Genomic DNA, 57,671 nt, shown 5'->3' with positions numbered 1-57,671 from the left:
ACTTGGAGTATGATGGTGGTAAAAGTGCCAAGAAGATTGATGCTCCTGTCAATGCTGCAGCCAAGGTTACTTTGAGTCCTAATGGTGGTGACTTCGAGAAGACTATCAAGGTTACTGCGACCCTCAGCGACAATGCCAAGAGCGGTTGGTATAAGATTGGCGATGGCGAGCAGGTAGCTCTTACTCCTGGTAAGTCTGAAACCTTCACTCTTGGTGCTGACATGATGGAAGGCGAGAGCAAGACTGTAACTTGGAGTGCAACTAATGCAGAGGATATGGTTAAGACTGGTACTGCAACCTTCACCAAGAAGGCTGAGGTGGTTGTTCCTGCTCCAACAGGTATCTTCGCTTACTTCCTCGCTCCTTCAGACTGGAGTAAGGTTGTCTGCTGGGCTTGGAATAATACAGACAACTTTACCGGTGGTAACTGGCCAGGTGTAGCATGTACCAAGATCGGTGTGAAGAATGGTTTGGATGTCTGGATGTGGAAGTATGATGGTGATTTGACAACTGCTCCTACTATGATCATCTTCAACAACGGCGGTGGTCAGCAGACAAAGGATTTGAAATTCGAAAACGGTGCAGTTTATAACCTTGCCGGTAAGACCAATGAATCTGTCTCAACAGGTATCAACCAGACTGTAGCGGCTCAGAAGGCTGGCGCAGTGAAGATTTACACCCTTTCAGGTGTGAAGGTTGCCGAGGTAAGCAACGCTCAGGATGCTGAGTACATCTTGGCTCCAGGTGCTTATATCTGCAACGGTAAGAAGTTTGTGATTAAGTAACTTTAGATGATTGCAAATTGTCAATATAAATGTAAGTTTAGTTAATTAGGTTTTATTAAGTACTATTATTAAAAAGGGGATTGCAGTGATGCAGTCCTCTTTTTTATTTTTCTGTCTACTGTTTGTCAAGATTTGCGTGTAAACGTTTGCACATAATTATTCATTCTTTTTTGCATAATATTTCCCCAGATATATATATAATGTGTACTTTTGCATTAGTAAGCTAACAAAACTTAGATAATGACATTTTCATCACTAACTAAAAATTAAAACCAGTCAATCTTATGAAAAGATTTACCACAAGGCTATGGGCAGTCCTTATGCTCATGTTGGTCTCCTTGCAGACGATGGCTACCGATGTGTTTACATCGAATCGTACTGACTTCCGAGACGAAAGTATCTATTTCATGATGACCACTCGTTTCTACGATGGTGATCCATCTAATAACGTGCTCTGCTGGGATAACCAGGAAGCACAGAAGAGTACCAAGGACCCTTGCTGGCGAGGTGACTTCCAGGGTGTTATCGACAAGCTCGACTACATCAAGGCGTTAGGTTTCACTGCCATCTGGATCACTCCTGTCGTACAGAATGCATCCGGTTATGACTACCACGGCTATCATGCTTCGGATTTCTCCAAGGTAGATTGCCGTTATCAGAGCGGTGACGGCAAAAAGAGCGGTGACGTGATGTTCCAGGAACTCATTGACAAGGCTCACGACAAGGGTATCAAGATTATCCTCGATATCGTGCTCAACCACACCGGTAACTTCGGTGAGGAGCATTTTTGCAAGGAGTTCGACCGTGATACACGTCTTCGTAACCAGGCAGACATCAATGCTTGTATGATTCCTAATTTCGAAACATTGGGTAGTGACTATCCAAGTCTTCAGCCTGGTTATCAGTATCAGCGTCGTCTTGCCATGATGAAGAATACCGATGGCCAGAATCATGATACTCACAACTACTGGCACCATTTCGGTAACTTCAACTGGGACTTACCTAATCGTTGGTGGGCTCAGATTGCAGGCGACTGTGTGGACCTCAATACTGAGAATAATACAGTGGCTGATTATCTTGTCAAATGCTATGGCAATTTCATCAAGATGGGTGTCGATGGTTTCCGTATTGATACATCCGGTCACATCTCACGTCTTACCTTCTGCAAGCAGTTCATTCCTCAGTTTGCTGCCCTCGGTAAGAAGTACGAGGACAAGCGATTGAACAAGGCTCCATTCTTCATGTATGGTGAGGTTTGTGCCCGTTTCGGTAGTGTGCAGTACCGTGGTCAGGACAATCTTTCACCTTATTATTATACATGGAAGGCTCCACAGAACTTGATGGATAGCTTTGATGGCAGCCAGTCATACTGGGACACTCAGGAAATCTATGACAGTGGTACAGGTTATGATGCTAAGCTGATGCCTCTCTGCGAGAAAGATAATGCTGATTCTCCTGAAAGCAATAATACCTTTATGCTGAATGGTGCATGGCATGAGCCAGACTATTCTCAGTCAAGCGGTTTCAATGTAATCGACTTCCCATTGCACTACAACTTCTCTAATGCAGGAAGTGCATACGGCTTGGCTAAGTCTGGTGATATGAAATACAATGATGCTACTTTCAATGTAGTATATGTAGACAGTCATGACTACGGTCCTCAGCCAAGTGATGGTATCCGTTTCTCTGGTAGTGATGCTCAGTGGGCTGAGAATCTCTCTCTGATGTTCACCTTCCGTGGAATCCCATGTCTCTATTATGGTTCTGAGGTAGGTTTCCGTCGTGGTTCTGTGATTGACAAAGGTCCTAATGGTCCTCTTTCTAACACTGGTCGTGCTTACTTCGGTGGTTATATCACAGGTGATGTAGAAGCATCAGACTTCGGTGAATACAAGGCTTCTGGTAACGTGGAAGCTACATTGAATCATGATTTGGCTCAGCACCTCATCCGTCTGAACAAGATTCGTCAGGCTGTTCCTGCTCTCCGTAAGGGTCAGTGGACAGACGAGGGTTGTAAGGCAACAGGTAATAATGGTATCGCCTTCAAGCGTGCTTATAAGGACAGTTATGCACTCGTAGCCCTCAATGGTGGTGCTACTTTCACAGATTGCCCAGCTGGTACTTATACAGACTTGGTAACAGGCAAGACTTACACAGGTTCTACTATCACCGTTGATGCTCCTGCTACTCAGGGTCAGGTTCGCGTACTCGTGAAAGACTGGAAGGGTGGCAAGCTCATTGAGGATGGTGCTTTCATCTACGAAACTGCTGCTCAGCATAAGGGTGGTCAGGACTATGATGGCAATCAGGAAGCTGGTACAACTTGGGTTGACGAGACTCCTCTTCAGCCAGTAAGTGTTTCTCTTTCTCCAGCTGGCGGAAGTTTCCGCACCAATACGGTAACAGTTACTGCTGAACTCTCAGAAGATGCTTTGTCTGGTTGGTACCAGATTGAGGGACAGGATAAGGTAGAATTGACTCCTGGTGAGGCTACCACCTTCACAATCGGCGACGACATGAACTTCAATCAGACCAAGACTGTGACTTGGAGCGCTACAAGCTCTGAAGGCGAGAAGACTGGTAAGGTTACTTATACCAAGGTAGATCCTAACGCAGCTATCACCGTATATGTAAAGGCAGACAAGGCTCCTTATATCCACGCTTGGATAACTGGCGGCAAAAATCTGACAGGTGAATGGCCTGGTAAGGTAATGGATGGTCCTGTGGAGATTGATGGTGCTAAATACTGGACTTGTGATTTCGATAACGTTGAGAGCTTCAATGTCATCTTGAATAATGGTAGCGGTGCTCAGTCTGGTGAAATCTCTGGTATTACAGGTGATACCTACTTGGAGTATGATGGTAGTAGAAGTGCCAAGAAGATTGACGCTCCTGTCAATACAGTTGCTACTGCCAAGGTTACTTTGAGTCCTAACGGTGGTGACTTCCAGAAGACTATCTCCGTAACAGCAACCCTCAGCAGCAATGCCAAGAGCGGTTGGTACAAGATCGGTGATGGCGAGCAGGTTGCTCTTACTCCTGGTAAGGCTACTACCTTCACTCTCGGTGATGACATGATGGAAGGCGATAGCAAGACTGTAACTTGGAGCGCAACTAATGCTGAAAATGAAACCAAGACAGGTTCTGCAACCTTCAACAAGATTAAAGAGGTAGTTATTCCTACTCCAACAGGTATCTTCGCTTACTTCCTCGCTCCTTCAGACTGGAGTGATATTCATGCTTACGCTTGGAGTGATGGTCCAGTGGAATATGCTGGTGGTTGGCCTGGTGTAGCATGTACCAAGATCGGTGTGAAGAAGAATGGTTTGGATGTCTGGATGTGGAAGTATGATGGCGATTTGACAACTGCTCCTACCAATATCATCTTCAACAACGGCGGTGGTCAGCAGACAAACGATTTGGTTTTCGAAAACGGTGCAGTTTATAACCGTGATGGTAAGACCAATGAGTCTATCTCAACAGGCATCAACCAGACTGTAGCAGCTCAGAAGGCAGGCGCAGTGAAGATTTACACCCTCTCAGGTGTGAAGGTTGCCGAGGTAAGCAACGCTCAGGATGCTGAGTACATCTTGGCTCCAGGTGCATATATATGCAACGGCAAGAAGTTTGTGATTAAGTAATGTTAGAATTGTAAATATAATTAAGGGTTAGTAAATTTGGTTTTATTAAGTGCTATTGTTATTAAGGAGGGTTGCAGTGATGCAACCCTCTTTTTTTGTTTTACAACCCTTCACTTTGTCAATATTTTGTGTAATCGTTTGCACACGTTTATTCGTTCTTTCCTGCATATTTTTTTTCCTCATATATAAATAATGTGTAAATTTGCATTAGTAAGCTAACTGAAGAATATTGCCAGGAGTTTTAAAGCTTTTGCCCTTACAGGGCGACAGGTTAACGTCCAAAACAACCCTGGGCGTTGCCCTGGGCTATGAGCTTCTGCCCCTTCAGGGCGTGTTGGGGATAGGGTTATCTCTGATAATCGCTTGTAGAAGGATATGTAAAGGACCGCAACTCCAATGAGCAGCACGCCCTGTAAGGGCAGAAGCTCTTAGCCCAGGGCAGCGCCCTGGGTATAATGGCAATAAGCAATGCGCCCTGTAAGGGCAACAGCTTTATATATTGCCAGGAGTTTTAAAGTGAGAAATTAACAATCAAATAACTAACATAGATATTCATCACTAACTAAAAATTAATTACCAGTCAATCTTATGAAGAGATTTACATCAAGGCTATGGGCAGTCCTTATGCTCATGTTGGTCTCCTTGCAGACGATGGCAACGGAAACGTTTACCAACGATCGTACTGACTTCCGAGACGAAAGTATTTACTTTATGATCACCACCCGTTTTTACGATGGAGATCCTAAAAACAATGTGCTCTGCTGGGACAACCAGGCAGCGCAGATTGAAACAAAAGACCCTTGCTGGCGAGGCGACTTCCAGGGTGTCATCGACAAGCTCGACTACATCAAGGCGCTTGGATTCACTGCCATCTGGATTACTCCTGTCGTACAGAACGCATCCGGTTATGACTACCACGGCTATCATGCCATGGATTTCCAGCATGTAGACTGCCGCTATCAGAGCAGTGATGGTAAGAGCGGTGACGTGATGTTCCAGGAACTTATCGACAAAGCTCACGCTAAGGGTATCAAGATCATTCTTGACATCGTGCTCAACCACACCGGTAACTTCGGTGAGGAGAAGCTCTGCAAGCTGTTCGATCGTGACACACAACTTCGCAACCAAGCTTACATCGATGCTTGTATGACCCCTACAGAAACTTTGGGTAGTGACTACCTGACCATCCTTCCAAAAGATCAATACCAGCGTCGTCTTACCATGATGAAGAATATGGATGGTCAGAACCGTGATATTCACAACTACTGGCACCATTACGGTCAGTTCAGCTGGGATGATCCATCCCGTTGGTGGGGGCAGATTGCTGGTGACTGTGTGGACCTCAATACAGAGAACGACGAGGTAGCTAAGTATCTCGTAGATTGCTATGGTCAGTTCATCAAGATGGGTGTGGATGGTTTCCGTATCGATACATCTGGTCACATCTCACGACTCACTTTCAACCATCAGTTCATTCCTCAGTTTGCTGCCCTCGGTAAGCAGTACGAGAATAAGCGATTGAACAAGGCTCCTTTCTTTATGTATGGTGAGGTTTGTACCCGTGGTCACGATGCAACCTATAGAGGTCAGGCTAATCTTTCTTGCTACTTCTATACATGGAAGTCTGATGAGTCTTTGATGAATCAGTGGGATGGAAGCCAAAGCTTCTGGGACAGTCAGGTATTGCCAGAGGGTTCTGGTCCTGTCGGTCCTCAGGCGCTCTGCGGTAAGGAAACATTTGGTGACAAGAAGAGCGAAAATGCCAAGATGATCAATGGCGCATGGCATGAGCCAGACTATTCTGAGGCAAGTGGTTTCAATGTCATCGACTTCCCAATGCACTATAGCTACAATACTGCAAGTGATGCATTCCGTCTTTCAAAGGAAGACGAACTCTATAATGACGCTACATACAATGTAGTATATATTGACAGCCATGACTACAGTCCAGGTCCTAACGATACCAACCGTTTCGGTGGTACAGATGCTCAGTGGGCTGAGAACCTCTCTCTCTTGTTTACCTTCCGTGGTATTCCATGTATCTACTATGGTTCTGAGGTTGGTTTCCGTCGTGGTGTAAGAATCGACCCAGGTCCTAACGGCCCTCTTTCTAACACTGGTCGTGCTTACTTCGGTGGTTATATCACAGGTGATGTAACAGCAACAGACTTCGGTGAGTATGAGGCTACAGGTAACGTAGCTGCTACTTTGAATCACGATGTAGCTCAGCACCTCATCCGTTTGAACAAGATCCGTCAGGCTGTTCCTGCTCTCCGTAAGGGTCAGTGGACAACAGATGGTTGTAAGGCAACAGGTAAGGATGGTATCGCTTTCAAGCGTGCTACTAAGGATTGCTATGCGCTCGTAGCCCTCAATGGTGGTGCTACCTTCACAGATTGCCCTGCTGGTACATATACCGACGTGGTAACTGGTAAGACTTATGAAGGTTCTACTATCACCGTAGAAGCTCCTTCTACTCAGGGTCAGCTCCGTGTTCTCGTAAAGGACTGGAAGGATGGCAAGATCGGTGAGGATGGTGCTTTCATCTACGATACTACAGCTAAGTCTCTGGACGGTCAAGACTATGATGGTAATGAGGAGGCTGGTACAATTTGGAACCAGCAGGGTCCTATTCAGCCAGCAAGCGTTTTATTCTCACAGGCTGGTGGATCATTCCGTACTGAGACTATTAACCTGACAGTTACTCTCTCTGAAGACGCTAAGTCTGGTTGGTATCAGATACAAGGTCAGGATAAGGTGAACTTGACTCCTGGTGTGAGTGAGAACCTTACCATTGGCGAAGGTATGAACTTTGGCGACACCAAGACTATTGAGTGGAGCGCAGAGGCCCAGGACGGTAAAGTAAAGACCGGTAGCTTGACCTTCAAGAAGGTTGATCCTAACGCTACTATCATGGTTTACGTACAGGCAGAAAATGCTCCTTATATCTATGCTTGGTCAAAAGGTTCTTCTCTTAAGAAATTGACAGGCGATTGGCCTGGTACAAAGATGACAGAGTCTGAAGAAATCAATGGCGAAAAGTACTGGACTTGCGCTTTTGATGGTGTAGATAACTTCAATGTCATCTTGAATAATAATAGCGGTGCACAGTCTGGTGAATTCTCTGGTATCACAGGTGATATCTATCTGAAGTATGATGGCGGTGCAAATGCTCAGAAGATTGACGCTCCTGTCAATACGGCTGCTAAGGTTACTCTGAGTCCTAACGGTGGTGACTTCGAGAAGACAGTTACCGTAACAGCAACATTGAACAACAATGCAAAGAGCGGTTGGTATAAGATTGGCGATGGCGAGCAGGTGGCTCTTACTCCTGGTAAGCCATCAACCTTCACCCTCGGTGCTGACATGATGGAAGGCGAGAGCAAGACTGTAACTTGGAGCGCAACTAATGCTGAAAATGTAACCAAGACAGGTTCTGCTACCTTCAACAAGATAAAAGAGGTAGTTATTCCTACTCCAACAGGTATCTACGCTTACTTCCTCGCTCCTTCAGACTGGAATCAGGTTGACTGCTGGGCTTGGACTGAAACAGACAACTTTACTGGTGGTACCTGGCCAGGTGTAGCATGTACCAAGATCGGTGTGAAGAAGAATGGTTTGGATGTCTGGATGTGGAAGTATGATGGCGATTTGACAACTGCTCCTACTAAGATCATCTTCAACAACGGTGGTAATGGTCAGCAGACAGCCAACTTGGATTTCGTCAACGGTGCAGTTTATGACCGCAACGGTAAGACCAATGAGTCTGTCTCAACAGGCATCAACCAGACTGTAGCAGCTCAGAAGGCAGGCGCAGTGAAGATTTACACCCTCACAGGTGTGAAGGTTGCCGAGGTAAGAAACGTTCAGGATGCTGAATACCTCTTGGCTCCAGGTGCCTACATCTGCAATGGCAAGAAGTTTGTTATCAAGTAATATTGAAATTTTAGTAACTCATCAATAGTAATAAGTTTTTTTAGCCCGATTCTGCTTCGTGAGAAGCGGTATCGGGCCTTTTTTATGTCCAAAAGGATAAATATTTATGTTCAAAAGGATAAATAAAGTAAATAATTTCTCATATTGCGATAACTTTATGTAACTTTGTAGCGAAAATAAAAAACTGAAACGCAATGAAAATAGGAGATAAAGTAAGATTCCTGAGTGAGGTGGGAGGCGGCAGAGTCTCTGGCTTCCAGGGTAAGGACATCGTATTGGTGGAGGATGAGGACGGATTTGAGATTCCTACCTCAGTGCACGATGTGGTAGTGGTAGAGCAGGACGACTATGCCATGGGCAAGATGATATCTGCCAAGATGGAAGCCCAGCAGAAAGCCGAGGAGCATGCTGCCACCGAACTGCATCAGGACAGCAGAAGCATCAAGTCGATTCTCAACGACCATGATGAGCAGACCGATATGCATGTCGACGAGTATGACGCTGCAGACAGAGAGATTACCTTCCGTGCTCCTGTGCAGGAACGTGAGGGAGGAAACAAGCTGAGTGCATACCTCGCCTTTGTGCCTGTGGACATCAAGGAGATAACCCATACCCGCTTCGAGACCTATATTGTCAACGACAGCAACTACTATATACATTATTCATATCTCGTGGCTGAGGGCAATGCCTGGACACTGAAGTCGGTAGGAGAGGTGGAACCCAACACCAAGCTCTTCATTGAGGAGTTCGGCCGTGAGGTGCTCAATGACATGGGTCGCATCGGTGTTCAGCTGACCGCCTACAAGAAGGATAAGCCTTTCCTGCTGAAGCCAGCTATCGACGTGCAGTTCCGCATCGACCCCGTGAAGTTCTACAAACTGCATGTCTTCGAGGAGAACGAATTCTTCGAGCAGCCTTCTCTGCTCTTCACCATTGTCGACAATGACGAGGTGGCACGCCCTTTGGTGGTAGACTCCAAGCGACTGAAGGAACAGATGTACAAGGACGAGAAGATCATTGCCCACGAGGGCAAGAAGAAACGTCAGAAGGATGACGGCACCCTCGTGATAGATCTGCATGCCGATGAGTTGTTGGAAACGACAGCGGGTATGAATGCTGCCGACATCCTGCATTATCAGCTCGATGTGTTCAAGAAGACCATGGACGAGAACAAGAAGAAAAAAGGTCAGAAGATAGTCTTTATCCATGGCAAGGGAGAGGGTGTGCTGCGCCATGCCCTCGTTCATGAACTCAACTATCGCTATAAGTCGTGCACCTATCAGGATGCTTCCTTCCAGGAGTATGGATACGGTGCTACGCAGGTCACGATTAAGTAAAGTAACTTAACTTTCGCAAATGGTTCAAGTACGGGCTGAAGGCCTCAAAGCCAATATAAGCAGCACGCCCTGTAAGGGCAGAAGCTCTTAGCCCAGGGCATCGCCCTGGGTATAAAGGCAATCAGCAATGCGCCCTGTAAGGGCAACAGCTTTATATATTGCCAGGAGTTTTAAAGCTTTTGCCCTTACAGGGCGACAGATTTGCGCCCAAAACAACCCAGGGCGCTGCCCTGGGCTAAGAGCTTCTGCCCCTTCAGGGCGTGCTGCTTCTGTGAGTTTATGCCCCTTCAGGGCGTATAGAGCATATTTACTAAAGTTTAATAAGGTAATATTAATAATGAAATACGGATTTATCAAGGTTGCCAGTGCCGTTCCGATGGTGAAGGTGGGCGACGTAAAATATAATGTAGAGCAGATAGAAAACCTCACCGTACAGGCAGAGGGCAAGGGTGTGGAAGTCATCGTCTTCCCAGAGCTCTCGGTCACAGGTTACAGTTGTCAGGACCTCTTCAGCCAGAACCTCCTCTTGGAGGTGGCAGAGCAGGGCGTGATGATGCTGCTCGACTTTACACGCAAGCTCGACATCATCACCATTGTAGGAGCACCCGTAGTGGCAGGCGACCTGTTGCTCAACTGCGCTGTGGTGATACAGCAGGGGCAGATATTGGGCATTGTGCCCAAGACCTATCTGCCAAACTACAGCGAGTTTTATGAGAAACGATGGTTTGCCTCTGCGCAAGACCTCTTGGAGACAGAGATTCGGTTTGCCGGACACACGGTGAAGGTGACTCCCGACCTGCAGCTGTTCCGTACTTACGACGGTGTGCGCTTCGGTGTGGAGATATGCGAGGACGTATGGGCGCCAGCACCTCCCAGCAACAAGTTGGCGCTGGCAGGTGCCGACCTGATATTCAACCTCTCAGCCTCGGACGAGTTGATAGGCAAGCACAACTATCTGAAGAGTCTGCTGTCGCAGCAGAGTGCCCGCACCATGACAGGTTATGTATACAGTTCGTGCGGCTTCGGCGAGAGTACACAGGATGTGGTGTATGGCGGTAATGCCCTTATCTACGAGAATGGACAAATGCTTGAAGAAGGCGAGCGTTTTGCCACTGTTTCACAGATGGTTACAGCACAGATAGACGTGGAGCGACTCCGCTCTGAGCGTCGCACCAATTCTACCTATGTCAATGCACAGCGCAACATTAAGTATTCGATACTTGACCATCAGTTTGGCATTCGCAACATCGAGGCATCTCCAGCCGAGAACGACCGTGAGTTTGTGTTGGAGCGCCCTGTCAACCCTCATCCCTTCATTCCTACTTCTGCCGACATGAAGGCATCGTGCGAGGAGATATTCAATATCCAGGTGATGGGACTTGCCAAGCGCATCGTGCATACTGGCGCCAAGACTGTGGTAGTGGGTATCAGCGGAGGTCTTGACTCGACTTTGGCCCTCTTGGTTTGCGTGAAGACTTTCGACAAGTTGGGTATGAACCGCAAGGGAATCGTAGGAGTCACCATGCCTGGTTTCGGAACCACCGACCGCACCTACAACAATGCCATCACGCTGATGAAGAGCTTAGGCATCACCATTCGCGAGATCAGCATCGCCAAGGCAGTGACCCAGCATTTTGAGAGCATAGGCCATGACGCCTCCGTGCACGATGTGACCTATGAGAACTCACAGGCACGCGAGCGTACACAGATACTGATGGACCTTGCCAACCAGTTGGGAGGAATGGTGATAGGTACAGGCGACCTGTCGGAACTCGCCTTGGGATGGGCCACCTACAATGGCGACCACATGAGCATGTACGGTGTGAATGCCAGCATACCCAAGACCTTGATTCGCCACTTGGTGAACTATGTGGCAGAGAGTGGGGTAGACGAGCAGAGCCGCAACACCCTGCTCGATATCATCGACACACCTATCAGTCCGGAGCTGATACCTGCCGACGAGAATGGCAACATCAAGCAGAAGACCGAGGATCTTGTGGGACCATACGAGTTGCACGACTTCTTCCTGTATTACTTTCTGCGTTTCGGCTATCGCCCTGCCAAGATCTATCTCTTGGCAAAGAAGGCATTCATAGATACAGATGTGCAGCGTGTGAAAATCAGCGACAACGATCCTGACAGCTATGATGAGGAAACCATCAAGAAATGGCTGAAGACCTTTGTGCGCCGCTTCTTCAACCAGCAGTTCAAGCGCAGCTGTCTGCCCGATGGTCCAAAGGTGGGAAGTGTGAGTCTGAGTCCCCGTGGCGACTGGCGCATGCCTTCGGATGCCAACTCCACTATCTGGCTGCAGGATGCCGAGAATCTATAGACAGCATAAACTCAGACAACTTTCATGGTTATCATCCTGACAATATTGGCTTACTTCGCTGTGTTGCTGCTCTTCAGCCGCCTCACATCGAGGCAAGCCAACAACAATACGTTCTATCGTGGCGACCGACGTTCGCCCTGGTACATGGTGGCTTTCGGAATGGTGGGAGCTTCCATCTCGGGCATCACCTTCGTCAGTGTGCCTGGCATGGCGATGCTGAGTGGCATGACTTACCTGCAGATGTGCTTAGGCTTCATCGTGGGTTATTTCCTGGTGGCTTTCGTCCTGTTGCCGGTATATTATCGGTACAACCTCACCACCATCTATACCTATCTGCTCCACAGGTTGGGCAACCGTTCCTACAAGACGGGAGCTTCCTTCTTCCTGTTGTCGAAGATGACAGGAGCAGCCGTGCGCTTCTTCGTGGTGTGCTTCATCCTGCAGCACTTCGTGCTCGACAACATCGGTGTTCCCTTCTGGCTCACCGTGCCATCGATGGTGGTGCTCATCTGGCTCTATACACGCAAGGGAGGCATCAAGACATTGGTATGGACCGACACCTTTCAGACACTCTGCATGTTTGCCGCGCTTCTCCTTATTATATATAAGGTGACAGGACAACTCGGAATGACGCCCACGGAGGCCATCGCAGCTATCAGCCAGGATGAACACTCACGCATCTTTGTCTTCGACGACTGGGTGTCGCGACAGAACTTCTGGAAACAGTTTCTCAGCGGTATCTTCGTGGTCATCGTGATGACTGGTCTCGACCAGGACATGATGCAGAAGAACCTGACCTGCAAGACACTGCGTGAAGCCCAGAAAGACATGTGCAGCTATGGTTTCGCCTTCGTGCCAGCCAATCTGCTCTTCCTCTCTCTCGGTGTGCTGCTGATGATGCTGGCCAAGTCGCAGGGCATGGCCCTTCCCGAAAAGCCCGACGACCTGTTGCCTATGTTTGCTGCCTCGGGAGCCTTGGGATCTATGGTGACCGTGTTCTTCACGATAGGAGTGGTGGCAGCCAGTTTCTCGAGTGCCGACTCTGCTCTTACCGCCCTTACTACCAGTGTATGCGTGGATATCTTCGGGCGCGATGAGGATGAAGATCTCCGCAAGAAGGTGCATCTCGCCGTGGCATTGGTCTTCATGCTCTTCATCATAGGCTTCGGAGCCCTCAACTCGACGAGTGTCATCGATGCCATCTATATCCTGTGCTCCTATACCTACGGTCCGCTGTTGGGACTCTTTGCCTTCGGACTGATGACCCACAGAAAGGTGAACGACAGGTGGGTGCCCTGGATATGTATCGCCAGTCCGCTGATATGCTTTGCCGTCGATACCCTGACCATGCAGCTTACGGGCTATAAGTTCGGCTATGAGCTACTGATGCTGAATGGCGCCCTGACCTTTGCCGGTCTGGCGCTGATACGAAAATAGAATATTCAATTCAATTAAACAATAATGAAAACAAAAATGGTATTAGCAGCTTTGTTGTTAGGAACTACAGCTGCTTTCGCCCAGCAAGATAAGTTGGGCTCTGGCATTGACAAGGCCAACATGGACCTGAGTATCAAGCCAGGAACAGATTTCTATCGTTATGCCGCCGGCAACTGGATGAAGAATCATCCACTCGATGGAGAGCACCCTGACAATGGTGCCTTTACCGATCTCTTCGAACAGAACCAGAAGCGCATTCAGGACATCATCCTCGAATATGCTTCCAAGCCACAGCAGAAGGGTTCGCTCGGACAGAAGATAGGTTCACTCTACAACCTCCGCATGGACAGCGTTCGACTGAACAAGGAGGGATGGGCACCTATCAAGCCTACTCTCGACCGCATCGCTGCCATCAAGGACCGCAGAGAGTATCAGTTGGTTACTGCTCAACTTGACTTCCGTGGCGAGGGTACCATGATGTATGGCATCGGTGTGGGTGCCGACCTGCGTGATGCTGCCAACAACCTGGTAGAAGTGGGACAGGGAGGTCTTGGACTGGGAGTGCGCGACTATTATCTCAATGACGACGACCAGACCAAGAAGATCCGTGAGGCTTACAAGACATACATAAAGAAGCTCTTCCAGATGGTAGGCAACGACGAGGCTACTGCCGAGAATAAGATGGAGGCTGTGATGGCCATTGAGACTCGTATTGCCAAGGCAAGCTACAGCCAGGTGCAACTTCGTGACATCGACAAGAATTATCACAAGATGAGCTACAACCAGTTGGTTATCGACTATCCTGGTATCGACTGGGGCAATGTGTTCCTGGCATCAGGCTTCCCAGCCTTCAAGGACATCTGCGTGGCTCAGCCAGAGCCTATCCACGAGGTGGAGAAGATTCTTGCCGAGACCTCTCTCGACGACCTGAAGACCTATGCAGAGCTCAAGGTCATCTCTGGAGCCACCAGTGTGCTGAGTGATGACTTCCGTGCCGTATCCTTCGAACTGAGTAAGGTGATGAGTGGTGTGCAGCAGGACCGTCCTCGCTGGAAGCGTGCTGTGAGCAGCGTGAGCGGTGTCTTGGGCGAGGCCATCGGTAAGCTCTATGTAGAGAAGTATTTCCCTGAGAGCAGCAAGAACCGTATGCTCCAGTTGGTTCACAACCTGCAGGCAGCCCTTGCCCAGCGCATCGACGAGGCTACATGGATGAGCGCCGCCACCAAGGCACAGGCAAAGGATAAATTGGAGAACTTTATCATCAAGATAGGTTATCCAGACAAGTGGAAGGACTACAGCGGACTGCAGGTGGACGACAGTCTGTCACTCTATGAGAATATGGCAAACATCTCTGAGTTCTTCACCAAGGATGATATCGCCCGTAAGGTGAACAAGCCAGTAGACAAGATGGAGTGGGGAATGACACCTCAGACCATCAATGCCTATTACAACCCTACCACCAACGAGATCTGCTTCCCTGCAGCTATTCTGCAGCCTCCTTTCTTCGACCCATCAGCTGACGATGCTATGAACTATGGTGCTATCGGTGGTGTGATAGGACATGAGATGAGTCATGGTTTCGACGATCAGGGCAGTCAGTTTGACAAGACCGGCAACCAGCACAACTGGTGGACGGCTGCTGATAAGAAGAATTTCGAGGCCCGTACCAAGGTGCTCGTCAACCATTTCAACACGATAGAGTTGGCAGGCAAGAAGGTAAACGGTCAGTTGACATTGGGTGAAAACATCGGTGATAATGGTGGACTGAATATCGCCTTCCGTGCTCTGCAGAACGTGATGAAGACAGAAAAACTTGGCGTGAAGGACGGTTTCACTCCTGAGCAGCGCTTCTTCCTGTCATGGGCTCGTGTATGGGCTGGCAATGCCCGTCCTGAGTATCTGCAGTATCTCATGACAGTGGATGTTCACTCTCCCAATGAGGCTCGTGTGAATGGTGCACTCCCAATGGTTGACGCATGGTACAAGGCTTTCGGTATCAAGAAGGGCGAAAAGCTCTTTGTTCCAAAGAACAAGCGTGCCCATATCTGGTAAGAGGAGTTGACTCCTGATATAAAAAATATCCTAAGTTACATTGACAAGTAACTTAGGATATTTTTTTTATGTCTTTAAAGTGACACTCCCACATTTGTTTGTACTGAATTTTACAAAAATATGGGCTTGTATCGTTTTTTCCAAAAAAATGAGTGATTTTTTAAAATAGCTTACTACAAAAATTAACTAAATTTGCAGCGTTCGAATCACTAAACAACTAATAACTTTTAAAACTAACTGAATTTAGAACTATGGCTACAGCTATTATACTCATCCAATTGGCCCTTGTACTGGTCCTGATCTTCATTGGCGCCCGTGTTGGTGGCATAGGTCTGGGAATCTATGGTATGGTGGGCGTTTTCATCCTCGTCTTTGTCTTCGGACTGAAGCCAGGAAATCTGCCTATTGACGTGATGCTCATTATTGTATCAGTCATCACGGCAGCCTCCACTTTGCAGGCAGCAGGCGGATTGGATTATTTGGTAGGTGTAGCAGCACGTTTCCTGCGCAAGCATCCTGAGAAGATAACATACTACGGTCCGCTTACCACATGGCTCTTCTGCCTCGTAGCAGGAACCGCACACACCAGCTATTCGCTGCTTCCTATCATCTCCGAGATAGCCACCAACTCTAAGATCCGCCCAGAGCGACCCCTCAGCGTGGCAGCCATAGCCGCCTCCTTAGGTATTACCGGAAGTCCGGTATCGGCAGCAACGGCAGCCATCATCAGTACCGACTTGCTGGGTTGCAAGGGAGTAGAGCTGGGTACCATACTTCTGGTTTGTATTCCTGCTTCCTTCATCGCCATCCTGGTGGCAGCCTTAGTGCAGAACCACGTAGGAAAAGAATTGGTAGACGACCCTATATATAAAGAAAAGGTACGCGAGGGAATCATCAAGCCCGAGGAGGACAGCCGTCTTATCGACGAGATGATCAAGAATCCTAACCCACGCTCCAAGTATGCCGTGGTAGCCTTCTTGCTCGGTGTACTGGCAGTAGTCGTATTTGGCAGTTTCCCATCCCTTCGTCCTTCGTTCATGGTAGGCGACGAGATACACCGCGTGTCTATGCCCGAGACCATTGAAATTGTCATGATGGCAACAGCAGCCCTGATACTTCTTGCAGGCAAGGCAAAGGTACAGGATGCAGTGAAGGGTAACGTCTTCGGAGCAGGTATGAATGCCATGGTAGCCATTTTCGGTATTGCCTGGATGGGCGACACCTTCTTCAATGGACATTTGGATTTCTTCAAGGAGCACATTGCTACTGTGGTGACCCAGTATCCTTTCCTCTTCGCCATCGCTCTGTTCTTCATGTCGATCATGCTCTTCTCGCAGGCGGCAACAGTAAGAACCCTTTATCCCCTGGGTATAGGACTGGGCATCTCGCCTCTGGCACTCGTGGCAATGTTCCCTGCTGTCAATGGCTACTTCTTCTTGCCTAACTATCCAACAGAGGTGGCTGCCATCAACTTCGACCGTACAGGAACCACACGTATCGGCAGATTTGTTGTGAATCACTCCTTCCAGCTGGCTGGCTTCATCACAACCTTTGTCAGCATCGGCGTAGGATACTTCATTATCCAACTGCTTTAATGCGGGAGTGATAAATATATGTAAATCAGAGAGTTTATTAACAAATATATTAACCTAAATTAAAACCGATTATTATGAATAAAAGATTTTTCTCATTAATGACACTCCTTTTGTTGGTAGTGGCATGTGCGTTTGCAAAACCTAAGGTACGTATTATCGCAACAGGTGGAACCATTGCTGGTGCAGGAACTTCAGCTACAGGTTCAGCATATACAGCAGGTCAGGTAGGTGTTCAGAGCTTGATAGCAGCTGTGCCTCAGATGCTTGATTTGGCCGACGTAACAGGCGAGCAGCTTGTTAATATCGGTTCGCAGGATATGAATGACCAGGTATGGCTCAAGTTGGCTAAGCGTATCAACGAGTTGTTGAACAAGGAAGGATACGACGGTGTTGTGGTTACTCACGGAACCGACACCATGGAAGAGACAGCTTACTTCCTCAACCTGACTGTTCACAGCGACAAGCCTGTAGTACTCGTAGGTTCTATGCGTCCAAGTACAGGTATCAGCGCCGATGGTCCTGCCAACCTCTATGGAGCCGTTGCTGCAGCTGCAAGTCCTAACTCAAAGGGTCGTGGCGTGATGTGCTGTATGAACAACCTCTTGCTCGATGCAAAGGATGTCATCAAGACTCACACTACAGACTGCGCTACATTCCAGGGTGGTAACTATGGTAAGATTGGTTATATCTATGGTGGCGAGGCTATCTACAATCGCCAGGTAGAGAATCTGCACACCACAAAGAGCGAGTTCAGTGTAGAGGGTCTTACCGAGTTGCCAAAGGTAGGTATCGTTTACGGTTACTCCAACTGCTCTCCACTTCCTTTCAAGGCTTTCGTTGACGCCAAGTATGCTGGTATCGTATTGGCAGGTGTAGGTGACGGTAACTTCTATAAGGACGTATTCGACGAGGCTCTCAAGGCACGCCAGAAGGGTATTCTCGTAGTTCGTTCAAGCCGCGTTCCTACAGGTCCTACATGTCTCAACGGCGAGGTAGACGACACCAAGTATCAGTTTGTAGCTTCTTTGGCTCTCAACCCCCAGAAGGCTCGCGTACTCTTGATGCTTGCTCTTACCAAGACCCACGACTGGCAGAAGATTCAGGAGTACTTCCAGAAGTATTAATTTTTCACACTCTCTGATTTCCAGTTCCTCCTGAGCCTCTGTCTAAGAGCAGGGAGGAACTACCAAGAGGGAACAATTTATCTTATTATTATAAACCTTAATACAAAACCTAAAGATTATGAAGAAGATTATAATGATGTTTGCAGCGCTTGCCATGACAATGGGAGCTAATGCACAAGGAAACAATATCGGCATGGGTGGTGGCGACGGTGATATTCAGTCAATTCACGAGCGCATAACCAAGTTGGAGAAGAAGAACGATATGTTCAATCTCTATTTCAACTATGCAGCTTCATTCCAAGCAGAGCACAACAGCCTTTCTGATGAATGGGGCACCAAGTTTGCCAACAAGCAGTTGCGTATCGAGATCAAGGGTAACTTGACCGACAAATTGTACTATCGTTTGCGTCATCGTCTGAACAAGGCTACCGACGCCAAGGGTGAGGACAACTTCGCTAAGGCTACCGACATTATGATGGTAGGTTACAACTTCAATGACAAGCTCTCTATCTCGGGAGGTAAGATGTGCCAGATCTGGGGTGGCTTCGAGTTTGATGAGAACCCAATGTACATCTATCAGTATTCAGACATGGTAGACTACATGGATAACTTCATGGCCGGTGTTACCGTGAGCTACAAGCCAATACCTACTCAGGAAATCGCAGTCGAGATCAGCAATTCTTACAATGGTAAGTTCGCGGATGAGTATGGTGACGAAGCAGTTGTTGTCAACAACGACGAGGCTCATGCTCTCCAGAAGTCAAAGAATCCTCTTACCTATATCATCAACTGGAATGGTAGCTTTTTTGATGGCAAGTTGAACACCCGTTGGGCATGGGGTCTTCAGACACAGGCCAAGGGCAAGTACAGCCGTATGCTCACTCTCGGTCAGCAGCTCAATCTGCCTAAGTTCCAATGGTACTTCGACTATATGGGCGCATTCGACGACCTCGACCGTCTGAAGATTGCTACCAATGAGTTGAGAGACGCATTGGTTGGCGGTGATGCTCCCGGTAATGTTTATCTGGGCAAGGTACACTACAACAGCTTTATCACAAAGGCCAACTGGCAGTTTGCTCCAAGCTGGAACTTAATGCTCAAGGGCATGTACGAGACAGCAAGTGTAACAAAGATGGAGCAGTTCAAGAACTACCGCAAGAGCTTCGGCTACATGGGCAGCATCGAATATTATCCAGCTAAGCAGCAGGATTTCCGCCTCTTCTTGGCATACGTAGGCCGTAAGTACGATTACAGCACAAAGTGCGGTTTGAAGGACTACAATACCGATCGCATCGAACTTGGTTTCATGTATCGCATCAAAGCTTACTAAATCATTTTTCCAGTCTTATTAGAAATAGTTGGAGCTGAAGGGGAAACCCTCCAGCTCCTTATTGTATAAATCTATTGGCTAATTCTTATCTATGATGTTCAGGGTAAAACTTAACTCTTTGGTATAAACAAAAGTTTTCGACCGTACAGGTCGAATTCTTTCCGACGATGTTTGCTGAATAGAAAATTGTCCTCGAAATGAAAGCGGCTTCGATAGTCAATGAAGCCTATTTCGTAGAGCAATGAAAGCGGCTTCGTAAGCAGTTGAAGCCTATTGCATTCTGATAGAAACTATAGGTTTAATCAATTATATAGATATATTTTTATTTTTTGCCCTTTTTCTTGTTTTTATCCTCTTTTTCTTTGTCCTTACTCTTTTTCTTAATACCCAGCAGGTCGCGAAGATTGAAGAAGTCTTTCTTCATGATGAGACCCACACCCTGGGTGTTCAGACTGTTGCGTGTGAAGTAGCGGTCGTTGGTCTGATTGTAGACGTGAATCGAGAGGTTGCCGTTAGGGAAGATGAGGTAACGCAGGTCGAAGTCGCCGATGAAGCTCTGTGTGGCGTTGGCGTTGTCGCGATAGCCAAACTGTCCGTTGAAGAGCAGACGGTTGTTGAGCAGTCGTCCGCTCAGAATGCCTTCGTACTCTGCATTGTTGAATCCCTCGTTGCCTGTCGAGATGTTGGCTCCGAAGTTCCAGTTGCTGCTGTTGACGAAGCTCGACAGCACGTTGTTGATCTGCTGAGAGATGGTTCCGCTCAGCAAACTCTGCATCGCCAGTGAGGTCTGACTCTGTTGAGATGCGTCCTCGCTTGTCTGGTTGTTCTTGGTCTGCGTGTAGAATCGTCCTATGCCGAGGAGATAGAGCACCTGCTGGTTCATCTCTTCCTGCGAGTTGATGACGGAGTAAATCATCTGTTTGGCGTCACTGTTTACCGTTGGCAGGTCCATGGAGAAGTCTACCTTCGGAGCGCCTGGTGTGCCGGTGATGTCCATGAGGCAGTCTACACGGATGTTGTTGCTGGAGAAGGAGCGTCCGATGCTCAGATCGCTCAGCGGCACTCCGTTTACGGTGTATTTAGCCTGCAGATTGAGCGGAGCGTTATAGGGGTCGCCTCCGAAGGCGATAGTGCCTCCGGGCTGGAAGTCGAAGTCTTTCTTGATGATGTTCTGGATGGTGAGTTTATACTGTCCGTGATCCACCACGTAGTTGCCAAACATGTCGAGTCCGCCCTTGTTGTAGTAGTTGGCTCTGATCACTCCGTTGCCGTTGAGGGTGATGTAGTCGCCTGTCTGGTCGTCCATCATCAGCTTGAGTGTGAGGTTGGGGTTGGTGTTGACGAGGAAGTTGATGCGCATGTCCGACGAGAAGTCTGAGCTGCTGTCTTTCTTCTTGTCCTTGTCGCTGTCGGGCGAATAGGGTCTATAAATATAAGGTGTGGCGTCGTTCCAGTGGATGAAACTTCCTGCGCTGATGGCGTCGGGGCTTGCCACATTGTAGACGAAGATGGAGTGGGGCTCTGGAGTCGCATCTATGTCGATGATCGTCTCGCCGCTCTTGCCGTGAATGCCCACGGTGCCGGTGGCGAAGACGGTTCCATAGAACGTGTCGTCGCCAAACTCGTGTGTGTCGAAGCCTAAGAAGTTGTTTGCGTCGATGTCGAGGTCGTAGCTCAGGCGGGTGAGGTGCTTATGGTGTATTCCTCCTCTGATGAGCGCAAAGTGGCTGTGCTTGCCGTTGTAGTGGCTGTCGTAGATGGAGTCGCCTTCAAACTGGATGTCGTCGGGAATGGCGTGAGCGCGCAGATGGTTGAAGGTGTAGTCGGTGCCGAGCTGTTTCATGTGCATCCTGCCGTGCGCCACGACGTCGCCCACGAGGTTGATGTTCTTCAGGTCGCCCACGACGTTGAGCTTGCCCTTGCACCATGCCTCCACATTGTTCAGGAAGCTGCCACAGAAGTTCTCCATGAACTTCAGGCTTGTGTTGTGGGCCTCGATGCCCAGGTCTATGTAGTTGCGCTTGGGCGATACGTATCCGTTGATCACGGTGAGGTGCTCGGGTCCGTCCTCTGCCGTTGCGTCGATGTTGATTTGTCCTTCCTGGTTGTCGTAGGCTGCCTTGGCATGAAGGGCTCCCAAGGGGCCGTTCTCGAAGACAAAGTCCTTGACGTCGAGGTTTGCGTAGGCCTCCGGAGTCTGGAAGATAGACTTCACCACGGCCTTGCCCGAAGCTTTTCCGGCAAAGTCGACCGAGTGGAAGTTGACCAGGTTGAGGATATAGGCTACGTCGACATCCTTCAGGTCGGCTACGATGGAATCGGTGGCCTGGGGTGTGGCTTTTCCGTTGATGATGATGTGCTGGTCGCCATGTGAGAAGTTAAGCATGTCGACGGTCAGTTCATTCTTTCTGTATATGATGTCGGCTGGGTTGAGAAGCCATTTTTTCTCTCCGAGCATGATTTCTGAAGGGTTCACCGTGACGTGGACACCCGTAGCTCCGTTGTCGGAAGTGAAGAACTGTGTCCTGGCGTCAATCTTTCCCGTGATGGGCAGTTTGCTCGACTGGTTGGCATAATAGAGCAGGGTGGACAGGTTGTTGTCGGCTGCCGCCGCGCGAAGCCTGTAGACTGGAGCTTTCTCGTAGGGAAGTCCCTGGCTGATGCGTGCTTCCATCCTGAGTGAGTCGCCTATGGTGTTGAACTCGATGTTGGCATCGTGGAATGCTGATCCATCCCAACTGAAGTTGGGCGCATTGATGTAAAGATTGACGTTCTTCTCGGCATCTGAGATGTTGCCGTTGATGTGTACGGGCAGGTTGAGCGACAGGGGCAGTCCGAACATGCGCTGCAGCACTTCGGCAGATGTGATGTTGGCCTGCAGTGTAAAGTCGTTGTAGCCCTTGGCTGCATGCTTGCTGATTCCGGGAATGGTAGGCAGCTTGTCGGCCACTAATCGCATGATGCTTCCATAGATTGTGGTCAGGTCGTATTGGCCACGTGCATAGAGACTTACGAAGGGCGCTTCTATGTCGAGATGACCTTCCTTGCCCTTGTTGTTGGCGCTGATGCTGATGTTGTCGAGACTGTAGGAAGGGTCGTGCATCTTCATGCCCAATACTGTGGGACGGAGATGGTTGATAGCTGCATCGAGCGCATACAGGCGCGAACCTAAATGGTAGTCGCCTTTGACGGACAGGTTGACGTTGGGGTCGGCGATGGAGGCTGTTCCGCGGAGGGTCTTCATGTCGTAGTCGCCATCTATTTCGATGTTGTGGAAGTCGTAGTTGCCATAGTCAAATCGTGCTATGTTCCCCTTGGCAAAGATGTGCTTCATGGTGCCATGAGCGTCGATTCTGGCTTCTACGGTTCCCAACTTGCGGTTGTCGAGAATGCGACCCAAGTTCACGCCACGGGTGTCAACAGAAGCCTTGATGTGGTCATCGTTTTTGACGGCCTGCAGGCTTATGTTGCCAGCATCGGTCTCAATGTTGCCCTTGGCAGAGAGGACCTTTTCGTAGCCCTTGGCCTTGCCGGTAAGGTGGATGGTGCCCAAACGCTGGATTTCCTTTGGTATTTTCACCTTGCTGCCTAAGTTCTCTGCCAGGAATTCCACGCCGGCAGGGCTGAGGTTCAGGTTGGCGATGTCGGCATTCCAGGCTGGATGGCTGCTTGCATGGCTGTAGCTGCCCCGTGCCTGAAGATTGAAGCTGCCGCTGCCTGTACGGAGGTTGAGCGAGGGGACGGATATTGACTTGGCTGTGCCCGAGAAACGGGAACTGACAAACACCGCATCGTCGAAATGGCGCAAAGCCGGCACCAGACTTGCCACGTCGGCAAAGGTGATCTTCGACTGTTGGATGCCTCCCTTGAAGCGCAGACTCTCAGGAATGAATCTCTTGCCCTCAAAGCGATAAGTGGCCTTCAGGTCGTCGAGCACCAACTCGGAGCGTGGCATGAGCAGACGGAACTCCTTGAGTGTGGCTTTCTGCCTGTCGGCTTGCAGCTTGAAGTGAAGTGACTGTAGTTTGAAGCCTGATTCGTCCTTAAATGATAACTTCTTGAGCAACAGGTCGATGCTGTTGTCGGTTACATGATTTAATAGGATGTGTGACGAGAGTTCGCTCACTCTGATGTGCTGGGGCGAGAAGACGCCGCTGCGGGGAGCCACGTCGCGCTGGTTGTAGGCGATGGCACCTCGGCGGATGATGAGACTTCCGATGTGCAGGTCAAGAGGCTTGTGCTGGGTGGTGTCCTTGGAAGCCAACGAGTCGAGTACAAACTGGAAGTTGGCCGGGCTTTTGGCTGTCTGGCGGTAGAGGTTGGCACGCAGACCGAAGATTTGCGCAGACGAGACGGAAATTTTGCCCTGTGTAGCAGCCATGTAGTCTATCTTGGCCGACAGACGGCTGGCATAAATGAGGCTGTCGCCCTGCTGGTCGTACATCATCACGTCGTCGATGATGATTCGGTTGAAGAAGCCCAGGTTGACTTTTCCTACTTCCACCTTGGTGCCGAATTTGTCGGCAAGAGCCTCTGCCACCTCCTTGCCCAAGAAGGTCTGTACTGATGGCAAGTGCATCAGTACGATGAGCAGCAAATAGAGGACGATAAGTGTCCAGATGATGCCGTTACATATATGTTTGAACTTCTTCAAATGTGAATATTTTTTGAAAATTGGTACAAAATTACATTATTTTTGCGTCAAAATCGAATAAAACTACAGAATTTCTTTTCCCACTCACATTTTTTTGCTATTTTTGCACCACTATTCAGCACTTTTAAAGGAAAATCAGTAATAAAAATACCATCAGCAGATAAGAAATAGAAAGACGGCATCATCGCGCTTGCCGAACCATGCAAAAAAGTGAGAATATAAAGTATAATAATTAAAATATAAAAAGTTTATGTAGTTATGGCAGATGTAATCAAGTTACGTAAAGGACTGGACATCAACCTGAAAGGCAAAGCCTCAATGGATGTGACGCTGCAGGTGAAGCAGGCAGAGGAGTATGCTCTCGTGCCTGATGCTTTTGTGGGCGTTACTCCTAAGGTGGTTGTGAAGGAAGGTGTTCATGTCAATTCGGGCGATGCGCTGTTTGTCAACAAAGCATGTCCTGAGGTGAAGTTTGCCTCGCCCGTGAGCGGTACTGTAACCGCCATAGAGAGAGGTGAGCGCAGAAAGGTGCTCTGTGTGAAGGTGAAAGCCGACGCTGAGCAGCAGGCTACCGATTTCGGTAAGAAGAATGTGGATGTTTTGGACGGAGAAGCTGTAAAGAATGCCTTGCTTGAGGCAGGTCTCTTCGGATACATCAACCAGTTGCCTTATGCTGTGTCCACTACTCCCGACACCAAGCCTAAGGCAATTTTTATTTCTGCACTTCGCGACATGCCTTTGGCTTCTGACTTCGAGAAGGAACTCGAAGGGAATGAGGATGCTTTCCAGGCAGGTTTGACAGCCTTGAGCAAGGTGGCTAAAGTCTACTTGGGTGTTGGCATCGATCAGCACAGCCGTGCGCTTGAGGAGGCAAAGAATGTGGAGGTAAATGTGTTCGACGGTCCTTGTCCTGCTGGTAATGTAGGAGTACAGGTCAACCATATCGACCCGGTCAACAAGGGCGAGGTGGTATGGACAGTAGACCCATCGGCTATCATCTTCTTCGGTCGTCTTTTCCTTACTGGCAAGGTGGATCTTCGCAAGAAGGTGGCTGTGGCAGGAAGCGAGATAAAGACTCCCGGTTATGCTGAGGTCTTGGTAGGAACACCTTTGAGCGCTTTTGTAGCCGACCAGTTGAAAGCTACAGAACATGTGCGACTTATCAATGGCAATCCTCTTACAGGCGTGCAGACTGATATGGCAGGCTTCGTAGGCGGACATACATCTGAGATAACTGCCATCCCTGAGGGCGACGACAAAGACGAGATGCTGGGCTGGATACTTCCACGTACCAGTCAGTTCTCTACATCACGTTCTTATTTCTCCTGGCTCTTTGGCAAGAAGAAGGAGTACGACTTGGATGCCCGCGTGAAGGGTGGCGAGCGCCACATGATCATGAGTGGTGAGTACGACAAGGTGTTGCCAATGGACATCTTTGGAGAGTACCTCATCAAGGCCATCATTACCGGCGACATCGACAAGCAGGAGCAGCTCGGAATCTATGAGGTGAGTCCTGAGGACTTTGCCGTAGCTGAGTTTGTAGACAGTTCTAAGCTCGAGCTCCAGAAGATTGTACGCGATGGCTTGAACACCTTGCGTAAGGAGAATGCTTAATTGTAATAATGAATAAAAAAATGAGTGCATTAAGAAATTATCTCAACATGATAAAGCCCAACTTCCAGAAGGGAGGTAAGCTTCATGCCTTCGAGAGTGTCTTTGATGGCTTCGAGAGCTTCCTGTACGTGCCTAACACGACAGCGAAGAGCGGAGCCCACATTCACGACGCCATTGACTCGAAGCGCATCATGAGCTTTGTGGTAATCGCCCTGATTCCTGCTTTGCTCTTCGGTATGTATAATGTGGGTTACCAGAACTATCAGGCAGCCGGAACATTGGCAACAGCCAGTTTCCTCGAGGTTTTCGGTTTCGGATTCTTGGCTGTCCTTCCTAAGTTGCTCGTCAGCTACATTGTGGGTCTCGGCATTGAGTTTGCCTGGGCACAGTGGAAGCACGAGGAAATCCAGGAAGGCTATCTCGTCAGCGGTATCATCATCCCATTGATCATTCCTGTCACTACACCGCTCTGGATGCTCGCCCTGGCTTGCGCCTTTGCTGTTATCTTCTGCAAGGAGATCTTCGGTGGTACGGGTATGAATATCTTCAATGTGGCTGTAGGTGCCCGTATGTTCCTCTTCTTCTCATATCCATTGGCTATGAGTGGTGATAAGGTTTGGATTGCCAAGGATTCCATCTTTGGTCTCGGCAACACCTTGGCAGACGGATTCACAGCGGCTACTCCGCTTGGACAGTTGGCTCAGAACATTACGCCTACAGCTAATCTCAGCGATGCCATTACAGGTTTCATCCCTGGCTGTATCGGTGAGACATCCGTCATCGCCATCGCCATCGGTGCCGTTATCCTTCTCTGGACTGGTATTGCATCTTGGAAGACCATGGGCTCTGTATTCGCAGGCGGTATCGTGATGGCGCTTATCTTCCAGGCGCTCGGTATGACTCCTATCGCCTGGTACGAGCACATCGTCCTGGGTGGTTTCTGCTTCGGTGCCGTATTCATGGCTACCGACCCTGTCACCTCAGCCCGTACCGAGAAGGGCAAGTACTTCTATGGATTCTTTATCGGAGCCATCGCTGTCATCGTGCGTGTGATGAACCCAGGTTATCCAGAGGGTATGATGCTCGCTATCTTCTTCGGCAATATGTTTGCTCCACTCATCGACTACATCGTAGTACAGAGCAACATCTCTCGCCGTGCTAAACGTGCTATTAAATAATGTAAGGAGGAATGTAGATATGAAGACAAATTCAAATTGCTATACTATTATCTATTCGGTTATCATCGTAGTAATCGTGGCATTCCTGCTCGCGTTCGTGTCTTCTTCGCTGAAGCCAACACAGGATGCTAACGTGGCGCTGGATACTCAGAAGCAGATTCTTAACTCACTCAACCTGCGCGACCTCGACAATGCAACTGCGGCTGCCAAATATAAAGAGGTGGTAAAGGCTGAGAAGGAGAAGGACGGCATGAAGTATTACGAGTGCGAGATTGATGGTCAGAAGAAGACTGTATATTCTGTAAAGGGTATGGGTCTCTGGGGCGGCATTTCAGGCTTCATCGCCGTAGATGCCGATAACAATACCATCTATGGAGTATATTTCAATCATGAGGGCGAGACTGCCGGTCTGGGTGCCGAAATCAAGGATAACCTGAAGTGGCAGCAGAAGTTCCAAGGCAAGAAGATTCACAAGGATGGAGTAGAGGGCATCGCTCTTGGCGTGGAGAAAGATGCTCCTGCCGGTGACCCTAACAATGTGGACGCCGTGACTGGTGCCACCCTGACATCCGATGGTGTGGACGCCATGCTCAAGGAAGGACTTGCTAAATTCATTAAATAATCAAGCGAAATTATGGCATTATTTAGTAAACAAAATAAAGAGGCATTCATCAAGCCATTGAACGGCGACAACCCTGTGCTCGTTCAGGTGCTTGGTATCTGTAGTGCCTTGGCTGTCACTTCACAGTTGAAGCCAGCCATTGTGATGGGACTTGCCGTTACCATTATCACGGCATTCTCCAACGTGATTATTTCTATCATCCGCAACACCATTCCTCAGCGAATACGTATCATCGTACAGCTGGTGGTGGTTGCTGCCCTGGTAACCATCGTGAGCCAGGTGCTGAAGGCTTTCGCTTACGACGTGAGCGTGCAGCTCTCTGTGTATGTGGGTCTGATCATCACCAACTGTATCCTGATGGGCCGTTTGGAGGCATTCGCCATGATGAACAAGCCTTGGCCTTCATTCCTCGATGGTGTGGGCAACGGTTTGGGTTACGCCCTCATCCTTGTGATTGTGGGTGCAGTTCGTGAACTCCTGGGCCGCGGATCATTGCTCGGTTTCCAGCTGATTCCTGAGGGAGCTTACAACTTCGGATATGTTAACAACGGTATGATGACCATGCCTGCCATGGCGCTGATTCTCGTTGGATGTGTAATCTGGGTACATCGTGCCTTTATTTATAAGGAGGAAAAGTAAGATGGAGCACGCTATTAGTTTGTTTTTCCGTTCGATTTTCGTCGACAACATGATCTTCGCCTACTTCTTGGGTATGTGCTCTTATCTGGCAGTTTCCAAGAATGTGAAGACCTCTTTGGGCTTGGGATTGGCTGTAACCTTCGTGTTGCTCATCACCGTGCCTGTAGATTATCTTTTGCAGACCAAGGTGCTCAGCGCTGACGGAATTCTGGGTGTGGATCTCACTTATTTGAGCTTCATCCTCTTCATCGCCGTCATCGCCGGTATAGTGCAGTTGGTAGAGATGGTGGTAGAGAAATTCTCACCATCGCTCTATGCAGCCTTGGGTATCTTCCTGCCTTTGATCGCCGTTAACTGTGCCATCATGGGTGCATCGCTCTTCATGCAGCAGCGCATCCTGATGGATCCTGCCAATACTCAGGCCATCACATCGGTATGGGACAGCATCGTATATGCTGTAGGTTCCGGTCTCGGCTGGACACTCGCCATCGTTCTGATGGGAGCTATCCGCGAGAAGATGCAGTATTGCGACGTGCCAAAGCCTCTGCAGGGACTCGGCATTACATTTATCACAGTTGGCCTCATGGCAATGGCTATGCTTTGCTTCTCAGGCTTGAAAATCTAAAAAAGGAGGACTTTAGATATGGGTAATACATCATTTATATTGGCCAGTATAGGAGTTTTCCTTGTAGTGATTCTCCTGCTGGTAATCATTTTGCTTGTGGCAAAGAAATACCTCAGCCCAAGCGGAAATGTGAATGTTGAAATCAATGGCGACAAGACCATCAACGTGCCTCAGGGCAGCAGTTTGATGACTACGCTGAATGAGAACGGCATCTTCCTGCCTTCTGCCTGTGGCGGTAAGGCAAGCTGTGGCCAGTGCAAGGTTCAGGTGCTCGAGGGTGGCGGCGAGATTCTCGATTCTGAGAAGCCTCACTTCACCCGCAAGCAGATTAAGGACCACTGGCGTCTGGGATGTCAGTGCAAGGTGAAGGGCGACCTGAAGATCAAGGTGCCTGAGAGTGTGATGGGCGTGAAAGAGTGGGAGTGCGAGGTCATCTCGAACAAGAACGTTTCCAGCTTCATCAAGGAGTTCAAGGTGGCTCTGCCTCCAGGTGAGCACATGGACTTCGTTCCGGGTTCTTACGCTCAGATCAAGATTCCTGCATACGACTGCATTGATTACGACAAGGACTTCGACAAGGATCTCATCGGCGAGGAGTACATCGGAGCATGGAAGAAGTTCAACATCTTCTCTCTCAAGGCTCACAATCCAGAGCCTACCGTTCGTGCTTACTCTATGGCCAACTATCCTGACGAGGGTGATATCATCACCTTGACCGTTCGTATCGCCACAACACCATTCCTGCCACGTCCACAGGTAGGATTCCAGAACGTACCAACAGGTATTGCTTCATCTTACATCTTCTCGCTGAAGCCAGGCGACAAGGTAATGATGAGTGGTCCTTACGGTGACTTCCATCCTAACTTCACCTCAGGTAAGGAGATGATCTGGATTGGTGGTGGTGCCGGTATGGCTCCATTGCGTGCGCAGATTATGCACATGACCAAGACCCTGCACACCACCGACCGTGAGCTCCACTTCTTCTACGGAGCCCGTGCGTTGGGTGAGGCCTTCTTCCTCGAGGACTTCTGGGAGCTTGAGAAGGAATTCCCTAATTTCCACTTCCATCTTTCACTCGACCGCAAGGACCCAGTGGCAGATGCTCAGGGCGTGAAGTACTACGAGGGATTTGCTGTCAATTGCATTCGTGATACCTATTTGAAGGATCACGAGGCTCCTGAGGATTGCGAGTACTATCTCTGCGGACCTCCAATGCTGATCAAGACTGTTACTGATTATCTCGACAGTCTCGGCGTAGACCAGGAAAGTATCATGTATGATAACTTCGGATAAAGCAAACAAGCATTAGTATATAGGTAATAAGCCTATAGGTAACAAACAACACAAAGCCGCTGAATTTCAGCGGCTTTGTTGCGTTTTGTAGGAGTGGTGTTAACAGCCAGGCTCTTACTTCCTTTGTTTCTTATTCTTTCCCTATTTCTTCCACTTCTTATCTTTCTTTAAATTCTTTAACTACAACAAGTGCGATTATTCATCAAAAAAATGTACCTTTGCTGAAGTTTTCGCATATAAAAATGGATGGAGGGTGTCGTGAGACTGTACTCCATCTTTCATTTAGCCAAATGGCTTATGCTTTTTAGGGATTAATCGTAAAAATAAATAAAATGAAGATACAACCTGAAGATCAATATAAGTTTTTGAAGATATCCTTGCCCGATGGCGTTTCTGCCAACGAGCATTCGGTGCTGTTGCATGCCTGCTGTGCTCCCTGTTCGGCAGCCATCGTGGAGTGTATGTTGCGCAACGGTATACGCCCTACCGTATATTTTTCCAATTCCAATATCTATCCTCAACAGGAGTTTGATATTCGAAAGCATGAGCTTATCCGCTTTCTGCAACAGCAGGATGTGCCCTACGTGGAAGACGAGTACGACCATGCTGACTGGAAAAAGGCTATAGCCGGACTGGAGAATGAGCCGGAAAGAGGATCACGCTGTTCGGTGTGTTTCCAGTATCGGTTGCATCATGCAGCCTGCTATGCCCAGGCGCATGGTTTCAAGTGGCTTACTACTACGTTGGCTTCCTCGCGCTGGAAGAACATCCGACAGATAGATACAGCGGGAATGGTGGCAGTGAGCGACTGTCCCGACGTGGAATGGTGGAGTCAGAACTGGCGAAAAGGAGGTTTACAATTAAGGCGCAGCGAGCTGCTGCGCCTCAATGAGTTTTATAATCAGTTGTATTGTGGCTGCGAGTTCAGTCTTGCCACTTCGAAAGCGATGCGGAATCAGGACGAGTGATTCTTCTGACAGCCATTCATGAAAAGCTGTTTATGACAAGCCTGTAATCTCTCCATTCACCACGTCGATGCGTACGGCTTGTGGTGACTTGGGGAGTCCGGGCATGCGCATGATAGGGCCTGCAATGACTACAATCATCTCGGCACCCATGTTCAGGGTAATGTCTCTTACGTGAAGCTCGAAACCATCGGTAGGTCCATAAGCCTTGGCGTCGGTAGAGAAACTATACTGAGTCTTAGCAATGCAGATAGGGAAGTGGGCTACACCCAGCTTCTTAATCTCTTCGATCATGGCCTGTGCCGATTCGCTTAGTGTCACGCTGCCTGCGCCATACAGACGGAATGCCACGTCCTCTATCTTTTGCAGGACAGGCTCATCGTCGTTGTAGGTCAACTGCAGTGGGGCTGAAGGACGCTCGTCGATGGTCTTCACTACCAGTTCTGCCAGTTTCATGGCTCCCTTGCCGCCTTCTGCAAAGGCGCTGTTTACGGCAAAACCGCAGCCCATTTCCTCGCAATGCTTGCGAAGTACCTCTATCTCTTCATCTGTATCCGTAGCAAACTTGTTGAATGCAATCACTACAGTCTGACCGAAGCTTTGCATGTTGCGCACGTGCTTGTCGAGGTTCCAGTATCCATTCTCCATTCCCTGGATGTTAGGCTTCTTGATGTCTTCGAGAGCCACACCGCCATGCATTTTGAGAGCTTGCAAGGTTACAACCACTACGGTAAGCGCTGGTTGTAGACCTGCTTTACGGCACTTGATATTGAAGAACTTTTCCGCACCTAAGTCGGCACCGAATCCTGCCTCAGTAATCGCATAGTCACCATATTCGAGTGCCGCAGCTGTAGCCATTACCGAGTTGCAGCCATGAGCAATATTGGCGAAAGGTCCACAATGGACAAAGGCCGGAGTTCCCTCGGTGGTCTGTACCAAGTTAGGACTCAAGGCATCGAGCAGCAAGGCGACAATACTTCCGCCTACGCCCATGTCTTTCACTCTGAAAGGTTTGTCGTCCTCGGTAATGCCGAGCAGAATATTGTCTATGCGACGGCGAAGGTCGTCCAAACTTGTCGCAAAGCACATAATCGCCATGATCTCAGAGGCTGGAGTGATGTCGAAACCTGTCTGAGTCTCTATGCCGTTCTTTTCGCCTAAGCCCGTGATAATCTGTCTCAAGCCACGGTCGTTGATGTCCATGACACGGCGCCAAAGTATTTTCTTCAGTTTGAAACCTTCTGCCTCGTGCTGGAAACGATAGTTGTCCAACAGGGCTGCTATCATGTTGTTGGCTGCTGTGATGGCATGGAAGTCGCCAGTAAAGTGAAGGTTGATTTTGTCCATTGGCAATACCTGAGCATAGCCGCCACCTGCAGCTCCACCCTTCATGCCGAAGCAAGGTCCTAAGGATGGCTCACGAAGTGCCAATACAGCCTTCTTGCCAATCTTGTGCATTCCTAATGCCAAGCCTACAGACACGGTAGTCTTACCGTTGCCAGCCTTCGTAGGACTGATGGCTGTAACGAGGATAAGATGATGATTCTTAAACTTTTTCTTGTCAATAATGTTGGTAGAAATCTTGGCTATGTATCGGCCGTAGTTCTCAACCAGGTTCTCGTTGATTCCCAATTCGGCAGCTATGTCGTTGATGGGACGTAGTTTTACCGATTTGGCTATTTCTATATCTGTCAGCATATGAATAATATGTTTTTGTTGCTGCAAAGGTACTCAAAATAATTGATATAAAATCAAGATGTTCGTGAAATAATTCAATAAAGGTTGAAAGAAGGATATAAAAGTATGAAAAATAAACATAAATCTCTGATTTGGCTTCTTTTGTTTCTGAAATTAATTGTATCTTTGCAGAAAATTAGCTGTATTAACATGAAATCGAGTAATCATACCATATTGTTTATTTGTTTGGGTAATATTTGCCGTTCACCTGCTGCCGAAGGCATCATGAAAGCCAAGGTGGAGGAGAAAGGACTGGCCAGTCAGTTCTATATTGATTCTGCTGCCATTGGTCCTTGGCACGTCGGGCAGTTGCCCGACAGTCGTATGCGCCGTTGTGGTGCCGCTCATGGCTATTGTTTCGACAGTCATGCCCGACAGTTTGATAAATCCGACTTTGCCAAGTTCGACTACATAGTGGTAATGGATAATGATAATTATCGTGCCATCACGCGAATGGCCTCTTCGGATGAAGAACGTGAAAAGGTGGTTTGTATGGCAAGTTACCTGCGTCAGCATCGCGATTATACCACTGTTCCTGATCCATATTATGGTGATGAATCTGATTTTGAACTTGTCATCACTCTTTTAGAGGATGCTCTTGAGGGGCTGATAGAAGAAATCATAACAAGGTAAAACATATAAATAACTCAACTTTCGCGATTTCAATAAATAATGTAATAAACACATAGTAAGGTAAAAATGCAAGAATTATTGTTTTTAGGCGGATTCATCGTCTTCATTGTAGCCATACTGTTGGTAGACATGCTTGCTATCGACCGTAAGGCACATGTGGTGTCTATCAAGGAGGCAGGAATCTGGACTGGGGTTTGGATCATCCTGGCATTGGGTTTCTCGGTATTCCTGTGGTTTCATGGCGACATGGTACACGGAATTCACGATTTCAACGATCTTCAGGCTGTAGCTACGCGTTATGCTTCTCATCTTCAGTTGAACCCGGATGACTTCGAGGGTAGTCTGCATCAGTATCGCAAGTACATGACCATTGCCTATATCTCTGGTTATCTGATAGAAAAGACGTTGTCGGTAGACAATCTGTTTGTGATGATGATGATCTTCACTGCATTTGGTGTCGACAAGAAACAATATCAGCATGTGCTCAACTGGGGCATCATGGGCGCTATTGTGCTTCGCTTTGTTTTCATCTTCTTAGGAGCTGCCATTATCAGCCGTTTTGACTGGGTGCTGTTGGTCTTCGGTGTGTTGCTTATGTATAGCGGAATCAAGATGTATCTCGACCGCAACAAGGAGGCTCATGTCGATACAGCCAATCATCCTGTGGTAAAGTTCTGCTCTAAGTATTTCCACTTAAAGCCCTTGGTAATCACCGTGTTGGTGATAGAGTTCAGCGATTTGATATTCGCTTTCGACAGTATTCCTGCTGTGTTCTCTGTGTCGCTCGATCCTTATGTAGTGTTCTTCTCCAACATCTTTGCCATTCTTGGTTTGCGAGCCATGTTCTTCCTCTTGGCAGCTGTGGCCGACAGGTTCAGATATCTGAAGACGGGTGTTTGTTTCCTGTTGCTGTTTATCGGTTTGAAGCTGCTCGTTCACGAATACTTTGAGATTGATGCTGTGGCTTCGCTGCTCATCATCCTGGCAGTTATCGTGATAAGTATAGGAGCTTCGCTTGTTATTCCTCAGAAAAAGAAATAATAGGGGCTTGTATCTCAACGTGATGGTTTCCGCTTTCGAGATTCGAGTTCTCTCTATACACAAAAATCGCTGCTTTCAACGTTGAAAGCAGCGATTTTTATTTTCTTTACTTCGTCTCCTGTTCTTCCTGCATGTCGAGGAATTGGTTGTCCTTGTCGTAGAATTCGTACTGAAGGAAAGCCAGTTTCTGAGAAGGAACGACTTTGATTCCGAATCCATACTTGAATTGCCACTTCAAGCGAAGGGAAACGAAACCCTTGTTGATGAATGCGGCAACATAAGGATTGACATACAGCGTAAACTTTTTGACGCCAATCTTGTTGACCAGTTGGTCGATTTTTCTTTCCAGTTGATCGGTAAACAGAATGCTCGACTTCACCTTGCCAGTACCGAAACAGGTAGGGCAGGTTTCCTCTACATTCACATCCATGGCAGGTCTTACGCGCTGGCGTGTAATCTGCATCAGTCCGAACTTGCTCAGAGGCAGAATGTTGTGCTTGGCACGATCCTTCTGCATGTTCTTGCACATACGCTCGTAGAGCATCTGTCGGTCTTCTGCCAGATTCATGTCGATGAAATCGACAACAATGATGCCTCCCATGTCTCGCAACCTCAACTGTCTTGCCAGTTCGTCTGCAGCACCCAGGTTTACATCAAGGGCGTTAGCCTCCTGACCTTTTTCTCTGGTGCGGTTGCCGCTGTTGACATCCACTACATGCAGCGCCTCGGTGTGCTCGATAATAAGATAAGCTCCGTGCTTATAGTTGACCACACGTCCGAAGCCAGACTTAATCTGCTTAGTAATGTTGAAGTTGTCGAAGATAGGTACCTTTCCTGTATAGAGCTTCACGATGTTTGCCTTGTCTGGTGCAATGAGTGAAACGTAATGCTTCACCTCCTTCATCACATCCTCGTCGTTGACAAAGATGTTTTCGTAAGAAGGATTGAACAAGTCGCGAAGCAGAGCAACAGCTCTGCCGGTTTCCTCGAAGACGAGCTGTGGTCTCTTTTGAGTTTTCTGTACCTTGGCGATTGCATCCTCCCATCGCTTCACCAAGACTTTCAATTCGGCATCAAGTTCAGCCACCCTTTTGCCTTCAGCCACCGTGCGGACGATTACTCCGCAGTTTTTGGGCTTGATGCTGTGGATGAGCTGCTTGAGTCGGGTACGTTCCTCACCGCTCTTAATCTTTGACGAAACAGAAACTTTGTCACCGAATGGCATGAGTACCAAGTAACGTCCGGCAAAAGAGATTTCGCCAGTCAGTCTTGGTCCCTTGGTTGAAATGGGTTCTTTTACGATTTGCACCAGCACTTCCTGTCCAGTCTTCAGAATGTTCTGGATGCTTCCGTCCTTTTCGAGGTCGGGCTGCTTGCTGGCTTTAGAGAATGGGAAAAGTTTCTTTCTGTCGCTCTGTACTTGTTTAAGGTACTTCTGGTAAGAATTAAAATGACTTCCTAAATCAAGATAATGAAGAAAGGCGTCGCGCTCATAACCTACATCCACAAAGCATGCGTTAAGACCTGGCATCAGTTTCTTTACTTTTGCTATGTAGATGTTGCCCACAGAGAATGAAGCCTCACGGGGTTCGTTCTGGTATTCCACCAGTTGTTTGTCCTCCATGAGCGCTATTGAAATATCCTTCTGTTGGACATCAATTACAACTTCGCTTGTCATAGTCTTCAAATTCTTAAAATGTAAGTGAATAAAAAAGGGCATGTCAAACTTTTTTAAGCTGACATGCCCCCTCAGCCAGAAAAGACTGAGAGCAAGGATTTACTTGCTCTTATGTCTATTCTTACGTAATCTCTTTTTACGCTTGTGAGTAGCCATCTTGTGGCCCTTCTTTTTCTTTCCGTTTGGCATGATTTTAAAATTTTAAAATATTGTTATTATATAATGTTGTTTCCTTAATAATCTTTCGACTTGCAGCTCTTTCGTCTTGCTGTGTCTCTTGGATTGGTGGGTCGTGTAGATTAGCCCTTCATCTCTTCAACGAAGCTCTTGGCTGGCTTGAAGCAAGGCAGGTCGTGAGCTGGGATGGTGATAGTAGTGTTTTTGGAGATGTTGCGGGCTGTCTTAGCTGCTCTGCGCTTGATGTTAAAGCTGCCGAAGCCACGAAGGTATACATTCTCCTTCTTCTTGAGAAGGCTCTCCTTAACTGCGTCCATGAACGCTTCTACCACAATACCTACTTCTTTCTTTGGCATTCCAGTGGCCAAAGACACCTCGTTGACGATATCTGCTTTTGTCATTTTCCTATTGTTTTTTTCTGTTTTTACGATGTTTTATCTTGAATTCGGTGTGCAAAGATACAAGTTTTTTGCGATATAACAAAATTGTTAGCACTTTTTTTGAAAAAATAATGCCCTAAGTATTTGCGTATAAGGTTTTTATTGCGTATTTTTGTACCGAAAATAGCAAAAATGGAAAAACTGAGATATTATATATTGACTCTATGTCTGTGCCTGTCGGTCTCTTTTGCTGGGGCTTCGAAGGTATGGAACGCTAAGAATATACCTGTACCATATCTGCAGAACTCGACGCAGTATGTGTCTGATCCTGATCATTATATAGACAAACAGGCGCTTGATTCTGCCAATTTCTACCTGGATAAGCTCAACAAGGAGTGCAGGGTACAGAATGTGTTTGTCATTGTGGGCAAAGTGGAAAATGGCGATGCCTTCCGTGTGGCTCAAGATCTGGGCAATGACTACGGTGTGGGAGACAAGAAGACACGTCGTGGTTTGGTGGTTGTTGTGGCTGTCGAAGACCATAAGTACTTCATTGCTCCCGGTATGGGACTTGAGGGGGAGTTGACGGATGTCGACTGTGATGATATCGCCAGGGCTTGTATTGTTCCCAACATGAAAAAGAATATGCCTGCCGAGGCTGTAGTAGCTACGAGCCGTGCTATATATAATAAGGTGAAGAGCGGCAAGACGGGAATTTCGGATATTGATGACGGTACGATAGGCGAGGACGACTGGGTTCTTGTCGTGATTCTGCTTGCTGTCTTCTTCGGTATTCCTGTGTATATGTTGGTACGTTATTTGCTGGAAGTGTTTGGAGTCATTAAGCCCGACACGAGTCAGCGCAATAAGAATAAGCGCTCATCCCGCCGACATGATGACGACTTTTTCCCGCCTTTCTTTTTCGGAGGAGGCGGAGGCTCTTCGGGTGGCGGCTTCTCTGGAGGCTCCTTTGGCGGAGGTTCCTTTGGCGGTGGAGGAGCCGGCGGAGGATGGTAAGTCTGGGATGCTTGGGAAGAACTTGGCGGGTCGTCTATTAAGAGCAGGCTCGGTCGTCTATTAAGAACAGACTTGGTCGTCTATTAAGGGCAGGCTCGGTCGTCTATTAAGGGTAAACAGCGTCTTTTATGCGTTCCATTTTACGCAATTTGGATTTAGATAAACAGTTATTAAAATAGAATAGAAAATTATGAAGAAAACAGGTTGGATTATTGTAGCAGTAATTGTAGTATTAGTGCTTTGGTTGTTTAGTGGTTACAATGGTTTGGTAAGTTCTCAGGAGGAAGTTACCACCGAGCTTGCCAATGTGCAGACTCAGTATCAGCGTCGTGCCGACATGATGCCTCAGCTGGCGAAGATAGTGAAGGCTTATGCCAAGCATGAGCGCGAAACCTTCGAGCAGGTGACAAAGGCCCGTGCAGCCGTGGGACAGGTGAAGCTTGACGCTAATAATCTGACTGAGGCTAACCTGAAGCAGTTTACCGCTGCTCAGGGCGAGTTGACCAACGCTTTCTCCAAGCTCATGTTGGTGGCAGAAAGATATCCTGAGCTCAAGGCAAGCGAGAATTTCAAGTCGCTCCAGATACAGGAGGAAGGCACTGAGAACCGTATCAGCGAGGCCCGTCGCAAGTACAATGAGGCCGTGCAGTCATACAACGTGAAGGTGCGTCGCATGCCCAATGCCATTATCGCCGGTTTGTTCGGTTTTGACACCATGCCGAAGTTCGAGGCTGCTGCCGGTAGTGAAAAAGCACCAGACTTGGATATTTAATCAGCACATAATGCTTTGTTTTTCAAAAATTCTTTGTAACTTTGCAGAGTTTTTAGAAATTAAGGTAAAAAAGATATGAAACAGACCAAGATTGTTGCATCCATCAGCGACCGCCGCTGCGATCAGGACTTTATCCGTAAGTTGTTTTTTGCGGGCATGAATGTGGTTCGTATGAACACCGCTCATGCCTCAGAAGAAGGAATCCGCACCATTGTCAATAATGTAAGAGCTGTATCTCCCCATATCGGAATTCTGATAGACACCAAGGGCCCTGAGGTTCGTACCACAGGAGTCAAGGAGCCTATACATTATAATATAGGTGATGTGGTGAAGATTTTCGGCCGTCCAGAGATGGAGTCTTCTCATGATATTGTCAATCTCAGCTATCCCAATATTACCGATGACGTGAAGGTAGGCGACGACCTGCTCTTCGACGATGGCGAGTTGGATATGAAGGTGATCGAGAATACCGGTCCCATGCTGGTGGCTCAGGTGCAGAACGAAGGAACTCTGGGTGCTCACAAGAGTGTCAATGTTCCTGGCGAGCACATCGATCTTCCTGCGCTTACCGAGAAGGACCGCAGGAATATTCTCTTGGCCATCGAGCTTGACATCGACTTCATTGCCCATTCATTTGTGCGTAGTGCTGCCGATGTGAAGGCCGTTCAGGATATTCTGGACGAGCATCATAGCGACATCAAGATCATCTCGAAGATAGAGAATCAGGAAGGTGTCGATAACATCGACGAGATTATCGAGGCTTCTTATGGTATCATGATTGCCCGTGGTGATTTGGGTATTGAGGTGCCTATTGAGAAAATTCCTGGTATTCAGCGTCGCATCATCGACAAGTGCATCAAGGCCAAGAAGCCTGTTATCGTGGCAACACAGATGCTTCATACGATGATTCACAACCCTCGTCCTACTCGTGCCGAGGTGACAGATATTGCCAATGCCATCTTCTATCGTACCGATGCCTTGATGCTTAGTGGCGAGACAGCCAGCGGAAAATATCCACTCGAGGCTGTACAGACCATGGCACGTATTGCAGAACAGGCCGAGAAGGACAAATCGCCCGTCAACGATATTGACCCAATGGAGGAGGGTGATATTGACCAGAAACTCTTCCTGGCCCATGCTGCCATCGAGGCCACCCAGAAGTTGGGTGTTAAAGGAATCATTACCGATGGCGAGACGGGGCAGACAGCCCGCGATTTGGCAGCCTTCCGTGGTCCAAACCCAGTGCTGGCCATCTGCTATAAGGAGAAACTTCAGCGCTGGCTCAACCTGAGTTATGGTGTTATCCCAATCGTGCAGAAGGATCAGATTTCTACCAAGGCCATGTTTACAGCCGCTGTACGTATGCTTCGTCAGAAGGGCTATCTGGAGGCAGAGGACAAGATTGCCTATTTGAGCGGTAGCTTCGGTGAAGGTGGTGGAACAACCTTTGTAGAGATCAATAAGGTAAGAAAGATCTTCGACAACAGTTACAGTTTCAACCTTCCTTCCAACGGAATAGAGGATAAATAGCTCAACTTTCGTCTTTGATGAGGAAATTTTAAGCCATCAAAGCTTTCGCATCTTTCCTCAGTGGAGCTCGGATAAGTAAAGATGTCGTGCAAAAATGCGTCGTTTTTTACAATTTGTTGACTAAACATTTGTACATTTAAGAAAAATGACGTACTTTTGCACGCAAAACTATAAACAAATTGCCGATAATGAAAAAACTGTTATTAGTTGTAGTAGTAGCTTCTACTATGATTTTGGCACTTAGCGGTTGCCAAAGTGCTAAGCAAGTGGCTTATTTTCAGAATATAGATTCTCTCAATTTGAGCGCATCGAGAATGTTGTATGATGCTAAAATTATGCCAAAAGACCAATTGTCGATTATCGTAAAAGCGGTTAACGAGGATTTGGCAGAGCCATTCAATCTATATTCTAAGTCTATGATGTCTTCTTCACAAAACCAGAATCTTCAATATTACTTGGTTGACAATGAAGGCTTCATAGATCTTCCTGTTGTCGGCAAGATTCATGTAGTGGGCTTGACTGGAAGAGAATGCGAGAATTTGGTGAAATCTAAAATCCAGCCATATTTCAAGGATGGTGAAGTTCCGACGGTAACAGTACGTATGGCGAGTTTCCGCGTCGTTGTAACAGGCGAAGTTGGAAGCCCGGGTGTCGTAACAGTACCAAACGAGAAGATGAGCATAGTAGAGGCGTTGGCACAAAGCGGCGACTTAGGCTTGCAGGGTAAACGCAAGAATATTCTGCTTATCCGCGAGGATGCAACTGGCAAAAAGGAAGCGCACCGATTGGATATGACAGATGCCAACATCATCAATTCTCCTTATTTCTATTTGCAGCAGAACGACATTGTATATGTAGAACCTAATGGAGCCAAGAAAGGTACCGCAGGCCTGAGCAGCTCTGTTACATTCTGGATAGGATTGGTTTCCTCAATTTTATCTTTGGCTACACTTACTGTCAGTTTGTGTAAGTAGGGACAAACTTAATTATGAATTTCAATTATATTAAAATATGTGTGGTATCGTAGGATATTTGGGTAAGGGACAGGCTTATCCAGCCCTTATCAAGGGACTCAAACGATTGGAATATCGTGGTTACGACTCGGCTGGTGTAGCTCTTATCAGCGAGGACGGATCACTTAATGTATATAAGGCAAAGGGAAAAGTTGCCGACCTGGAAGCTTACTGTGCCGACAAGGACTTGAGTGGTTCGGTAGGCATTGCCCATACCCGTTGGGCTACCCACGGTGAGCCATCATCAGTCAATGCTCACCCTCACTATTCTTCCTCAAAGAATCTTGCCATCATCCACAATGGCATTATTGAGAATTATGCCGCCATCAAGAAAAACCTGATAGCAAAGGGAGTTGAGTTTAAGAGCGATACCGATACTGAGGTGTTGGTACAGCTTATAGAATATATACAGATTACAAAGAAACTCGACTTGCTGACAGCAGTACAGGTGGCTCTTCGCCAGGTTATCGGTGCTTATGCCATAGCCTTGCTCGACAAGAATGAACCCAACCAGATTATTGCCGCACGCAAGCAAAGTCCCCTCGTTGTAGGTATTGGCAAGGAAGGTGAGTTCTATCTCGGTTCAGACGCCACACCTATTATAGAATATACCGACAAGGTGGTTTATCTGGAAGATGGCAACATCGCCATCATGCGTCTGGGCGAGGAACTTCAGGTTACCAATATCCAGAATGTGAAGCTGAATCCAGAGATTCAGACTGTCGACATGGACTTAGGTCAGATAGAGAAGGGTGGATTCCCTCACTTCATGCTGAAGGAAATCTTCGAGCAGCCAGAGTGTCTGCGCAATTGTATGCGTGGCCGTGTGGTAAACCGTACGGTAGAAACCCGCGTGATGACCGATGGCGACGAAGCCACAACCAAGAAAGAGACAGAGATGGGCGTAGTGCTCAGCTCTATTACCGACCATCGTCAGCAGTTGCTCAATGCCAAGCGCTTTATCATTGTAGCTTGTGGAACCTCATGGCATGCAGGTTTGATAGGCAAGCAGATGATAGAGAACTATTGTCGTGTGCCAGTAGAGGTAGAGTATGCTTCCGAATTCCGTTACCGCAACCCTGTGGTGACCAGTGACGATGTGGTGATAGCTATTTCTCAGAGTGGCGAGACTGCCGATACCTTGGCTGCCATCAAGTTGGCCAAGGAGAAGGGAGCTTTCATCTATGGCATCTGTAACTCTATCGGCTCCAGCATTGCCCGCGAGACAGATACAGGAACTTACATTCACGTAGGTCCTGAAATCGGTGTGGCGTCAACCAAGGCCTTCACCGGTCAGGTGACAGTACTTACCCTTCTTGCATTGGCCATCGGCAATGAGAAGGGAACCATCAGCGCCGACGACTACCAGAACATTACAGAACAACTTTGGAACATCCCAGAGAAGATGAAGGAGGTGCTGAAGTTGAACAACAAGATAGCCGACCTCAGCCGCACATTCACCTATGCGCGCAACTTCATCTATCTGGGTCGTGGCTTCCAGTATCCTGTGGCTTTGGAAGGAGCCTTGAAGTTGAAGGAAATCAGCTATATCCATGCAGAAGGTTATCCTGCTGCAGAAATGAAGCATGGTCCTATCGCTCTTATCGACAGCGATATGCCAGTAGTAGTTATTGCTACACACAACTTCATGTACGAGAAGGTACTCTCCAACATTCAGGAGGTAAAGGCTCGTAATGGACGTGTCATTGCTATTGTCAGCAAGGGCGACGAAACCATTTCCAAGATTGCCGATGAAGTCATCGAACTGCCTGAGACTTTGGAGTGCTTAGAGCCATTATTGGCTACTATCCCTCTTCAGCTCTTGGCGTATCATGTTGCCGTTTGCAAGGGTAAGGATGTTGACCAGCCAAGAAACTTAGCTAAGTCAGTTACAGTCGAATGATATAATTAAGGGAATCGTCATTTATTGACGTTTCCCTTTTTTTATAGAGGGAGGACGTTGCAAATGAAGAATGACAAATGAAGGAGGAATGAACAACGAATGAAGGAGGACTAACGAATGAGGGGAGGAAGAACGATGAGTGAAGATAGAAGGAGGAAGAATATCAACGAAATAAATTTAACTATAAGATATCAAGGATAATAAGCGAGATGGAACCATTAAAACATGAATGCGGCGTGGCAATGATCAGATTGCTCAAGCCTTTATCGTATTACCAGCAGAAGTACGGCACATGGATGTACGCACTCAACAAGCTCTATCTGATGATGGAGAAGCAGCACAACCGTGGCCAGGAAGGAGCAGGTATGGCCTGTGTCAAATTGGGTGGAAAGCCCGGACATGAATACATGTTCCGTGAAAGGGCAGAGGGCAAGAATGCCGTTACAGAGATTTTCGGCAAGGCTAATGCCAACTTCAAGAACCTGACACCCGAGCAGCTTGCCGACGCTCAGTATGCCAAGGAAGAGCTCCCCTTTGCTGGCGAGCTCTATATGGGCCACTTGCGCTATAGCACCACGGGAAAGAGCGGCATACAGTATGTGCACCCTTTCCTGCGCCGCAACAACTGGAAGGCTAAGAACCTCTGTCTTTGCGGCAACTTCAATATGACCAATGTGGATGAGATATTCCAGGAGCTTACACGTCAGGGCCAGAGCCCACGCATCTACAGCGATACCTACATCATGCTCGAACTCATGGGCCATCGACTGGATCGTGAGGTGGAGCGAAACTTCATTGCTGCCAAGGCGATGGAGATGCAGAATACCGACATCACCAACTATATAGAAGACCACGTGAAGATGAGCAACGTGCTCAAGACAACGATGAAAGACTTCGACGGTGGCTATGTAGTCTGTGGTATTACCGGTTCGGGCGAGATGTTCTCTATGCGCGATCCCTGGGGCATCCGTCCTGCTTTTTACTATAAGAACGACGAGATTGTAGTTGTGGCAAGTGAGCGCCCTGTGTTGCAGACCACCTTCGACCTGGAGGCAGAGGAAGTGCAGGAACTCATGCCAGGTATGGCACTTCTTGTCAAGAAGAACGGCGAATGCACCATCGAGCGCATCATGGATCAGAAGGGAGATTCAGCCTGCTCGTTCGAGCGCATCTATTTCAGTCGTGGTTCCGACAAGGATATTTATCAGGAGCGCAAGCAGTTGGGCGAGCAGTTGACCCAGCCTATTCTGAAGGCCGTCGATTATGATGTGGACCACACCGTGTTCAGCTACATTCCGAATACTGCCGAAGTGGCTTACTATGGCATGCTGAGCGGATTCAAGAAATATCTCAACGAAACCAAGATAGAGCAGATAGCCAATCTCGACCATGTTCCTTCGAAAGAAGAACTCAACGAAATCCTCGGCGACTTTGTTCGCTCTGAGAAGATAGCCTGGAAAGATATCAAACTTCGTACCTTCATAACGGAGGGCAACAGCCGTAACGACCTGGCGAGCCACGTGTACGATGTAACCTACGGAAGCATCGAACCTAAGGTGGACAACCTGGTCATCATCGACGACAGCATCGTTCGAGGAACTACCTTGAAGGAGAGTATTCTCCGCATCCTCGACCGTTTGCATCCTAAGAAGATTGTCGTTGTGTCGAGTGCTCCACAGATACGCTATCCCGACTATTACGGCATCGATATGGCCCGACTGGAAGAGTTCTGTGTGTTCCGTGCTGCCATCCAGTTGCTGAAAGAACGCAAGATGAGCGACATCATCGAGCAGACCTACGAGGCTTGTAAGGCCGAGTTGCTGAAGCCAAAGGAAGAGCAGATCAATCCTGTGCGTGCCATCTACAAGCCATTCACCACCGAGGAGTTGAACGAGAAGATAGTAGAGATGCTAAGACCAGAGGGCATGACGACTCCTATCCAACTTGTGTTCCAGAGCATTGAAGGACTGCACGAGGCCATACCCAACCACAAGGGCGACTGGTACTTTACAGGCCATTATCCCACTCCCGGCGGCACCAAGCTTTGCAACCAGGCTTTCGTGAACTACATAGAGAATGTTTATCATAAATAAGTGAAGAACAAAGAGTGGAGAATTCATTTGTTCTAATGAGTATGAAATAAAGAAAAAGAATATCAGATATGAAAAATGTAACCTTAGTTTTGAGCGATGGAACCCAATTCCATGGCAAATCTTTCGGATATGATGCCCCCGTAGCAGGCGAGGTTGTGTTCAACACAGCCATGATGGGCTATCCCGAGAGCTTGACCGACCCTTCTTATGCCGGTCAGTTGATGACACTTACTTACCCACTTGTAGGCAACTATGGTGTGCCACCATTCACTTTCGAGAAAAACGGTTTGCCAACCTTTATGGAGAGTGACAAGATTTATGCTTCTGCCATCATTGTGAGCGATTACAGCGAGCAGTACAGCCACTGGAATGCAGTGGAAAGCCTTGCCGACTGGTTGAAGCGCGAGAAGGTGCCCGGCATTACGGGTATCGACACACGTCAGTTGACTAAGGTACTTCGTGAGCATGGTGTGATGATGGGTAAGATCATTTTCGACGATGAGCCCGACAACATCCCTGAGGCAAACTACGAGGGTGTAAACTTTGTAGACCAGGTGAGCTGCAAGGAGATTATCCGCTACAACGAGGGAGCCGGCAAGAAGGTGGTACTGGTCGACTGTGGCGTGAAGGCCAACATCATCCGTTGTCTCATCAACAGAGGTGTAGAGGTGATTCGCGTGCCATGGAACTACGATTATACCGATATGGACTTTGATGGTTTGTTCTTGGCCAACGGACCTGGCGACCCTGATATGTGCGAGGATGCTGTCAATATCATCCGCAAGCAGATCAGCCAGAGCCGCAAGCCTATCTGTGGTATCTGTATGGGTAATCAGTTGCTTTCCAAGGCAGCCGGTGCTACTATCTACAAGTTGAAGTATGGTCACCGCTCACACAACCAGCCAGTACGCATGGTAGGAACCAACAACTGCTACATCACCTCTCAGAACCATGGTTATGCCGTTGATGCCAAGACATTGGGCAACGACTGGGAGGAACTCTTTGTAAATATGAATGATGGCTCTAACGAGGGTATCCGCCACAAGGTGAACCCTTGGTTCTCAAGCCAGTTCCACCCAGAGGCTTGCTCAGGCCCTGTGGATACAGAGTTCATGTTTGATAAGTTTGTAGAAACACTTAAATAATTAGGAAAAAAAATGAAAGACGAAAATATAAAGAAAGTGCTCCTCTTGGGTTCAGGAGCCTTGAAGATAGGTGAGGCAGGCGAGTTCGACTACTCTGGTTCGCAGGCATTGAAGGCATTGCGCGAGGAAGGTATCGAGACTGTGCTCATCAACCCTAATATTGCAACCGTACAGACTTCGGAAGGCGTTGCCGACCAGATTTACTTCCTGCCTGTGCAGCCCTACTTCGTAGAGCGTGTCATCCAGAAGGAGAATCCAGACGGAATCCTCCTTAGTTTCGGTGGTCAGACTGCTCTCAACTGTGGTGTCGAGCTTTATCGTCAGGGTATCTTGGAGAAATATAACGTCAAGGTGCTGGGTACTCCTGTACAGGCCATCATGGATACCGAGGACCGCGAGCTCTTCGTCGAGAAGCTTGATGAAATCAACGTGAAGACCATCAAGAGCGAGGCTTGCGAGAACATCGAGCAGACCCGCAAGGCTGCTGCCGAGTTGGGTTATCCTGTCATCATCCGTGCAGCCTATGCCTTGGGTGGACTTGGTTCTGGTTTCGCCGACAACGAGGAGGAACTGAACAAACTCGCCGAGAAAGCTTTCTCTTTCTCTCCACAGGTATTGGTAGAGAAGAGTTTGAAGGGATGGAAGGAGATAGAGTACGAGGTGGTTCGCGACCGCTACGACAACTGTATCACAGTTTGTAACATGGAGAACTTTGACCCATTAGGAATCCATACCGGCGAGAGTATCGTCATCGCTCCTTCTCAGACCTTGAGCAATTCGGAGTATCATAAGCTTCGTGCCCTTGCCATCAAGATTATCCGTCACATCGGAATCGTGGGCGAGTGTAACGTGCAGTATGCCTTCGACCCTAAGAGCGAGGACTATCGCGTCATCGAGGTGAATGCCCGCCTGAGCCGTTCTTCTGCCTTGGCTTCCAAGGCTACGGGTTATCCTTTGGCTTTCGTGGCAGCCAAGCTCGGTATGGGCTACGGTCTGTTCGAGTTGAAGAACTCTGTTACCAAGACCACATCTGCCTTCTTTGAGCCAGCATTGGACTACGTGGTATGTAAGATTCCTCGTTGGGACTTGTCCAAGTTCCGTGGCGTAGACAAGGAGCTGGGTTCATCTATGAAGTCAGTAGGCGAGGTGATGGCTATCGGCCGCAACTTCGAGGAGGCCATTCAGAAGGGTCTTCGTATGATAGGTCAGGGCATGCACGGCTTCGTAGAGAACAAGGAGCTTGAGATTGATGATATCGATGCAGCCTTGAAGGAGCCAACAGATAAGCGTGTGTTCGTGATTTCCAAGGCCATGCACAAGGGATATACTGTTGACCAGATTCATGAACTCACCAAGATTGACAAGTGGTTCCTCGAGAAACTGAAGCACATCATCGATATCGACGAGGCGATGAAGAAGTGCAACATCAATACTCTGGACAAGGAACTCCTGCGTACCGCCAAGGTCTATGGATTTACCGATTTCCAGATTGCGCGTGCCGTGGGTCTTGAACAGGAGTTGGGCAACATGGCTAAGGCCGGTCTTACCGTCCGCAGCCTTCGCAAGAACTATGGCATCCTTCCTGTAGTGAAGCAGATAGACACCCTGGCTGCAGAGTATCCAGCACAGACCAACTACCTCTATGTAACCTACGCAGGTGTGAAGAGCGACATCACCTTCGAGAACGACCATCGTTCCATCATCGTGCTTGGTTCGGGTGCTTACCGCATCGGTTCTTCTGTAGAGTTCGACTGGTGTGGTGTCCAGGCATTGAATACCATCCGCAAGGAGGGTTGGCGCTCTGTGATGATCAACTACAACCCTGAGACCGTATCTACCGACTACGATATGTGCGACCGTCTCTACTTCGACGAGCTCACCTTCGAGCGTGTCATGGATATCATCGAGATGGAGCAGCCTCATGGTGTTATCGTATCAACGGGTGGCCAGATACCAAACAACCTCGCAATGCGTCTTGACGCTCAGAATGTGCCAATCCTGGGTACTGCTGCCAAGGACATTGATAATGCTGAGGACCGTGCCAAGTTCTCTCAGATGCTGACCAACAACGGCATCAACCAGCCAGAGTGGAGCGCCTTGACCTCTATGGAGGATATCGACAAGTTTATCGAGCGTGTTGGTTTCCCTGTACTGGTACGTCCAAGCTACGTGCTTTCTGGTGCTGCGATGAATGTTTGCTCCAACGAGGACGAGTTGAAGCGCTTCCTGCAGTTGGCTGCCAACGTAAGCGAGGATCATCCTGTGGTAGTCAGCAAGTTTATTGAGCATGCCAAGGAGATTGAGATGGATGCCGTGGCTAAGAATGGCGAGGTAATTGCTTATGCCATTTCCGAGCACATCGAGTTCGCCGGTGTTCACTCAGGCGATGCTACCATCCAGTTCCCTCCTCAGAAGTTGTATGTGGAGACTGTTCGCCGCGTGAAGCGAGTAGGCCGTCAGATTGCCAAGGAACTTCATATCAACGGACCTTTCAATATTCAGTTTATGGCTCGCGACAATGATATTCTCGTTATCGAGTGTAACCTTCGTGCCAGCCGTTCGTTCCCATTCGTTAGTAAGGTGTTGAAGATCAACCTCATTGTGTTGGCTACCCGTGTGATGCTCGGTTTGCCAGTAGAGAAGCCACACAAGAACCTCTTCGACCTCGACTATGTGGGTATCAAGGCCAGCCAGTTCAGCTTCAACCGCCTTCAGAAGGCGGACCCAGTATTGGGTGTGGACATGAGCAGTACGGGTGAGGTAGGTTGCTTGGGCGACGATACATCTACAGCCCTTCTGAAGAGTATGCTCTCAGTGGGTCATCGCATTCCTGCCAAGAACATCCTTCTGTCTACCGGTTCTGCCAAGCAGAAAGTTGATATGCTCGATGCTGCCCACATGCTCATCGACCACGGCTATAAGCTCTATGCTACTGGTGGTACCAGCAAGTTCCTGACCGAGAATGGAGTAGAGAACACCCGTGTGCTCTGGCCTTCAGAGGAAGCAGAAGGCGGTGCTCCAAAGGCTTTGGAGATGCTCCACAACCACGAGATCGATATGGTGGTGAACATTCCGAAGAACTTGACCAGCAGCGAACTTTCCAATGGTTACAAGATTCGTCGTGCCGCCATCGACCTGAATGTGCCATTGATTACCAACAGTCGTCTGGCGAGTGCATTTATCTATGCATTCTGCACCACCAAGCTCGAGGATATCGACATCAAGGCTTGGGGCGAGTATAAATAGTTGATAGTTAGTAGTTAAGAATTGACAGTTAAGTCATTCTTGATGATTCCCAATAGAAAAATCCCTGCTGTAGGAAAGGCTTCCTATGGCAGGGATTTCTTAATTTAAAAAGCCGTGAAAACTTTGATTGTTTCAAAATTAAATCGTAAATTTGCAGCAAAAACTATAATAATGAAGAGTTATGGAAGAAAAAATATCGACTATATATTTAAGAGATGGGCGGAACGCGCTGCAATATGTTATGAGCCTGAGCGAAAAGTACAGGCAGATAGCGACCGAAGCGATATTCGAGTGTTTGAGACTGGGCTATCCCCTCAACAATATGGAGATAACAGGCAAAGCACGAGAACTGCAGAGGATGAGGAATGCCTACGTTTGATAAAAATCGCCAAAGAACAAGGCTTTAAGTTATGGATGAATTGACAAATACAAGACTATATACCGATGTCTGCTCCATCATAGAGCAAGGCAGGAAGGAAGCTTATGCCTCCGTCAATCATAAGATGATAGAGACCTATTGGAACATAGGGCGACGCATCGTGGAAGAAGAACAGAATGGTGAGGCACGTGCTGAGTATGGGGCTCAGATTATTGCGCAATTATCTGAGAAATTGACACATCAGTATGGTAAAGGATTTAGCAAAAGAAATTTGGCTTATTTTCGCCAATTCTACTTGACAATCAATGATATACGAATTTTGCAATCACGATTGCAAAATCTTACTTGGACACATATAACAAAAGTTCTTCGTGTTGAAGACTCTACTGCCATTCGTTGGTATCTCGAAATGGCTTCAAAGGAAATGTGGAGCGTCCGTACGCTTGACCGTAACATTTCCACCCAATACTTTGAGCGTCATTTTGTGCAACCTTCGCTTCCTATGACAGAGACTGAACCACATCAGTTTGAACTATTGAAAAGCCCTGTTGTGGCAGAGTTCTTAGGCTTCAAGCAGGATGATTCTTATTCTGAGGAAGAACTGGAGTCTGCCATCATCACCCACCTGCAGGAGTTTATGATGGAGATGGGACGAGGCTTTGCTTTCATGGGGCGCCAGCAGTTGGTGCGCACAGATACACAGGATTATTTCATAGACCTTGTGTTCTATAATGTCGTGCTGTAATGTTATGTCCTCATAGACTTGAAACTTGGTGCTATCACCCATCAGGATGTGGGACAGATGGATATGTATGTCCGTATGTATGATGAGTTGAAGCATACGGAAGGCGACAATCCTACTATCGGCATCGTGCTTTGTTCAGAGACGAGCAAGGATATTGCACGTTATTCCATCCTAAAAGATAATGACCATCTCTTTGCAACAAAGTACAAGACTTATCTGCCGACAGAAGAGCAGCTTCGCACGGAGATAGAACGCCAGAAGCAATTGTTCTATTTGCAGCATGAAGGTAAGGCAAAACATAACAATAATAAATGACAAGGAGAAACAAGATATGAATGAACCAAAAATAAGATTTCAAGGGTTTGAGGGGGAATGGAAAAGTGGAAAAGTAGAAGATGTTACGGCTTTGCAAGGAGGCTATGCTTTTCTGAGTTCCTCGTTTTGTAAAGATGGAGTCCCTATTGTTAGAATTGCAAATATATTACATTCTGGAGAGATTTTTTGGGGAAAAGCCATATAAGTTGCCTATAGATGAAGGACAGGTCAGATTTGCTGCGGAAGATGCGCACAAAGATTGATCGGTTAAGGTTCGACATTAAAATGAGTTGAAAATGAACAACGAGAATTTAGTATATAGCCATACTGCGTATTTCAATATTTTGAAGACTCGTGGAATGCAAGGACTTCAAAAGAATATGCCTTTGTGGAAGTTCAAGCTTTCAGAAGAAGAGTATGAAGCATTGAAACAAACGCTAAGATGTCATACAAGCGACCTCACCAGATATGGTGAGGAAGCAGCTTTGTGCTATGCTGAATGGTGGCGAAGAGACTATCGGGGGGCTATCCCATCCAAAGAGGATGTTGCTATGGGTATAGGATTGCATAGGCGTTTGGGGGATGACTTGTATATGGCTGCCAGAAAAGCTTTGCAGAAGCATGGGTATGTATTCCTGCATTCTTTGAAAGGTACAGAGTATTTCCGTACTCTATTGAATCAAGGTGGACTTCCTGTCAACTATATTAAGAACAGTGGCAATATTGGCTGTTTCTCTAAATTCTTGAAAGAGTTGGTGAGCGAGTTGTCTTCAATCAATCTTGACTGGAAAGAGGTGGATAGTTCTATCATACAGCAGTTTAACTGTATATCATATTTGGGTAAGGCTTTTAGAAATGAAAACATATATGATGTTTCCATGCAGATAGCCCATGCCATCATTGTGGGAGAAAAAGAACTTCTCCCTTATGATGATACGGATGCCTCACTTGCAGAACTTACCAAGTCCTTGGAGACGGCATATAGTCGAGCTAAAGCTCAGCGCAAGACACGCCCTCTGTCCTTGCATTGGAAGCTCAGAACCTTTGGGCAGGGGCAAGGAAACCTCTACGTCAATATGGATGTGGTCAAGGATATTTCGTCTGATTCCATACCAGGTTTAAACATAACTACTTGCTATTCCTTCGATGTGTTTGTTGCAGGAACACTTGTAGGTAAGTATGTGAGAAAAGACAATGTCAGAGACGAGGAAGGTAATATCCAGTATGCTGTGTATACTCGCATTACGGTAGGTATGCATAGCGATATTTTGTGGACTGGCGAGCCTGTAGTTGAGGTGAAGGTAAGATGTGACAATGATGATCGACTGTTCTTGACCATTGCTGGTTGTTATCCTCCAAACTTTGACTACCCACAGGTATTCCAAATGTTGGATGACAATCTCTATAGTATGTCGGGAGCTGCCACTGCAGAGAATAATATGGCAATATTTTCTCATGAGTGGAAGAATGACGAATCCTTGCCAATAACCATTTGTGACAAAGAACTCTATTGTAACGCATTTACGGATGAGTTGGAGTTACAAAACTCAAAAACTGGTGAAGATGTTAAGTTGACCAATGACTTTACGCCATATACCGTTGAGTTCTCTGGCAACTATATTTCTTGGGTAGAAAAGTCAAACTATAAATTGCTTTCAACTATACCTTTTGTCCGTGTATATGACCAAGAGAAGAATCGTGTTCACAACTCCACAATAAAATATAGATTCAGAAATGATAACTATATAAAATGGCGTAGCTTGAAGTCTTCCTGTGTCTTCCCTTGCGGATTGGTTGATATTCGTGTGGAGTTGCCCGATGGACATACTGTTACAGAAACATTCTATTCAATAGGGAATTTGAAGTTTACATCAGATAATGAAAGTGTCTTCTCAACGAACATCATTTGCTCGTGTGGTGCAGATATGCTTCCTAAAATAAATGCGCAGGATGGAGTTGATATTACGGAATTGGGAGCCAACAAATGGATGGTTAAACGAAGTAAGGACAGTAAGTTTACGCCATCAGTTTGTGATTTCAGCCTTTTCTGTACTGGGAATCCAACTTTGCGTTTATCTATTGCCATTCCTTTTGATGGAGTGACCGTTACGGATATACAAGGAAATATTGTACCAAACGGTAAGATTGTCTCATTGGCTAACTTGACAAACTTTTGTGTTGTAAGTCATGGTGGTTATGGCAAAAAACGCAATATAGATGTGTCATACGTTTCTGATAAGGTTGAAGATTATAGCTTATTGAAACATTTGCGCAGCAAGGTGATAGATGGCTTGGTGTCTCTCGCTGACTATAATGACCTTATTGTTCGCATGTTTAATCTGTACGGGGCAAATAGTTTTGACCGTTCCAGTTCCGTTGCCATGAATATTTATGGCACAGAGATATTCATTAGGAAGTTCGTTCTGGAGTCAACCATTGAAGATGGAAAGATTAGGGTCATCGACAGTACGGAAGAAGATACTGATGATTTTGTCTATAATGGCGATGTTTATGCGTTTCCTGTTGGTGATGACCTTCCGACAGAAGATTTCTTTGTGGTAAAATTAGAGCGAATTGATGACTCCGAGAATTTATTTGCATTCCCAGATGATTTAAACCATCAAGAGGTCGTTGTCTTTTCGGGTCCAGAGGCAAGGCGTAGGATGATTCCTAAATATTACAATAGGGAGGCTTACGATTTTGACAAACAAGAAAGAGCAGCACGTTCTTCAAGCAATACGAAAGATTGGTATGAGGCTTTGGAAAATGAGGATGTCATGATGGGCAAACATTGGAAAGATGTATGTAAGGCTTTTGACATCTGTAGCCGATATAATTTGCCTTTCCCAACGTATAATGGATTAAAGCCACTTGGACGTAATTCCAAATTATTGGCAAAGTTTGTCATTGCCATGTGGCTTAACGAATACAAGGATGTCTTGTCGCAAGATATTGATAGGTTTGAGCAAGAGATGGTTGTTGCGATTCATTGGATTCCTGCCAAAAATTGGGAGGAATGTATTAATGAATTTATGGCAAGTGTTCCCGAAGTATTGCAGCCAATGATGTTTGGTAAATTACAGTCTTTGGTGGAGCTGTTGCAAGAATTGTTTAATTCGACAGTATCAACGGATATAGCGCAAGCTTTTGCAGCTTTCCTTGTTTCTGGTAATGTTGATGCAGGAAGGGCATTTAATATAGCAGACATCAATGCTTATTGTGCAAAAATACATGGCTTGTCTGATACGAATAAAGACTTGCCGATTGCCAAATTCTCGTTGAGCAATGCTTATTACAATCAAGGACAAAGGTTATTGCCTTCGTACAGGGTTATGTTAGAGGCAGCAATGTGCGCTGCTGAAAACACTTGCCTTCAAGAGAATTGCATAGACTTGTTCGCTTGGGAAAACAGGGAGTTTGCTCGTATTGTCAATTTCTACAGAAAGTATTTCAAAGAGACATACAGCGACATCTTCTTCAAAACGGTTAAATATATTAAGACATTAGATAGATAAGATATGAACTACGCAGATTTCTATACATCCGCAGAAAAGGTGCTAATAGACTCCTTGGTATCTCTCTGGCTCAGAGGCAAAGCCAAGGAACAGGCATATATGCGCCAGATTTTGTCAAAGGATGAACCTTTGATGGCTGAGCCTGTGTTTCAATCCATATTTCCTTGGGAAAGTAGCAAGGAGACATTTGGTGAGCATGCGACAAAATTGCATATACTATCCCCTTCTTTCGTAGAGGCTTTGGGTAGCGACAAGGTTGATGAGGAAATGAGATTCCCTTTGAGCCGTTGCCCATATAAGCATCAGACAAAGAGTTGGAAGACGATGTTGTCAGGTGAGGGTAAAACGATTGTCGTTACCTCTGGTACTGGTTCTGGTAAGACTGAGTGTTTTATGATACCTGTTCTTCAAGATATTGCAAACAGAAACGAGAAGGATTGCGTTCAGGCAATCTTTCTCTATCCACTCAATGCCTTGATGAAGAGCCAGCAAAAGCGTATTCATGCCTGGTGCAATGCGCTTCCCAACAAAATCACCTATGCAATATATAATGGTGACACGGAAAAGAATAAAAGAACAGAGAGCTTTACCTCTAAGTTCTTCCCTCAATTAGTAACTCGTCCGCAGATTCGTGAGACCCCTCCACAGGTGTTGTTTACGAATCCGACGATGCTTAACTATATGTTGGTACGTGCTGAGGACAAAGCCATTTTGGAAAAGTCAAAAGGCAAACTGAAATGGATATTGCTTGATGAAGCTCACACCTATACAGGTTCTTCTGCTGCGGAATTGTCGTTGCAGTTGCGTCGTGTTCTTGATGCTTTTGGGGTAACTATCGAATAGGTGAACTTTGCCGTAACATCTGCTACTATTGGTGACGAGGATGATCCTGCTGCTGAGCAAAAATTGAAGACGTTTGTCTCACAATTGACAGGTAAGCCAGCTGAAAGTATCGTGGTGATTGGTGGAAAGCGAATCATTCCAGAAATGGATGCAGCCAAAGCAACGGAGGCAATAGAAAGCGTAAATGCTAAATATGGAACTAAGATCTCCCTTGCTGACATTGAGAGACTTCGCAAGAAATTGAATACCAACCCTGTGCTTTCTACAAAGCAGATTGCAAAGCTGTTGGATAGTGTTATAAGCAAAGACACAGTAAAATCACTTGAAGTAATAAATGCTTTGGGTGACAAAGTTGATGGATTGAACAAGGCTGATGGTGGCAAGGCAGCATTGTTGCCTTCAAGAATCCACTATTTTGTACGTTCTATCAATGGTGTGTACGCTTGTGTAAATCCGGAGTGCAGCCGACATAAGAAAATCAGATTGGGGATAGGTAGCTTAACTACCTATCAGAATACGAATTGTCCAGTTTGTAAGTCAAAAATGTTGGAGGTTGCAACCTGTCCATCATGTGGCGGTTTGATAGTCGTTGGAGAAAATAGTACCTCCGAAGGATTCCGAATGCACGTTAATACCGTGGACTTGGATAATGGTGTTTTCTTTGATGCGGATGAAGATCTCATAGAAAGCGAGGGACTCAGTGCTGATGACGATCGGGCAAGACAAGAGGCGGCAGGATATACACCTTTCTATTTTGCCAAGCCTTCCAAGCCATGCTTGCGTCATCATACTCATGTGGAAAATCATGTCTTTAATCATGAAAAGAATAAGATAGAAATTGCACCAGATGATGCAGACAAGGCTACTGTTTTTGAGTCTTTACGCCATTCTGAAAACAACAAGGACTTGTGTCCTTATTGTGGTAATTCTTTAGGTCACGTTAAATACTTACGAGCAAGTGCAACCCAAATGGGGCGTGCCTTGGCCACAACTATCTTGGATAATGCGGAAGGGGTAAAAAATACTGATTCTGAAATTCTGTATAAAGGCAAAAAGTATATAACTTTTACTGATAACAGACAAGGTTCTGCTCGTACAGCCATGGGATTAAATCAAGATGTGGAACGTACTTGGATTCGTGCCAGCATTTTCCATAAGATGGCTGATATGAGACTTGATGGAATTGATCCTTCTGGTTTAACGCCAGAAGAAGAAACGTTATACCAATATTTTAAGGCACAAGGAAGGAAAAACTTACCTCCTTTGCTTCAAACACAATTGGATGTTCTTGAAGCTAAAAAAAATGGAAATGATGTTATACCAGCTCCGCCAGAAGTGTCGTTTGATGAGATTAGTACAGCATTGGAAAATAATACTGATTTCAGAAAGCTTTATAAACATATCAATGAGGCACGTGGAGGAAAAGGTGCAGAGAACACGACGGTTTATCTCAGGGCGTTGTTGATAGATCAATTCGGTTGGATTCCAAAGCGAGCAAATTCTATGGAAACTATGGGATTTGTAAGATTGGTATATCCTGACTTGAAAAAGGCAAAGTGTCCTGAAGCCCTTTTGTCAAAGGGATGTAAAGATGAAGATTGGCAACACTTTCTAAAGATCAGCATTGACTATGTTATTCGTGGTGGCAGACATTACATGATGGCAGGAGACGTCAAGCCTTATTTGACACAGAATATCTATATGTCGGAAATCTACCCAAAGGATTCTGATAAGCGTGTAAATGGGAAGCCTGTGAGTAAATGGCCTGTAGTGAGACAGAGACTGGATGGAACGGTACAAGATGACCAAAATAGATTGGTGCTTCTCCTATGTGCTGTTTTAGGTTATGATGATGCTGAGCAGATTGACGCAGGCAAGGTAGCCATCATCAATAATCTCTTGGATAAAGCTTGGGGATTTTTGACATCAAACATTCTTGACCCAGTAGATACCGAAGACAAGGGATATATGTTGGATTTGATAGGGAAAAAGGTTAAATTACAATTGATAGAAAAAGGGTACCTTTGTCCTGTTGATAATGTCGTTGTGGATGTAACTTTCAAAGGATATAGTCCACGCATTAATGGATATATAGGAAAGGAAAACTTTTATAGATTCAAGGTGGCTACGACCTTTAATTATCCATATTTCCCATTCAAATCGACAGAATTGGATGGCAACAAAATTAATGCATGGATTGATGAGCATTTGTCTTCCCAGAAAGAGCATGGTGTTTATACAGGTTTGCATGAGAGAGTTTATGCCCAGAAACCAATCTTTATTTCTGCGGAGCATTCTGCCCAGCAATCTCGTGAAGATTTGGATAAATATGAAAAGGAGTTCAATGAGG

General features: G+C 47.1%; 36 protein-coding genes and 1 pseudogene (2 of these 37 cut by a window edge). 33 read left to right on the top strand and 4 right to left on the bottom strand.

Annotated elements, in window-relative coordinates:
• From P3T48_RS08280 to P3T48_RS08235, 10 genes are all read left to right on the top strand, one after another.
• Positions 1–785 carry the 3' portion of an alpha-amylase family glycosyl hydrolase gene (locus P3T48_RS08280; protein WP_276506368.1) on the top strand. It extends 2,563 nt beyond the left edge of the window, so only the last 785 of its 3,348 coding nucleotides appear in the window; the start codon falls outside the window, past its left edge; its stop codon occupies positions 783–785.
• A 284-nt stretch (positions 786–1,069) separates the two neighbouring features.
• Positions 1,070–4,426, top strand: a complete 3,357-nt coding sequence (locus P3T48_RS08275; protein WP_276506367.1) for an alpha-amylase family glycosyl hydrolase — start codon at positions 1,070–1,072, stop codon at positions 4,424–4,426.
• A 588-nt stretch (positions 4,427–5,014) separates the two neighbouring features.
• Positions 5,015–8,362: an alpha-amylase family glycosyl hydrolase gene (locus P3T48_RS08270; protein ID WP_276506366.1), complete on the top strand. Its 3,348-nt coding sequence runs from the start codon at positions 5,015–5,017 to the stop codon at positions 8,360–8,362.
• 194 nt (positions 8,363–8,556) lie between these two features.
• Positions 8,557–9,699, top strand: a complete 1,143-nt coding sequence (locus tag P3T48_RS08265) for a DUF2027 domain-containing protein (protein ID WP_217757704.1) — start codon at positions 8,557–8,559, stop codon at positions 9,697–9,699.
• A 337-nt stretch (positions 9,700–10,036) separates the two neighbouring features.
• Positions 10,037–12,031: an NAD(+) synthase gene (locus P3T48_RS08260; RefSeq protein WP_276506365.1), complete on the top strand. Its 1,995-nt coding sequence runs from the start codon at positions 10,037–10,039 to the stop codon at positions 12,029–12,031.
• A gap of 24 nt (positions 12,032–12,055) precedes the next feature.
• On the top strand, positions 12,056–13,468 hold the full coding sequence (locus tag P3T48_RS08255) for a sodium:solute symporter (protein WP_276506364.1): 1,413 nt from the start codon (positions 12,056–12,058) through the stop codon (positions 13,466–13,468).
• A 24-nt stretch (positions 13,469–13,492) separates the two neighbouring features.
• Positions 13,493–15,520, top strand: coding sequence for a M13 family metallopeptidase (locus P3T48_RS08250; protein WP_276506363.1), 2,028 nt, complete (start codon positions 13,493–13,495; stop codon positions 15,518–15,520).
• A gap of 251 nt (positions 15,521–15,771) precedes the next feature.
• Positions 15,772–17,115: an anaerobic C4-dicarboxylate transporter family protein gene (locus tag P3T48_RS08245; protein WP_276506362.1), complete on the top strand. Its 1,344-nt coding sequence runs from the start codon at positions 15,772–15,774 to the stop codon at positions 17,113–17,115.
• A 74-nt stretch (positions 17,116–17,189) separates the two neighbouring features.
• Complete coding sequence (ansB, locus tag P3T48_RS08240) at positions 17,190–18,239, top strand: L-asparaginase 2 (RefSeq protein WP_228114125.1); 1,050 nt, start codon at positions 17,190–17,192, stop codon at positions 18,237–18,239.
• 118 nt (positions 18,240–18,357) lie between these two features.
• Positions 18,358–19,569 carry a porin gene (locus tag P3T48_RS08235; protein WP_276506361.1) on the top strand — a complete coding sequence of 404 codons (1,212 nt, stop codon included), beginning with the start codon at positions 18,358–18,360 and terminating at the stop codon, positions 19,567–19,569.
• Between the two features lie 322 nt (positions 19,570–19,891).
• Here P3T48_RS08235 and P3T48_RS08230 read toward each other — a convergent pair whose 3' ends face one another.
• Complete coding sequence (locus P3T48_RS08230; RefSeq protein ID WP_276506360.1) at positions 19,892–24,223, bottom strand: translocation/assembly module TamB domain-containing protein; 4,332 nt, start codon at positions 24,221–24,223, stop codon at positions 19,892–19,894.
• A gap of 258 nt (positions 24,224–24,481) precedes the next feature.
• Here P3T48_RS08230 and P3T48_RS08225 point away from each other — a divergent pair, with 258 nt between their 5' ends.
• The 7 genes from P3T48_RS08225 (at position 24,482) to P3T48_RS08195 (ending at position 31,162) form a co-directional block, all read left to right on the top strand.
• The gene (locus tag P3T48_RS08225; RefSeq protein ID WP_276506359.1) at positions 24,482–25,837 is read left to right on the top strand and encodes a Na(+)-translocating NADH-quinone reductase subunit A; all 1,356 of its coding nucleotides are present in this window, start codon (positions 24,482–24,484) and stop codon (positions 25,835–25,837) included.
• Positions 25,838–25,857: 20 nt separating this feature from the next.
• Entirely contained in the window at positions 25,858–27,015 is a 1,158-nt protein-coding gene (locus tag P3T48_RS08220; RefSeq protein ID WP_276506358.1) for an NADH:ubiquinone reductase (Na(+)-transporting) subunit B, read from the top strand.
• Between the two features lie 19 nt (positions 27,016–27,034).
• Positions 27,035–27,637, top strand: a complete 603-nt coding sequence (locus tag P3T48_RS08215) for an FMN-binding protein (RefSeq protein ID WP_158463375.1) — start codon at positions 27,035–27,037, stop codon at positions 27,635–27,637.
• Positions 27,638–27,649: 12 nt separating this feature from the next.
• Complete coding sequence (locus P3T48_RS08210; RefSeq protein WP_158463376.1) at positions 27,650–28,276, top strand: NADH:ubiquinone reductase (Na(+)-transporting) subunit D; 627 nt, start codon at positions 27,650–27,652, stop codon at positions 28,274–28,276.
• 1 nt (position 28,277) lies between these two features.
• Positions 28,278–28,901 carry an NADH:ubiquinone reductase (Na(+)-transporting) subunit E gene (gene nqrE, locus P3T48_RS08205; RefSeq protein WP_022251844.1) on the top strand — a complete coding sequence of 208 codons (624 nt, stop codon included), beginning with the start codon at positions 28,278–28,280 and terminating at the stop codon, positions 28,899–28,901.
• 18 nt (positions 28,902–28,919) lie between these two features.
• Positions 28,920–30,194, top strand: coding sequence for an NADH:ubiquinone reductase (Na(+)-transporting) subunit F (gene nqrF, locus P3T48_RS08200; protein ID WP_276506357.1), 1,275 nt, complete (start codon positions 28,920–28,922; stop codon positions 30,192–30,194).
• 332 nt (positions 30,195–30,526) lie between these two features.
• Positions 30,527–31,162 (top strand): epoxyqueuosine reductase QueH, encoded by a 636-nt coding sequence (locus tag P3T48_RS08195; protein ID WP_276506356.1) that lies wholly within the window; start codon positions 30,527–30,529, stop codon positions 31,160–31,162.
• A gap of 30 nt (positions 31,163–31,192) precedes the next feature.
• Here the strand turns inward: P3T48_RS08195 and P3T48_RS08190 are convergent, their stop codons facing one another.
• On the bottom strand, positions 31,193–32,857 hold the full coding sequence (locus P3T48_RS08190) for a formate--tetrahydrofolate ligase (protein WP_276506355.1): 1,665 nt from the start codon (positions 32,855–32,857) through the stop codon (positions 31,193–31,195).
• 189 nt (positions 32,858–33,046) lie between these two features.
• On the opposite strand from P3T48_RS08190, the gene P3T48_RS08185 reads away from it, so the two are divergent.
• Positions 33,047–33,529, top strand: a complete 483-nt coding sequence (locus tag P3T48_RS08185) for a low molecular weight protein-tyrosine-phosphatase (RefSeq protein ID WP_276506354.1) — start codon at positions 33,047–33,049, stop codon at positions 33,527–33,529.
• Positions 33,530–33,595: 66 nt separating this feature from the next.
• Positions 33,596–34,570, top strand: coding sequence for a TerC family protein (locus P3T48_RS08180; RefSeq protein ID WP_276506353.1), 975 nt, complete (start codon positions 33,596–33,598; stop codon positions 34,568–34,570).
• Between the two features lie 106 nt (positions 34,571–34,676).
• Here P3T48_RS08180 and P3T48_RS08175 read toward each other — a convergent pair whose 3' ends face one another.
• Positions 34,677–36,248 carry an Rne/Rng family ribonuclease gene (locus tag P3T48_RS08175; protein ID WP_158463381.1) on the bottom strand — a complete coding sequence of 524 codons (1,572 nt, stop codon included), beginning with the start codon at positions 36,246–36,248 and terminating at the stop codon, positions 34,677–34,679.
• A gap of 299 nt (positions 36,249–36,547) precedes the next feature.
• A complete protein-coding gene (locus P3T48_RS08170) occupies positions 36,548–36,826 on the bottom strand; it encodes an HU family DNA-binding protein (protein ID WP_022251837.1) in 279 nt (92 codons plus the stop codon).
• A gap of 171 nt (positions 36,827–36,997) precedes the next feature.
• Here P3T48_RS08170 and P3T48_RS08165 point away from each other — a divergent pair, with 171 nt between their 5' ends.
• The 14 genes and pseudogenes from P3T48_RS08165 to P3T48_RS08100 form a co-directional block, all read left to right on the top strand.
• On the top strand, positions 36,998–37,822 hold the full coding sequence (locus P3T48_RS08165; protein WP_276506352.1) for a TPM domain-containing protein: 825 nt from the start codon (positions 36,998–37,000) through the stop codon (positions 37,820–37,822).
• 190 nt (positions 37,823–38,012) lie between these two features.
• Positions 38,013–38,594, top strand: coding sequence for a LemA family protein (locus P3T48_RS08160; protein ID WP_276506351.1), 582 nt, complete (start codon positions 38,013–38,015; stop codon positions 38,592–38,594).
• Positions 38,595–38,669: 75 nt separating this feature from the next.
• The gene (gene pyk / locus P3T48_RS08155) at positions 38,670–40,124 is read left to right on the top strand and encodes a pyruvate kinase (protein ID WP_217757721.1); all 1,455 of its coding nucleotides are present in this window, start codon (positions 38,670–38,672) and stop codon (positions 40,122–40,124) included.
• Positions 40,125–40,312: 188 nt separating this feature from the next.
• Entirely contained in the window at positions 40,313–41,098 is a 786-nt protein-coding gene (locus P3T48_RS08150) for a polysaccharide biosynthesis/export family protein (RefSeq protein WP_276506350.1), read from the top strand.
• 37 nt (positions 41,099–41,135) lie between these two features.
• Positions 41,136–43,040, top strand: a complete 1,905-nt coding sequence (gene glmS, locus P3T48_RS08145; RefSeq protein ID WP_276506349.1) for a glutamine--fructose-6-phosphate transaminase (isomerizing) — start codon at positions 41,136–41,138, stop codon at positions 43,038–43,040.
• Between the two features lie 209 nt (positions 43,041–43,249).
• Positions 43,250–45,133 carry an amidophosphoribosyltransferase gene (locus tag P3T48_RS08140; protein WP_276506348.1) on the top strand — a complete coding sequence of 628 codons (1,884 nt, stop codon included), beginning with the start codon at positions 43,250–43,252 and terminating at the stop codon, positions 45,131–45,133.
• 68 nt (positions 45,134–45,201) lie between these two features.
• Positions 45,202–46,278 (top strand): glutamine-hydrolyzing carbamoyl-phosphate synthase small subunit, encoded by a 1,077-nt coding sequence (gene carA / locus P3T48_RS08135; protein WP_158463388.1) that lies wholly within the window; start codon positions 45,202–45,204, stop codon positions 46,276–46,278.
• Positions 46,279–46,290: 12 nt separating this feature from the next.
• A complete protein-coding gene (gene carB / locus P3T48_RS08130) occupies positions 46,291–49,524 on the top strand; it encodes a carbamoyl-phosphate synthase (glutamine-hydrolyzing) large subunit (RefSeq protein WP_276506347.1) in 3,234 nt (1,077 codons plus the stop codon).
• A 114-nt stretch (positions 49,525–49,638) separates the two neighbouring features.
• Entirely contained in the window at positions 49,639–49,947 is a 309-nt protein-coding gene (locus P3T48_RS08125; protein WP_276506346.1) for a hypothetical protein, read from the top strand.
• Positions 49,935–50,963 (top strand): annotated as a pseudogene (locus tag P3T48_RS08120) (PDDEXK nuclease domain-containing protein). Before P3T48_RS08125 ends, P3T48_RS08120 begins: the two are co-directional and overlap by 13 nt.
• 16 nt (positions 50,964–50,979) lie before the next feature.
• Entirely contained in the window at positions 50,980–51,168 is a 189-nt protein-coding gene (locus P3T48_RS08115) for a restriction endonuclease subunit S domain-containing protein (protein WP_276506345.1), read from the top strand.
• Positions 51,169–51,259: 91 nt separating this feature from the next.
• Positions 51,260–54,478 (top strand): hypothetical protein, encoded by a 3,219-nt coding sequence (locus P3T48_RS08110; RefSeq protein WP_276506344.1) that lies wholly within the window; start codon positions 51,260–51,262, stop codon positions 54,476–54,478.
• Between the two features lie 3 nt (positions 54,479–54,481).
• A complete protein-coding gene (locus tag P3T48_RS08105; protein WP_276506343.1) occupies positions 54,482–55,321 on the top strand; it encodes a DEAD/DEAH box helicase in 840 nt (279 codons plus the stop codon).
• Positions 55,322–57,671: the 5' end (the start) of a helicase-related protein gene (locus tag P3T48_RS08100; RefSeq protein ID WP_276506342.1), read on the top strand. 2,906 nt of this gene lie beyond the right edge of the window; only the first 2,350 of its 5,256 coding nucleotides appear in the window; the start codon lies at positions 55,322–55,324; the stop codon falls past the right edge of the window.

It is taken from the genome of Segatella intestinalis (assembly GCF_029348455.1).
Classification (GTDB): domain Bacteria; phylum Bacteroidota; class Bacteroidia; order Bacteroidales; family Bacteroidaceae; genus Prevotella.
The sequence above is the reverse complement of the archived record's forward strand: the minus strand, read 5'-3'. Positions and strand labels throughout refer to the sequence as shown.

Excerpts from the sequence above, each read along its gene's own strand:
- P3T48_RS08275 (WP_276506367.1), top strand. The coding sequence starts at position 1,070 with ATGAAAAGATTTACCACAAGGCTATGGGCAGTCCTTATGCTCATGTTG.
- P3T48_RS08270 (WP_276506366.1), top strand. The coding sequence starts at position 5,015 with ATGAAGAGATTTACATCAAGGCTATGGGCAGTCCTTATGCTCATGTTG.
- P3T48_RS08265 (WP_217757704.1), top strand. The coding sequence starts at position 8,557 with ATGAAAATAGGAGATAAAGTAAGATTCCTGAGTGAGGTGGGAGGCGGC.
- P3T48_RS08260 (WP_276506365.1), top strand. The coding sequence starts at position 10,037 with ATGAAATACGGATTTATCAAGGTTGCCAGTGCCGTTCCGATGGTGAAG.
- P3T48_RS08255 (WP_276506364.1), top strand. The coding sequence starts at position 12,056 with ATGGTTATCATCCTGACAATATTGGCTTACTTCGCTGTGTTGCTGCTC.
- P3T48_RS08250 (WP_276506363.1), top strand. The coding sequence starts at position 13,493 with ATGAAAACAAAAATGGTATTAGCAGCTTTGTTGTTAGGAACTACAGCT.
- P3T48_RS08245 (WP_276506362.1), top strand. The coding sequence starts at position 15,772 with ATGGCTACAGCTATTATACTCATCCAATTGGCCCTTGTACTGGTCCTG.
- ansB (WP_228114125.1), top strand. The coding sequence starts at position 17,190 with ATGAATAAAAGATTTTTCTCATTAATGACACTCCTTTTGTTGGTAGTG.
- P3T48_RS08235 (WP_276506361.1), top strand. The coding sequence starts at position 18,358 with ATGAAGAAGATTATAATGATGTTTGCAGCGCTTGCCATGACAATGGGA.
- P3T48_RS08225 (WP_276506359.1), top strand. The coding sequence starts at position 24,482 with ATGGCAGATGTAATCAAGTTACGTAAAGGACTGGACATCAACCTGAAA.
- P3T48_RS08220 (WP_276506358.1), top strand. The coding sequence starts at position 25,858 with ATGAGTGCATTAAGAAATTATCTCAACATGATAAAGCCCAACTTCCAG.
- P3T48_RS08215 (WP_158463375.1), top strand. The coding sequence starts at position 27,035 with ATGAAGACAAATTCAAATTGCTATACTATTATCTATTCGGTTATCATC.
- P3T48_RS08210 (WP_158463376.1), top strand. The coding sequence starts at position 27,650 with ATGGCATTATTTAGTAAACAAAATAAAGAGGCATTCATCAAGCCATTG.
- nqrE (WP_022251844.1), top strand. The coding sequence starts at position 28,278 with ATGGAGCACGCTATTAGTTTGTTTTTCCGTTCGATTTTCGTCGACAAC.
- nqrF (WP_276506357.1), top strand. The coding sequence starts at position 28,920 with ATGGGTAATACATCATTTATATTGGCCAGTATAGGAGTTTTCCTTGTA.
- P3T48_RS08195 (WP_276506356.1), top strand. The coding sequence starts at position 30,527 with ATGAAGATACAACCTGAAGATCAATATAAGTTTTTGAAGATATCCTTG.
- P3T48_RS08190 (WP_276506355.1), bottom strand. The coding sequence starts at position 32,857 with ATGCTGACAGATATAGAAATAGCCAAATCGGTAAAACTACGTCCCATC.
- P3T48_RS08185 (WP_276506354.1), top strand. The coding sequence starts at position 33,047 with ATGAAATCGAGTAATCATACCATATTGTTTATTTGTTTGGGTAATATT.
- P3T48_RS08180 (WP_276506353.1), top strand. The coding sequence starts at position 33,596 with ATGCAAGAATTATTGTTTTTAGGCGGATTCATCGTCTTCATTGTAGCC.
- P3T48_RS08175 (WP_158463381.1), bottom strand. The coding sequence starts at position 36,248 with ATGACAAGCGAAGTTGTAATTGATGTCCAACAGAAGGATATTTCAATA.
- P3T48_RS08170 (WP_022251837.1), bottom strand. The coding sequence starts at position 36,826 with ATGACAAAAGCAGATATCGTCAACGAGGTGTCTTTGGCCACTGGAATG.
- P3T48_RS08165 (WP_276506352.1), top strand. The coding sequence starts at position 36,998 with ATGGAAAAACTGAGATATTATATATTGACTCTATGTCTGTGCCTGTCG.
- P3T48_RS08160 (WP_276506351.1), top strand. The coding sequence starts at position 38,013 with ATGAAGAAAACAGGTTGGATTATTGTAGCAGTAATTGTAGTATTAGTG.
- pyk (WP_217757721.1), top strand. The coding sequence starts at position 38,670 with ATGAAACAGACCAAGATTGTTGCATCCATCAGCGACCGCCGCTGCGAT.
- P3T48_RS08150 (WP_276506350.1), top strand. The coding sequence starts at position 40,313 with ATGAAAAAACTGTTATTAGTTGTAGTAGTAGCTTCTACTATGATTTTG.
- glmS (WP_276506349.1), top strand. The coding sequence starts at position 41,136 with ATGTGTGGTATCGTAGGATATTTGGGTAAGGGACAGGCTTATCCAGCC.
- P3T48_RS08140 (WP_276506348.1), top strand. The coding sequence starts at position 43,250 with ATGGAACCATTAAAACATGAATGCGGCGTGGCAATGATCAGATTGCTC.
- carA (WP_158463388.1), top strand. The coding sequence starts at position 45,202 with ATGAAAAATGTAACCTTAGTTTTGAGCGATGGAACCCAATTCCATGGC.
- carB (WP_276506347.1), top strand. The coding sequence starts at position 46,291 with ATGAAAGACGAAAATATAAAGAAAGTGCTCCTCTTGGGTTCAGGAGCC.
- P3T48_RS08115 (WP_276506345.1), top strand. The coding sequence starts at position 50,980 with ATGAATGAACCAAAAATAAGATTTCAAGGGTTTGAGGGGGAATGGAAA.
- P3T48_RS08110 (WP_276506344.1), top strand. The coding sequence starts at position 51,260 with ATGAACAACGAGAATTTAGTATATAGCCATACTGCGTATTTCAATATT.
- P3T48_RS08105 (WP_276506343.1), top strand. The coding sequence starts at position 54,482 with ATGAACTACGCAGATTTCTATACATCCGCAGAAAAGGTGCTAATAGAC.